We start from the raw sequence: 41,000 nt of genomic DNA on the forward strand, positions 1-41,000 counted from the left end.
TATGTGTGACTCAGTCATATGTCTAGGCAGTAGCGACCGCGGACGATTCGGTAACGGTCTGCCGACCGGTTCGCCCGGTATCACCCGTCCTGCACGTCATGTCGTCCGGTCCGGTGACGCTGTGCCGACAGCTCGACCGCCGAGAGCCACCACTCGGCGAAAGCCTTCCCGTCCACGGCCGTGACCGCGCGCCGGCCGACGCCGGTCGAGGCCACCGTCACGCCGGGCCAGTCCAGGGCGGTCGCGACCGTCAGCGGGTCGTGCAGGAAGTGCAGCAGGTCGTCGGGCAGGCCGGCATGCGCCGCGGCCAGGGCGCCGTGGTCGCGCAGCGCGGCGTACTGCTCCGCCTGCCGGGCCAGGAGCGCGCCCACCCGCCCGGCCGCGCGCAGCCGAGGCAGGTGCTCGGCCCGCACGGAGGTGCGCAGGGTGTCGGCGAGCGTGACCTGGGTGAGGTCGCCCGCCGCCGCGAGCACGGTGGCCGCGGCGTCCGGGTCGCCGGCCATGTTCCAGTCCCGATCCGGGCCGTACGCCGGCAGGTCGCTCCCCGGGGGCCGCAGCCACCCACCCATGACGACGACCCGTGCCCCGCTGAGCAGCCCGGGCTCGGTCCGCTCCAGCAGCGCCAGGTTGGTCAGCGGCCCGATCGCCACCACCGTCGCGCCGCTGCGGACCGACGCCGCGAGGAGCCTGACCGCGGCGCCCGGTGGCGACGGGGCAGCCGGCAGGTCGGCCGGCCACAGCTGCGGCAGCGGGTCGATGCGGCGCTCGGTGAGCGTCGTCCCGGCGCCGGCGGCCACCGGCACGTGGCCGAGCCCGAGCAGGTCGAGGACGTGCCGCGCGTAACCCGCCCGGACGCCACCCGGGTCCACCGTCGTGGTGATCGCGAGCAGCTCGGCGTCCGGGCGGCCGGCCACCAGGGCGAGCGCGGCCAGGTCGTCGGGGTCGCCGCCGATGTCGGTGTCGACGTGCAGCCGGTGCACCGGGCCACCGTAGGCTCCGGCGCGCCGGCCGGGAGCGGCCCGTCCCGGCACGGGAGGCGTGATGGCCGGCTTCGACGAGGCGACCGCTGTGCATGCCGCCGGACCCGGCGCGTTCGACGTCGACCTCGACGACGCGTGGAGTATCGGCGGAAAGCTCAACGGCGGCTATCTGCTGGCGCTGCTCGGCCGGGCCGCGAGCGCCGCGGTGGGCAGCGAGGGGCACCCGCACCCGGTCGCCGCGAGCGCGCACTTCCTGCACGCGCCGGACCCGGGGCCGGCCCGGGTCGAGGTCGCGGTCCTGCGGGCCGGCCGGACCCTCGCCCAGGTGCGGGCCTCCCTGCTCGCCGGCGGCCGGTCGTGCGTCGAGTCGCTGGTCACGGTGGGCGCCCTCGACGGCGCGACCTGGTGGGACGGCGTCCCGCCGGTGCAGCTCCCCGCGATCGAGCAGTGCCCCCGGCTGCCGGTTCAGGGGCCTGGCATAGAGGTCCCACTGATGGCCGTCGTCGCCGAGCACCTCGACCCGGCGGTGATGGGCTGGGCGGTGGGACGCCCCAGCGGGGTGGGCGAGCTGCGCGGCTGGGCCGCCCATGCCGACGGCCGCGACCCCGACCCGGTCTCCCTGCTGATGTTCGTCGACGCGCTGCCGCCCGCGACGTTCGACCTGGGCAGCGCGGGCTGGGTGCCGACGCTCGAGCTGACCTGCCACGTCCGCGCGGTGCCGGCACCGGGCCCGCTCGCCATCCGTCAGCGGGTCCGCCACGTCGCGGGCGGCCGGGTCGACGAGGAGTGCGACGTCTGGGACTCGACCGGCCGGCTGGTCGCGACCGGGCACCAGCTCGCCGGCCTGCGGGTCACCGAGGGACAGGCACCGGCCGTCCCGCGCTGACCGGCCACCCCGCTCGGCGCAGGATGGGCCCATGTGGCGGACGACCGACCTAACCCGGCTGCTCGGCTGCGACGTACCGATCGTGCAGGCACCCCTCGGCGGTGGCCCGGGCACCGCCGAGCTGACGGCGGCGGTGGGCACGGCCGGCGGCTTCGGTGTCGTCGGCGGCGGCTACCTCGACCCCGACGACCTGGCCGACGTCCTGGCGCGCACCCGGTCGCTCACCGACCGCCCGTTCGGGGTCAACCTGTTCCTCGTTCCCCCGCCGCAGCGGACCGGGTCGGACGCCGCTCGCGCCGCCCTGTCCGGGGTCGCCGCCGACCTGGGTCTGGACGTCGCCGTCCCCGAGGAGCCGCGCGGGCTGCCCGACCCGGTCGCCCAGCTCGAGGTGGTGCTGGACTCGGACGCCCGGCTGGTGACGTTCGCGTTCGGGGCGCCGTCGCGCGCGGTCACGACGAGGCTGCACGACGCCGGCCGGCTGGTGGGCGGCACCGCGCAGTCGGCGACCGACGCCCGCGAGCTGGCGGGGCTCGGCGTCGACGTCGTCATCGCCCAGGGGGCCGAGGCGGGCGGCCACCGGGGCGGGCTCCCTCGGGCGGCCGGGGCCGGCGACGTACCAGGCCTGCTGGCACTGCTCCCTGCCGTCGTCGACGCCGTCGACGTCCCCGTCGTAGCGGCAGGTGGCATCGCGGACGGCCGCGGCGTGGCGGCCGCCCTCGTGCTGGGAGCGCAGGCCGCGGCGCTGGGCACCGCCTTCCTCCGCACCCCGGAGGCCGGCACCGCGGCGGCCTACCGCCGGGCCCTCGCAGGCGCCGACGAGACGAGCACCGTGACCACCAGTGCCTTCTCCGGCCGGGCCGCCCGCGGGCTGCCGAACGCCTACGTCCGGGCGTTCGACGGGGAGGCGCCGGTCGAGGTGCCGGACTTCCCTGTCATGAACTACCTGAGTCGCCCGCTGCGCGCAGCGTCCGCCGCGGCCGGCACCGCGGAGGCGCAGTCCCTCTGGGCCGGCCAGGGCGTCGGGCTGGCCCGCGAGCTTCCGGCCGCGGAGCTCGTCGCGGCCCTGGTCGCCGAGACCGAGAACGCGCTCGCGCGCACGTGCCCCTGACCGCCAGGCTGTGCGGCCATGACGACCGAGATCGACGCCGTACGCCCTCAGGCACTGCACCACGACGTGCCCTACGCCTACGCCACGGTCGCGCCGGCCGGTCGGCTGGTCCTGACTGCGGGTGCCTGCCCGATCGACGCGGACGGCGTCGTCGTGGCCCCGGGTGACGTGGGCCGGCAGGCGGCCCAGGTCATGGCCAACCTGGAACTCGTCCTGCGTGAGGCCGGCTGCTCGGTCGGCGACGTGCTGCGCACCACGGTGTGGGTCGCCAGCAGCGACCGGGCGGACCTGGTCGACGCGTGGCAGGTGGTGCGCGAGACCTTCGGGACGTGGGACCCGCCGAGCACCCTGCTCGGTGTCACCGTGCTCGGCTTCCCCGGCCAGCTGGTCGAGGTCGAGGCGACCGCCGTCCGGCGGTCGTGACGGTCAGATCTCCTGCACGAGCTCGTAGAGTCCGCCGTCAGGGGCGACGAAGTGCGCGTAGCGCTGCCGATCGGTCTGGCCGGGGTCGTCCACGTCGAGGCCGGCGGCGCGCAGCTCGCGCACCGCGTCGTCGAGGTCGGCGACGAGGAAGCCGATGGTGCGCGACGTGCCGCCGCCCGGCTCCCGCTCATCGGCCACGCCGAAACGTGAACCGTCGGGCAGGTCGAAGAGGTCGGCGTCCATCCCGGGGTCGGCGACCCTCGCCAGACCCAGCACGTCAGCGACCAGCGTCGTCATCTCCGCCCGGTGCGGCGTCGCCGTGCCGGCGAACACCAGACCCAGGATCTCCACCTCAGCGTCCCGCCGAGGGGGTGGCTGCATCCCGCAGCGCGAGCGCCGCGCCCTCGCAGCAGGGAGTGATCCACCGGCAGCGCACGCACTGCGAGTGAGAGGCGACCCAGACCTGCTCGGCCCCGCAGCGCGGGCACGGCTCCAGGCCGCCGCCGTCGTCGTCCGTGCCGGCCACCCGGCACCCGGTCTCGTCCACCCGGCCACGGTAGGTCGCTTCCCCTCCCGACTGTGCGCTGCCGCACCGGACACGCCGGTGGGTGGTGTGTCGACGCACGGTCGAGCAGGTCAGACGCGGGCGTACTCGTCGTCGCGCTCGTCGCGCTCGTCGCGCTGGTCGCGCTCGTCCCGCGGGCCGGGCAGCGAGCCGGCATCCGCCGGGGCGCCGGCAGCGTGCGGGTCCGACATCGGCACCGTGCGCAGGAAGACGCCTCCGATGACACCCGCGGCGAGCGCCGCGACGGCGCCGGCCAGGAACGCCACCTGGTAGCCGCTGTTGAGCGCCGCGACCTGCTCTGTGCCGCCGGCGACGAGGTCGCCCGTGCGCCACGCAGCGAGGCTCGCGAGGACCGCCAGGCCCAGGGCGCCGCCCATCATGAACGAGGTGTTGACCACGCCGGACGCCAGCCCGGCGTCCTTCGGCTCGACCTCGCTCATCGCGGACAGCAGCACCGGGTTGAAGGCCATGCCGGCGCCGATGCCCAGGAGCAGCATCGCGGGCAGCACGTCGGTGACGAACGTGCCGTCGACCGGGGCGCGGGAGAACAGCACCAGGCCGACCGACGAGATCGCCAGCCCGAGCGCCAGCGGCACCCGGGTGCCGAACCGCATGACCATCTTGGCGGACAGGCCGAGCGAGAAGGCCATCATGATCAGGTTGGACGGCAGGAAGGCCAGCCCGACCTGCAGCGGGTCGTAGCCGAGCACCAGCTGCAGGTAGAGCGCCGAGAGGAAGAACCAGGCGAACATCGCGGCGGCCCACAGGACGCCGACCACGTTGGCGACCGCCACGCTGCGAAGGCGGAACAGCGACAGCGGCACGAGCGGCGCCGCCGACCGGTGCTCGATCACGAGGAAGGCGACGAGCAGCACGACGCTCACTGCGAGCAGCCCCAGGGTCTGCCTGCTGGCCCAGCCCGCCTCGTTGCCGTTGACGATCGCGTAGACGGCGGTCATCAGGGCGGTCGTCACCGTGACCGCGCCGGCGACGTCGACCTTCGCCGCTCCCAGGCCCGAGCCGCCGGGCAGCAGCACCAGGCTGGCCGCGATCACTGCGACGCCCACCGGGATGTTGACCAGGAAGATCCAGTGCCAGTCGAGCAGGTCGGTGAGCACACCGCCGGCCAGCACCCCGACGCTGCCGCCGCCGGCGCTGACGAAGCCGATGACCCCCATCGCCTTGGTGCGCTCGGCCGGCTCGGTGAACAGCGTCATCACGATCGAGAACGCGACGACCGACACGACGGCGCCACCGAGCCCCTGGACCGCTCGCGCGGCGACGAGGAACGTCTGCGACGAGGCCAGGCCGCAAGCCAGCGAGGCCGCGGTGAAGAGCGTGAGACCGCCGACGAAGAGCCGACGGTGACCGAAGAGGTCGCCGAGCCGGCCGCCCAGCAGCAGGAAGCCGCCGAAGGTCAGCAGGTAGGCGTTGACGACCCAGGCCAGCGAGGACTCGGAGAAGCCGAGGTCCTCGCGGATCGAGGGCAGGGCCACGTTCACGATCGTCGAGTCGAGGACGATCATCAGCGATCCGCTGCACAGGACGAAGAGGGCCAGCCAGCGGCCGCGGTGGTCGAGCTCGGTCATCGTGGTCTCCGGGTCAGGGTCGGTGCGAGAGCGTTGCTGCATATGCGAGAAGTGACCCTGCGGGCCTGCCGAACTCATCGGTCCGGCCGGACCGAGCAGTGCTGGCGGTGCCGTCGGTGCTGTCAGGCGTCGAGGTGCAGCGGCAGGCCGAACATCGGGTAGGAGGACGCGACGTCGAGGAAGAAGACGACGCCGCGCAGCCGCTGACCGTCAGGGTCGACGTCGAGCACCTGCAGCGACCAGGCGGAGAACCCGCCCTCGGGGTCGGGCTTGTACTGCGCGAAGGCCGGCGACCCGTTGGCCTGGACGGGCACCAGCTTGGATCCGTCGCAGCCGATGCCGGGGCCGAGGCACCACTCGACGATGTCGTCGTGGGTCTGCAGCCACAGGTCGAACGGCGGCATCGACCACGACGCGTCCTCCGCGAGCAGCGCGGTGAGCCGGTCCATGTCGTAGGCCTCGAACGCCTCGACGTAGCGCGCGACGAGCGCCTGCTCGTCGGCGTCGAGCGGCCGCTTCTCCGTGTGGGGGTCGCCGCTGCTGGCCAGGGTCGCGCGGGCTCGTTGCAGGGCGGAGTTGACCGACGGGACGCTGGTGCCCAGCAGCTCGGCGACCTCGGCGGCCGGCCAGGCCAGCACCTCGCGAAGGATCAGGACGGCACGCTGGTTGGGTGGCAGCAGCTGCAGGGTCGTGATGAAGGCCAGGCGCACGGTGTCGCGGAGCTCGGCGATCTCCGCCGGGTCGGCCGCGGACGGCACGACGCGGGCGTCAGGGACCGGCTGCAGCCAGACCGCTTCCGGCATCGGGGCGGGCAGCCCGTCCGCCGCGGGGCGGGCCGGACCCATGTCCATCGGCAGGGCCCGTCGCTGGCGGCCGTCGAGCATGTCGAAGCAGACGTTGGTCGCGATCTTGTACAGCCACGAGCGCAGCGAGGAGCGCCCCTCGAAACGCTCGGCCGCCTTCCAGGCGCGGACCAGCGTGTCCTGCACCGCGTCCTCGGCCTCGAAGGCCGAGCCGAGCATCCGGTAGCAGTAGCCGGTCAGCTCGACCCGGTGGTTCTCGAGCGTCGCGTCGAGGTTTTTCAGCAGGGCTGGGCCCACCGGCGTGCTCTCCGGCGCCCCCGTCTCTGGAGTCGTCACGCCCGCCACCATAGGCCCGCCGGGCGACAGTGCGGCCACCGAGTATGTGCCCGGTCCGTCCCGGCGGCCGCGTCACGCGGCGACGTGCCGCCCGACCCACTCCGCGAGCGGGCGGACCGCCCGCCAGGCGTCACGTACCTCGTCCGCCGCGCGTGGCGTCGCCAGCCAGTCCGGCGCGCCGAACCGGCGAAAGACCATCAGGGAGCGGGCCCGCATCAGCTCGAGGCGGGGATGGTCGGCCGGCACCCCGCGCGGCCTGGTGGCGACCCGGTCGCCCTCGACGTCGAAGCCCGCTGCCTGGAGCCCCGCGACCAGCCGCTGCAGCTCGCTGCCGACGGCCAGGGAGTCGACGGAGGCCCGGTAGCGCGCGATCTCGTCGGTGCCGTGCGAGCGCCAGCCGCCGCCGGCGAGCAGGCCCTCGGCGTCGACCTGGACGTAGAACCCGACACCGACGGTGTCCTCGCTGACCGGGACCAGCGCGCCCTGGTGGGTCTTGTACGGCGTCTTGTCCTTGCTGAAGCGCACGTCCCGGTTGGGCCGGAACATCTTGGCCGGGCCGAACTCGTCCTCGAGCCGGGCCAGCAGCGCGCGCATCGGGTCGCGGACCTCCGCCTCCCAGTCCGGCTTGTGCCGAGCCCAGTACTCCCGGCTGTTGTCCGCCTCCAGGCCGGCGTAGAGCTCGAGCGCGCGGTCGGAGAAGCCGGCGAAGCTGCCCATGCGCACGACCCTGTCACGGCTGCGAGAAAGCGGTGGACGCGGCCGGTGGCGACGGCGATGGTCGGGGCGAGCCGCTGCCGCTGGGAGCGGCCCGCGGGACTGAGGGGCGGGACCTGAGGGAACGGAGCCGCGATGACCTTCGACGTCCGGCCGATGGCCGACGCGGACCGCCCCGCTGTCGCCCGGCTGCTGGCCGAGACCACCCGCCAGTCCCCCGCCGGGGCCCGGCGGATCCTGGGGTACCTCGACCGGGTGACCCTGGTCCACCTGGTCGCGGTCGTCGACGGTCAGGTCGTCGGGCGCTCCGGCGTCGCCCGGCCGCCGATGCTGCCGGAGGGCACGGTCGCCCTCGGCGTCGGCGTCACCGCGCCGTCCCGCGGCCGGGGCGTGGGCGCGGCGCTGTTCGACCACGCGGCACGTGGCGTCCCGCCCGGCACCGGACGGGTCATGGGCTTCTCCGACGACCGGGACGACGCGGCCGTCCTCCCCTGGCTGGCCCGACGGCACTTCGAGGCGTTCCAGCACTCGATCGCCAGCGAGCTGGACCTGACCTGCTGGCAGCCGGACGCCCCGGCGCCGGCCGACGTCACCGTCCGGGTGGTCGACCCGCAGTCGACCCGCGACGACGAGGCGGTGGCCCGGCTGTACGTCGACAGCGACACCTCGCCGGAGGCCGACGAGATCGGCGAGACGACCTGGTCGACCCAGCTCGACGCGGCGGCTGCGGGCGGGACGGGAGGCCGGCTGGTCCTGCTGGACGTGGCCGGGGTGCCGGTGGCCATGTCCCTGGCCCAGCAGGAGTCGGACACCGACTGGGAGGTGCACTACACGGGCGTGCACCCGTCGGCGCGCGGCCGCGGCCTGGCCAGGGTCGCGAAGGCCGCGCTGCACAACGACCTGGTGCGGCTCGGCGCCACCCGCCTGGAGACGTACAACGAGGCGGGCAACGCCGGCATCCGGCACGTCAACGCCACGCTCGGCTACGTGCGGGTCAAGGGCGCACGGCGGCACCGGCGTGATCTGGCCGCGCACCCCCTCGCCTGAGCCGGCTGTCCGCGACGGGCGAACACCATGCGGTGGCGGACGCCGTCCGCCCGCGGTCTGCTGGAGCGGTGGAGCGACCGGGCGAGGGAGCGGGAGCCGACGCGGCGGCGGCCGCCGAAGCGGGTGCGCTGGACGCGTACTCCCGGGTGGTGACCGACGTGGCGGCCGCGGTCACGCCGCACGTCGCAGCGGTGCTCGTACGACGGGGTGCCGGATCCGGCGTGGTGGTGACCGACGACGGGTTCCTGCTCACCAACGCCCACGTCGTCGGGTCGTCGACGGGGGGCGAGGCGGCCTTCGCCGACGGCACCGAGGTCGGCTTCGACGTCGTCGGCTCCGACCCGCTCTCCGACCTGGCGGTGCTTCGGGCGCGCGGGGCCACCCCGCCGCCGGCCACCCTCGGCGACGCCGACGGGCTGCGGGTCGGCCAGCTCGTCGTGGCCGTCGGCAACCCGCTCGGCCTCGCCGGCTCGGTCACGGCGGGAGTCGTCAGCGGCCTCGGCAGGTCGCTGCCCACCCGCTCGGGCCGGGCCGGCCGGGTGATCGAGGACGTGATCCAGACCGACGCGGCGCTCAACCCCGGCAGCTCCGGTGGCGCCCTGGCCGACGCCACCGGCGCGGTCGTGGGCATCAACACGGCCGTCGCCGGCATCGGGCTAGGGCTCGCGGTGCCGGTCAACGCCACCGCCCGCCGGATCGTCTCGTCGCTGATCGCCGAGGGCCGGGTGCGCCGCGCCTACCTCGGGCTGGTGTCGACCCCCACCCCGCTGTCCCCCGACGTGGCCGAGCGGCTCGGGGCCGGGCGCGCGCTGCGCATCGTCGAGGTCGTCGCCGGGGCGCCGGCCGACCGGGCCGGACTGCGGCCGGGCGACGTCGTCGTGACCGCCGGGCGGGCGCCGGTCAGCGACGCGCAGAGCCTGCAGCGCCTGCTGTTCGCCGACGCCATCGGCCGGCCGCTGCCGGTCACCGTGCTGCGCAACGGCGCGATGGTCGACGTGATCGCGGTGCCGGCCGAGCTCACCGGCTGAGAGTCAGAGGTTGCCGCCCGTGCCGTAGCTGCGGTCCTCCCGCTGGATGGGCGGGTCGCCCTTGCCGTCGAGCGAGCGATGCCCGCGGCCGTCGACGAGGGTGCCTTTCGGGTTGCGGCGACGCAGCGTCCACAAACCCGACCCACAAACGCCGAGGACGACCAGGACCAGCAGGGCCACGATCTCCATGTCTGCCTCCAGCACCCCGAGGGCCGCCCGGGCGGGGCCGCCGGAGCGTACGCAGGTTACCGTTCCGGGTGCGCACGTTCGTGGTCTTCCTGCTCGTCCTGGCCGGCGCCGCGGTCGCCGGTGACCGGGTCGCCCAGCACCTTGCGGCTGGCGAGGCCGAGTCCCGCCTCGCCGACCACGGGCTCACCGACCCGCAGGTCGACGTCGGCGGCTTCCCCTTCCTCACCCAGCTGGCCGCGCGCGAGTTCAGCGACGTACGGGTGACGGCGTCGGTCCTGGACGTCGAGCAGGGCACGGCGCAGGACCTCGACGTCACGGCACGTGGTGTGGCCGCGCCGGCGGGCGGGGACGTGACCCTGGGCGAGGTCGAGGGAAGCGGGTTGGTGACGTACGACGAGGTGGTCGCCCGCGCCGGCGTCCCGGACCTGCAGATGCGCGCCGGTGACTCGCCGGACACCGTGCGGATGACCAGCACGGTGCAGGTGCTGGGCGAGCCTGTCGACGTGGTCGCCACCAGCCGGGTCCGGGCGACGGGGCGCACCGTCCGGGTCACCCCGCGGTCCTTCGAGCTCGCCGACGGGACGTCGGTCGGCGGCAGCCTCACCGCGACGCTGGCCGGCCGGCTCACCGTCGTCTACCCGCTGCGCGACCTGCCGGACGGCGTCACGGTGCGCGAGGTGCGGGCGACGGCCGACGGGTTCGAGGTCGCGGTCAAGGGTCGCGACGTGGTGCTGCGCGACCTGGGCTGACCGTACGGCGACTGGCGGAATCGGCGGGGATGACCGCCGGCCAGGCGGGTAGGTGCCTGGCATGACCCAGGAGACCTCGCACGACCGTACGACGGGGCCAGGCGCTGCCGAGCTCGCCGACGACGACCTGCTGCGCGAGCTCGAGCACCTGCACGAGACCCGGCACGAGACCTTCCTGCACGGGTCCGAGTCGGCCCTGACGGCGCACACCCACCGGATGGAGGCGCTCGAGCAGGAGTACCTGCGCCGCAACCCGCGACGCGAGGTCGACCCCGACCGGTTGCGGTCGGGACGGCGGGACGACACCCAGGAGGGGTGACGACATGGCGACGACCAAGCAACGGGCAGCAGCCCGCAAGAACGTGAAGAAGGCGGCCGGCGCCGCCCGGGCGAAGAAGTCCATCGCGAACATGCCCAAGTCCACCCGGACCGCTCTCGGCAAGCAGGGCGCTGCGGTGGCGGCGCGCAAGCGCAGGGGCGGCAGCACGCCGAAGACGCGCGCCGAGCTCTACGAGATGGCCAGGCGGAAGGACATCCCGGGACGGTCCCGGATGGGCCGCGCCGAGCTTGCCAAGGCCCTCGGCACGAGCTGACGACATCGCAGTCGCAGCGTTCTCGGACCTGGCTTCTCAGACCAGGAGCACGAGCACGACGGCAAGCGCGGCCGCGAGCAGGGTGCCGGCGGTGAGCACCGTCGTGACAGGTGCCCGCGGCAGGGGCCGCCCGTGCCGCATCGCCCGGTCGACGGCTCGCCAGCGCAGCCGCGCCGTCGCGGTGACCAGCAGCCCGGTCCCGACCAGCACCAGCCCCATGACCCGGCGCAGCCCCTCGTGCCCTACGTCCGGGAGGACGCCCACGACGGCGACCCCCGCGGCGAGCAGGGCCAGCGACGTGCGGACGTACGCGAGGTACGTCCGCTCCGCCGCCAGGCTCATCCGGTAGTCGGGCTCATTCTCTTCCTCGAGCTCTCCGGCCACTCGTGCAGTGTGCCGCTCAGCCAGCCGTGCCGATACGGTGCCACGGTCCGGTGATGGCATAGACGTGCCCGGGGTGGAACAGGTTGGCGAACAGAGTCGACTTGTCGGCGGAGTAGGTCGGACCGGTCATCTCCCCGCTGCCGTCGCCGACCTCGTTGCGGGCCAGGAAGTAGGTCACCCCCTCCGCCGTCGCGCCGACCAGGTGCTGGCGGGTGCCGGCCGGTCAGCCGTGGCGACCGAGGTGGCCCAGGAGCTGCTCGGCCGGACCGGCCTCGCGGCGTACCGCCACGGCGGGACCGAACCGGTGCGGACGGTCACCGTCGTCGACGAAGAGAAGTGCCGGCGCGAGCAGGGCGGCGGCGAGGGCGGACGGGATCGGCCGGTCGGCGCCGCACGCCCGCCCGACGTCCCAGCCGTGCACGGCAACCTCGACGGCCCCCGCGACCGCGAGGATGCCGGCGGGCAGGCCGGCGTCCCCGACGGTGACCGCCGTTCGGCCGCGCGGGTCGGCCCACGCCCCCATCATCCGGCAGGCGCGGCTGCGCAGGGCGCCGACCGGGTCGGTGACGGGGTCGCCGTAGTCGGCGTCGGCCGTTGCGCCGGCGGAGAGGTCGAGGTGGCCCGCAGCGATCGCCTCGTGCAGCGTCCGCAGCGACTCGTCCATGTGCTGGAGCAGCCGGCGCAGGTCCCACCGGGCACAGGGCGTGGGAGCGGTCATCAGCGCCGGACCGACAAGGACGAGGCTGCCGAGCGTGTAGCCCATTGCGCGCTCGAGAAGCGCGAACCCCTCGCCCACCGTGGCCGGCAGCGCGACCGGGTGTGACGCGGAGGCGGTCATGCGACCAGGGGAAGGCGAGCGGGCAGTCCGAAGGTGCCGAACAGGGTCGTGTCGAAGAACGCGGCGACGTGCGAGATGCGGCCGTCGGTGACAGTGAGCACCTGCAGCTGGAACGGCTCCCAGGCGTCCTCACCGCGCAGGTAGACCGCGCAGGCGGGCTGGCCGCCGTTGGCGCGGGTCGGCAGCGTGAGCAGGTCGCCCGGGCCGGCCGGGCAGTGCTCGCCGACGAGGGTGCCGATGGCCTCGGCGCCGTGGTACCACGAGGTGAAGGGCGGCATCTCCCAGACCGCGTCGGCGGTGAACGCCGCGACGATGCCGCGCACGTCCTTGGCCTCGAGCGCGCGGACGTAGTGGTCGAGCAGGGCGCGCTGCGCCGGGTCGTCCGGCTCGACGACGTCGTCCTCGTGGACGTCCATCGCGTCGAGCTGGGCGCGGGCGCGCTGCAGGCTGCTGTTGACGGCCGCGACCGTCGTGCCGAGCATCTCGGCCACCTCGGCGGCCGGCACCTGCATCACCTCGCGCAGGACGAGGGTGGCCCGCTGGCGCGGCGGCAGGTGCTGCAGCGCGGCGACGAGCGCGAGCCGCACGGTGGACCGTGCGGTGACCACGGTGGCCGGGTCGTTGGGGTCGCCACCGACCATCGCGTCCGGGACCGGCTCGAGCCACAGGATCTCGGCCTGCTCCAGCGGGTCGGACGGGTCCGAGGCCGGCCCGCCGAGCCCTGTCGGGAGGGGGCGGCGGTTGCGGCTGTCCAGCGCGGTCAGGCAGGCGTTGGTGGCGATCCGGTAGAGCCAGGTGCGCAGCGAGGACCGTCCCTCGAAGCCGTGGTAGGACCGCCAGGCGCGCAGGTAGGTCTCCTGCACCAGGTCCTCCGCCTCGTGGACGCTGCCCAGCATCCGGTAGCAGTGGGCCAGCAGTTCCCGCCGGAACGGCGAGACGACCTCGAGGAACTCGTCGTCCGTCGATGCCGCCTGTGGTGCCCTCGATGCCGCCTGTGGTGCCGTCGATGCCGATGCCGACGTGGTCGCGGCCATGGCTGAGCCTCCCGGTGGTGGTCCGTCACGAGGTCAGACGGCACCGAGCCCCGGAACTCATCGGTCAGAACGGCGGAACGTCGGGAACGTCGGCGAGGTCGACGAGGTCGGCGAGGTCGGCGAGGTCGATCCGCTCGAGGACGGGTTCGACCGGGATGCGGTAGCTGCGCCCGGAGGGGTAGGTGATGCGCAGGTCTCCGGGGTCGCCGTGCGGGTCGGGTCGGATGGTGGTGTCGGTGAAGGTCTTGATGTCATGGTCGGGTCGGCAGCCGGCGTCGAGGTTGCCGGCCGCGGTGGGTCCGCGCGGGTAGTTGACCCGGTGGTCGATGTCGCAGCGGTCGGCGGGCATCCGGCAGCCCAGCCCCCGCCGGCAGTAGCGGTCGCGGGCGAGCACGTGGTCGAGCAGGTCCCGCGGTGGGTCGTGGGTGTCGACGGAGAGCTCGTCGAAGCGCCCGGTCCGCGGGTCGGTCAGCAGCCGGCGCCAGGTGCCCTCGCCGGCGATGCGGCGGGCGGAGTCGGCGGTGATCGGGCCGTGTCCGACCAGCTCGCCGGGCAGCTCGTCGACACCGAGCAGCGTGTCGATGCCGACCACGACCTGGATCTGGGGCCGCCGGCCCTGCCGCCTCGGCAGCCCTCGGGGCGCCCCTCGCCCGGCACGCGGCGCCGGGGACACCGCAACCGGCGTCGCAGGGTGGGCTGGGGCGGGGTCGGCGGACTCTGCCGGCACGTCGGGGTGGGTGGTGTCCTGGTCGAGGCCGCGGCGGCCGAGGTCGGCGAGCACGTCGGCACGCGCCTGGTCCAGGGTGCGGGTGTCGCCGGGTCCCTTCGACGCGAGGGCGGTGGCAGTCAGCCACGTGTAGAACCCCTCGATCGCGACCGGGTCGTCGAGCCAGGTGATGCCGCCCGCACCGTTGCTGGTCTCGAAGCGCTCGACCGTCCGGTCCGCCTCGACCTGCCGGGCCCGCTTCTTTGCGGCGTCAGGGTCGACGGCGATGACCGCGCGGCGCAGCGAGTCGCGCAGCTGCCGGTAGGTGCGCCCGGCCGCGCCTGCCACCACCGCGGCGTCCACCCGGGCGGCTGCCGCGTCGTCGAGGGGGCGCAGCAGCTCCAGGACCATCCGGGCCTTGGGCAGGTCGAGGTCGCCGCGGGCCAGGGCCAGCCGGGTCTGCGGCACCCGCGCCAGCTCGGTGGCCTCGCTGACCCGGCGCATCGCCGAGCCCGGCGAGAGCCCCAATGCGGCACCCAGCTCGGCGGCGGCCATCCGCTCGGCCTGCACCGCGGACTCCTTGTGGTGCGGCGCCCCGGCCGGGGTCACCCCGCGCCACCGTCCGGCCCGCGCGACGAGGGCGGCGGCAGCGTCCGCCTCGACCGACGCGGCCCATGCCTGTAGCCGGGCCGCCGCGCCCGCCAGCCCGACCACCATGTCGTCCGAGCACGTCGCCAGGTCCACCTCGCCGGCCAACGCCGCCAGCAACACACCCGGCGCCGTCTGGTCGACCAGCCGCGCCGGCGGCCACTCCGGGCGAAACCCGTCGCCCAGGGCCGCCGCCGCGAGAGCGGCTGCCTCCCGGCCCGGGTCGGGAACCAGCGACAGCAGCACTTCCTCGGCGGAGGGCAACGGCTCCCGCGGCTCCCGAAAGGTGCCCCCGTCCGGGTCGAGCAGGCCGAGCGGGCCGCGCGGGCCGAGCGGGCCGAGCGGGTCCACGGACGGCGCGAGGCGCTCGGCCGTCGCCGCCCCCGTAGTCGTCGCCGCCGTGCGCGTCATCGGACCTCTCCTGATCGAACGTATGTTCTAATTCTAGCCGACCCGCAACCGTCGCACCAGATCTGTGCACAGCTGCGCGGACCGGAACGCCGTCGGCTCCGGCGGTGTAAACAGGTGCAGCCCCGAGGACGGAGCGGCCGATCAGCACGGACCGCGACACGGCCAGCAGCGACGACCGATCTACCCCGACGCGTTGGGCGGCCCGTGGATCGCCACAGCGGCCGCGGACAGTGCGGAGCCGGTCCCAGAGTGGGCGGACGACGACCTGCTCACCAGCGCGCGCTGACGGCGCGCTCCCCTCCAGGTCATACGTCCGCGGGCCGGTCGCGATGACTCCCGGCGGTCACCGTGGTCTATACCTGCAGACGAGGCACCGACCAGGCGCCCGCGCTCGGGAAGGACGACGACATGCCCTCCATCACGCCGTGCCTGTGGTTCGACACCCAGGCCGAGGACGCCGCCACGTTCTACGTCTCGGTCTTCAAGAACTCGCGCATCGTCGCCACCACGCACTACGGGGAGGCCGGCCCGCGCGAGGCCGGGCTGGTGCTGACCGTGCAGTTCGAGCTGGACGGCCAGCAGTTCACGGCGCTCAACGGAGGCCCGGAGTTCAGCTTCGACGAGGCGATCTCCTTCCAGGTCGACTGCGCGGACCAGGCCGACGTCGACTACTACTGGGACGCCCTCACCGCCGACGGCGGTCAGGAGGGGCCCTGCGGCTGGGTCAAGGACCGGTTCGGCGTCTCGTGGCAGGTCGTGCCCAGCGAGATGGAGCGGCTGCTGGCCGACCCGGACCAGGCACGGGCGCAGCGCGCGATGGCCGCGATGCTCCGGATGACGAAGATCGACATCGAGGAGATCCGGCGCGCCGCCGACGCGGGCTGACCGGGACAATGCCCGGGTGACCCCTGACCCGGACCGCCAGAGCTTCCACATGACGCCAGACGAGTTCCGGCGGCACGGCAAGGAGCTCGTCGACTGGGTGGCCGACTACCTCGAGCGGGTCGAGGAGTTCCCGGTGCTCTCCCGGTCGGTGCCCGGCTCGGTCCGGGCCGCCCTGCCGGCGCACCCGCCGGAGCGGCCAGAGCCCTTCGCGGCGATGCTGGCCGACGTCGACGACGTGGTGCTTCCCGGGGTCACGCACTGGCAGTCGCCGTCGTTCTTCGCCTACTTCCCGGCCAACTCCTCCGGCCCGTCGGTGCTCGGCGACCTGCTCTCGGCCGGGCTCGGCGTGCAGGGGATGCTCTGGGCGACCTCGCCGGCGGCGACCGAGCTCGAGACGCAGGTCCTGGACTGGCTGGCCGAGCTGCTCGACCTGCCCCCGGCGTTCCGGTCCGACGGCTCGGGCGGCGGCGTCATCCAGGACAGCGCGTCGAGCTCGTCGCTGGTGGCGCTGGTCGCGGCCAGGGAGCGCGCGACCGGTGGTGAGAGCAACCGGTCGGGCGTACGTCCCGGCCTGACGGCGTACGCCTCCTCCCAGGCGCACTCGTCGGTGGAGAAGGCCGCCCGCATCGCGGGCGTCGGGTCGGCCGACCTGCGCACGGTCGGCGTCGACCCCTCGACCCTGGCCATGGACCCGGCAGCACTCGAGCAGGCGATGGCCGCCGACGTCGCGGCCGGCCGGCGGCCGTTCCTCGTCGTGGCGACGGTCGGCACGACCGGCACGACCGCGATGGACCCGTTGCGCGCGGTCGGGGAGGTCGCCCGGCGGTACGGCGCCTGGCTGCACGTCGACGCCGCCATGAGCGGGTCGGCCGCGGTGTGCCCGGAGCTGCGCTGGATGCACGACGGGCTCGAGCTCGCCGACAGCTACGTCGTCGACGCGCACAAGTGGCTGTTCACCAACTTCGACTGCTCGGCCTTCTACGTCGCCGACCGCGAGGCGCTGGTGTCCGCGCTCACGATCGTGCCGGAGTACCTGCGCAACACGGCCACCGAGTCCGGCGACGTCATCGACTACCGCGACTGGATGGTCCCGCTCGGCCGTCGCTTCCGCGCGCTCAAGCTGTGGTTCGTCCTGCGGTGGTACGGCGCCGAGGGGCTGCGCCACCACGTCCGCCAGCACGTCGCCCTGGCCCAGGGCCTGGCCGCGTGGGTCGACGCAGAGCCGTTGCTGGAGCGGCTGGTGCCGACCCCGCTCAACCTGGTGACGCTCGCCCACGTCGACGGTGACGACGCGAGCCAGCGGCTGCTCGACGCCGTCAACGCCTCGGGCCGGGCCTACCTGACGCACACCCGGGTGCACGACCGGCTGGCGATCAGGGTGTCCGTCGGCGGCACCTGGACCGAGGCCAGGCACGTCGAGGCGCTGCAGGACCTGCTGCGCGAGGCAGCCGGCTGACCCGCGGGCTGACCAGGCAACTCTTCCCGCGTGGTCAGTCGCCGGTCAGCTGTCGGGATGCCGCCGCGGCAGCGACACCCGCAGCACCGTCTCGGCCGGCCGCACCAGGATGCTGATCTGGCCGCCGTGCCGGTCCACGACCACCCGTCGGGAGATGTCCAGCCCGAGCCCGGTGCCCTTGCCGACGTCCTTCGTCGTGAAGAACGGCTCGAAGGCGTGGTCGCGGGTCTCGGGCGACATGCCCGAGCCGGTGTCCCCGATCTCGATGACGACGCCGTCGCCCCCGGGCCGGGTAGACACCCGAAGGGTCCCCGTGTCGCCCATCGCGTCGAGCGCGTTTGCCATCAGGTTGGTCCACACCTGGTTGAGCTCGCCGGCGGCCGCGTCGATCCGGGGCACGTCGTCGCCGTATTCGCGGACGACGGTCACGCCGGGCGGGACCCGGTGGGCGAGCATCGCGAGCGTGCTCTCCAGCCCCTCCGCCACGTCGATCTGCTGCATCGACCCCCGGTCCAACTGGGAGTAGCTCTTCACGTCGGCGACCAGATCGGTGATGCGCCGGGTCGAGTCCTTGACCAGGTCGAGCATGGAGGCGGTGGACAGCGTGCCCGCCACCCACTCCAGGCCGGGCTCGAGCGCGTCGCCGAGCAGGTCGTCCATCTTCTCCAGCCATGCCACGTCGACCCCGTGGGCGGCCAGCGACGGCGCGATCGCCCAGTCGCGCCCGACACCGTGCCGGCCCATCCAGTCGATGAGCTCGTCCTCGCGGCGGGCGGTGGCCAGCGCGTCGGGCCGCGACGTCGGGCGCGGCACGGCCAGCCGCAGCTCGTCCAGCGCCTGGTACTGCTCGGCGGTCATGCCGTGCGCGGCGAGGTGGGACAGCGCGGTGAGCAGGCCGGCGCCGGTCTCGCGCAGCACGTCGGCCGCCCGGGTCGCCGCCGACGCCGGGTTGTTGATCTCGTGCGCGAGCCCGGCGGCCAGCGTGCCCAGGGCGACCAGCGACTCGCGCTGCCGGGCCACGGACTCGAAGGCACGGGCCGAGTGGAAGACGCCCTCGAGGATGTGCTCGCCGAAGGGGAACCGCTCGGTCGACCAGCGGCGCAGCGCCGTGGAAGGCACCCGGAGCAGCCGGCCGGCCGAGAGGGCGCGGGCGGTGGCGAAGTAGACGCCGTGCGCGTCCCACGCCCGGAAGCCGCCGGCCCACTGGCCGGGGTGGTCCATGGTGCCCAGCCGGGTGTCCTCCCGACCCACCTTGCGCACCAGGTCCAGCGCGCCCTCGACCAGCATCCACCAGAAGTCGGCCGGCTCGCCGTCGTGGAACACCTCGTCACCGGGGGCGAAGCCGACCTCGTCGCCCAGGTCGACCAGCTGCTGCAGCTCCTCGTCGGACGTGCCCACGAAGAGGGGCAGCGCCCGGAGGTCGGAGAGCTGCACGGCTACACCGTCGCCAGGTAGCGGTGGACGAGGTAGACCGACATCGCACCCTCGCCGACGGCGGACGCGACCCGCTTCATGGAGTCGAGCCGCACGTCACCGGCCGCGAACACGCCGGGCACGCTGGTCTCGAGCGCGAACGGGGCGCGGGCGAGCGACCACGAGCCCTTGGCGGTGGTCAGCAGGTCCTGCCCGGTGACAACGAACCCCTTGTCGTCGCGCGCGACGTCACCGCCCAGCCAGTCGGTGCGCGGCGACGCGCCGATGAAGACGAACAGCCAGGAGGCCGCCACCTCCTCCTCACGGCCGGACGCCCGGTCGGCGATCGTGACCGCCTCGAGGTGGCCGTCGCCCCGGCCCCCGACGACCTCGGTGCGCAGCCGCACCTCCACGTTGGGCGTCTCGCCGATGCGCGCCACGAGGTAGCTCGACATGGTGTCCTCGAGGCCGGTGCCGCGGACCATCATGACGACCCGCTTGGCGTAGCGGGCCAGGTTGAGCACCGCCTGGCCGGCCGAGTTGGCCGCCCCGACGACGTACACCTCGTCGCCCTCGCACTGGACCGCCTCGCTCGCGGTCGCGCCGTAGTACACGCCGCGCCCGGTGAGCTCGGCGAGCCCGGGCGCCGCGAGCCGGCGGTAGGAGACGCCGGTCGCGACCACGAGGGCCCGCGCCTCGATCTCGGCACCGTCGTCGAAGCGCACGGCGCGCACCGGCCCGCGGACCTCGAAGGACGCGACGTCGCGCGCCAGCACCATCTCGGCCCCGAACCGCGCCGCCTGCGCGACCGCGCGGTGCGCCAGGTCGGCACCGGAGAGCCCGCGGGGGAAGCCCAGGTAGTTCTCGATCGAGGCGCTCTGCCCCGCCTGTCCCCCCGGCGCCTCGCGCTCGACGACGACGGTCCGCAGGCCCTCGGACGCGGCGTAGACGGCGGCGGCGAGCCCGGCCGGGCCGGCGCCGACGATGCACAGGTCATAGAGCGGCTGCTCGGCGCGGGTGCGCAGGCCGAGCGCGTCGGCGACCGCCGACGTCGTCGGCGAGCGCAGCGGCTCGGCGTCGGGCACCAGGACCAGCGGCAGGTCCTCGGGCTGCGCCCCGGCCAGGTCGAGCAGCCGCCGGCCCTCCTCGTCGCGGTCGATGTCCAGCCACTGGTACGGCACGTGGTTGCGGGCCAGGAAGGTCTTGACGTCGTGGCTGCGCTCGGACCAGCGGTGCCCGACGACGCGCACGTCGGCGCCCTCGTCGAGGTGGGCCTGGCGCCAGTCGTCGAGCAGGTCGTCGACGACGGGGTAGAGACGCTCGGCCGGCGGGTCCCACGGCTTGAGCAGGTAGTAGTCGAGCCCGATGTCGTTGATCGCCCTGATCGCCACGTCGGTGTCGGCGTAGGCGGTCAGCAGGAGGAACTTGGCGTCGGGCACCTGGGTTCGCGCCTGCGCCAGCATCTGGATGCCGGTCATCTCGGGCATCCGCTGGTCGCTCGCGATCAGGGCGACCGGCCGGCCCTTGAGGGTCAGCTCGGCGATCAGCTCGAGCGCCTCGGCCCCCGACGTGACCCACACGACGCGGTAGTCGGCGCCGTAGCGCGACCGGAGGTCCCGGGTGATCGCCTGGGAGACGGTCGGGTCGTCGTCGACGGTGAGGATCGTCGGCTTCGTCATGCGCTCGCTGCCGCCTCCGCCCCCGTCGACGTCGTGGTCCGTCCCCGGAGCGTAACCAGGCAGTCCGGCACCCGGAGGGCGTTCGGCGGGAGTCGGTACGGTCCCCCTGTGCCCGGTCCCGAGGAGCGCACCGACCGCCTCACCATCGAGCCGTTGCGGCCGCAGCACGCCGATGAGCTGCACGCCGCCCTCGCCGACCCTGCCGTGCACCGCTTCATCGGGACGAGCGGGCCGTGGACGGCGGAGGCGGTGCGAGCCCGCCTCGAGCGGGTGGCGGCCGGGCCGCCGGCGGGGTCGTCGGAGGTCTGGCTCAACTACGCCGTACGTCGCGAGGCCAGACTGGTCGGCCGGCTGGAGTCGACCGTGCACGGGCGGCTCGCCGAGATCGCCTACCTCTTCGACCCGGCCGTGTCCGGACGGGGCTACGGGACCGAGGCCGTGGAGTGGCTGCTCGGCCACCTCGCCCGCGAGCACGGGGTCACCGAGGCATGGGCGACAACCGACCCGGGCAACGAGGCGTCGGTCCGGCTGCTGCGCCGGACCGGCTTCGCGCAGGTGGACGAGGTGCACCCCGACGTGGGTTCCTACGACGAGGGCGACCGGGTGTTCCGTCGCCTGCTCGGCTGAGCCCCGGCGGAGGACTGATGGCCGACGCCGACGACGTACGCCGGATCGCGCTCGCCCTGCCGCACGTCGTCGAGATCGACAGCGACGGCTTCGACTTCCGGATCGGCAACAAGGGCTTCGTCTGGTCGTGGCCGGAGCGCCGCCCCGGCCGGCCGCGGGTGATCCGGACCGACGTCGCGGTCCTCTTCGTGGGCGACGAGGCCGAGAAGCAGGCGCTGCTCCTCGGCGAGCCGGACGTGTTCTTCACCGCTCCGGGCTACGAGGAGGCGCCCCTCGTCCTGCTGCGGCTGGCCGCAGTGGACGAGGCGCGCCTCGCGGAGCTGGTCACCGATGCCTGGCGGATGCGCGCCCCGGCCGAGCTCGCCGGTCAGTGAGCCGCAGGAAGGACCCGGTCCAGCCAGCCGGGCAGCCACCAGTTACGCCGCCCGAGCACGGCCATCGTGGCCGGCAGCAGCACCGCCCGCACGATCGTGGCGTCGATCAGCACGGCGGCTGCCAGGCCGACGCCCATCTGCTCGAACTCGATGAGGGACAGCGTCGCGAAGATGCTGAAGACGCCGATCATCACCGCTGCCGCGCTGGTGACGACCCCGGCGGAGCGGGTCACGCCCTGGGCCACCGCCTCGCGGGTGGGTGCGCCGAGCTCGTGCGCCTCGCGGATCCGGCTGACCACGAACACGTGGTAGTCCATCGAGAGGCCGAACAGGATGACGAAGAGGAACAGCGGCACCCAGTCCACGACGAACCCGCTCGCCTGCACCCCGAGCAGGTCCGCGCCGACACCGTGCTGGAACACCAGGACCATCAGGCCGTAGGCCGCGCCGACCGAGAGCAGGTTCAGGGCGACCGCGGTCGCGGCGACCACCACCGACCGGAAGGCCAGCACCAGCACCAGGAAGCTCACGACGAGGACGAAGCCGAACACCAGCGGCAGGTGCGAGCTCAGCGTCGCGGTGAAGTCCGCCGACCCGGCGGTGTCACCGGTCACCGCGACCTCCGCCCCAGGCAGGTTCTCCTGCAGCGGCGGCACCAGCTCGTCGCGCAGGGTGTCCAGGCCCTGCTGCGCCTGCTCGCTGTTGAAGTCGCCCTCCATCGGCAGGTCGAGCGTGGCGGTGCGACCGTCCGGCGCGACGTCGACCGTCGCCTGCGCCGCGCCGGTGAACCGGCCGGTCCGGTCGGCGGCGCCGGCCAGGTCCCCCAGGGCGGCCCGGACCGCGGGCTCGTCCAGCGGCCGGTCGGCGCCGGACCACACCACGACCGTGTGCGCGAAGCCGGTCTCGGGGAAGGCGGCCGTCATGGCGTCGTAGGTGCGCAGCTCGGGGATGGAGCGCGGCAGCGAGTCCGCTCCCGACTCCCCCAGCCGCATGCCGAGCACGGGTGCCGCCAGGGCGAGCAGCGCCGCTCCGGCAACGAGCATCGAGACCATCGGCCGGGCGAGCACCACCCGCATCACGGTCGGCCAGAACCGCCCCCCACCCGGCCGCCGGAGGCGGTGCAGGAGCGGGATCCGCGGCCGGTCCACCTTGTCCCCGAGCAGCGAGAGCACGGCGGGCAGGACGGTCAGCGAGCCGAGGACGGCGACGGCGACGACCAGCATGGTGCCGACGGCCATCGAGCTGAACACCGCGTTGCCGGCCAGCAGCAGGCCGGCCATGGCGACCACGACCGCGATGCCGGAGACGACGACCGCACGGCCGCTGGTGGCGGCGGCGATGTCGATGGCCTGCCGGCGGTCGGCCCCCTTGGCGCGCTCCTCGCGGGACCGGCGCACGTAGAACAGCGAGTAGTCGACCCCGACCGCCATCCCGATCAGCAGGATGACGCTGCTCAGCGTGTCGCTGACCGGGAACAGGTGCGAGACCAGCGCGGCGAAGCCGATCGCCGTGGCCACCGCCGACAGGGCGAGCAGCACCGGGATGCCGGCGGCGAACAACGCGCCGAAGGTGAGCAGCAGGATGCCGAGGGTCACCGGGAGGCTGAGGGTCTCCGCGCGCTGGAAGTCGTCGGCCACCGTCGCGTTGATGGCGTGGTTGATCGACGCGTCGCCGACCCCGGCGACGGTCAGGTCGCGGTGGGCCCGGGCGACGTCGGCGGTCGCCGCCTGCACCGCCTCGATGCGGGTGTCCGCCACGTCCTCGGCGGCGGTGCCGGTCGCGCCGTCGACGTCGAGGACGACAGGCAGCACGGCCGACCGCCCGTCGTCGGACCGGACGAGGGGCCCCACCCGGTCGACCTCCGGCAGCTCGACGAGCCGCTGTCGCAGGTCGCCGGCGACCTCGCGCGCCGCTGCCGGCGTCAGCTGCTCGCCGGACCGGGCCTGGAGCAGCACCCGCTCCGTGATGTCCGCTGGGTAGCCCGCCTGCTCGAGCTGGCGGTCGGCCCGGCCGGACTCGCCGGCGCCGACCTCTCCGTCGGTGAGGAGCCGGGTGCCGGCCGCGCCGCCGCCGACCACGGCGACCGCGACGAGCAGCAGCCAGAGCAGGAGTGCCTGCCAGCGGTGCCGGATGCTCCAGTGCGCGAGGCGCTCGGCGGCGCTAACCCGCCGGGTGGCGGTCGGGCGGGGATCGGCGACCCGCTGGCCGATCTCCGGCTTCGTGACGGTGCTCATGACGGCTCCCCTGCTGGCTGGTGCTGCGGACGGGCTCCAGCGTCCGTGCCACGGACGGCCGCGTCTCTGCGGGCAGCGGCCGAGTCGTGGTGGGGAGAACCCCCGGTCGGACCCGGCGGCCAGCCCGCTCGTGCCGGACCGACCGGGTCAATAGCGTTGTCGTCGTGCTGACCAGGTGGGTGCTCCGGCCGTTGCTGGAGCTGGGCTATCTCGTCGCCGGGCTGTTCACCGGCGTCGTGACGTTCACGCTGGTCGTCACCTCCCTGGCGCTGTCGGTCGGGCTCATGCCGGTCTTCCTGCTCGGCATCCCCGTGCTCACGGCCACCATCTGGCTGGTCCACGGGCTGGCCGCGATGGAGCGCGGGAGGGCCGCCGCGCTGCTCGACGTCGAGCTGCCCGGCCGGCCGCTGCGGGCGGTGCCCGAGGGCGGGTGGGTCCGGCGGACCTTCGTCCGCGCCCGCTCGGTGGAGTTCTGGAAGGAGGCCGGCTACTGCCTCCTCCTCCTGCCGCTCGGCACCGTCTCGTTCGCGCTCGTGGTGTCGTTCTGGTCGGCGGCGGCCGCCGGCATCCTCCTGCCGCTGTACGTCGACCGGCTGCCCGGTGACGAGGCGGTCAGCTGGCTGGACTGGTCGTCCACGGCGGAGGTCTGGGCGGGCGTCGCGGCCGGCGTGGTGATGCTGCTCCTGGCCCGCCTGCTCTCGGCCGCCTTCACCCTGGCGCAGGTGCGCCTGGCGCACGCGCTGCTGTCCCCCAGCGAGGCCGACGCGCTGCGGCTGCAGGTCACCCGGCTGACCGAGACCAGGGCCCGCGTCGTCGACGCCGCCGACGCCGAGCGGCGGCGCATCGAGCGCGACCTGCACGACGGGGCGCAGCAGCAGCTGGTCGCGCTCGCGATGAACCTCGGCCGGGCCAGGGCCAAGTTCGAGGACGACCCCCAGGGGGCGCGCGAGCTCGTCGACCAGGCGCACCAGGACGCCAAGGACTCGATCACCGAGCTGCGAAACGTCATCCGCGGCGTGCACCCGGCCGTGCTCACCGACCGCGGGCTCGACGCGGCGCTGTCGTCGGTCGCGGCCCGCTCGCCGGTGCCGGTGCGGCTCGACGTCGACGTGCCGCAGCGCCCGTCGCCGACGGCGGAGGCCGTCGCCTACTTCGTGGTCAGCGAGGCCCTGACCAACGTCGCCCGGCACGCGCGGGCCAGGCACGTGGACGTGCACGTCGAGCGCGAGGGCGACCGACTGCTCCTGTCGGTCGCCGACGACGGTGTGGGCGGCGCGGCCGAGAGGCCCGGGAGCGGCCTGGCGGGGCTGCGCGACCGCGTGCAGGCCGTCGACGGCACCTTCCACCTGACCAGCCCGCCGGGAGGCGGCACGACGATGACCGTGGAGGTCCCGTGCGGGTCGTGATCGCGGAGGACTCGGTGTTGCTGCGCCAGGGTCTCGTGCACCTGCTCACCGACGCGGGCATGGAGGTCGTCGCGGCGGTCGACGACGCCGACCGGCTGCTGCGCGTGGTCGACGAGCACCTGCCCGACATCTGCGTCGTCGACATCAGGATGCCGCCGACGCACACCGACGAGGGTGTGCGCGCCGCGCTGGTCATCCGCGCGCAGCACCCGGACGTGTCGGTGCTGATGCTGAGCCAGTACGTCGAGGAGCGCTACGCCACCGACCTCATCGCGTCCCACACCAGCGGCTTCGGCTACCTGCTGAAGGACCGGGTCGCCGACGTCACGGAGTTCGTCGAGGCGGTGCGCCGGGTCGCCGACGGCGGCACCGCGCTGGACCCCGAGGTCGTGTCCCAGCTGCTCGTGCGGAGCCGGCGGGTCGATCCCCTGGCCGGGCTGACGCCCCGGGAGACCGACGTCATCCGGCTGATGGCCGAGGGCCGGTCGAACGCCGGGATCGCCGCCGAGCTCGTCGTCAGCGAGGGTGCCGTCGAGAAGCACGTGAGCTCGATCTTCACCAAGCTCGGCCTGCCGCCGGCCGAGCAGGACCACCGCCGGGTGCTGGCAGTGCTCCGCTGGCTGGACGGCACAGGAGAGTGACGACGATGTCCACCCAGGCTCCCGCCCCGCCCCGCCCGCCGGCCCGGACCAGCGGCCCCGGGGGCTCCGGCGGCCGCACCGCCCTGCGCATCCTCGTCGTCGCCCTCGGCCTGGCGGTCGTGGCCTGGAACGCGGTCGCGGTGGCCAGCCTGCTGTCCCGCGCGACCGAGAGCCGCGAGGCCACGTTCGGCGGCGTGAAGGTGCTCATGCTCGACCTCGGCTTCGAGGAGGTCGACGTGACGGGGTCGGCGTCGGCGGACGAGGTGACCGTGGACCGCGGTTGGCACTGGTCGCTGGGCGAGCCGGAGATCGTGACCCGTCAGGTCGGCGACCGGCTCGTCGTCGGGTCGTCGTGCCCCTGGACGCCCGGCCTCCCGTGCACCGGCTGGGTGCACCTGACCGTGCCCGCCGACGTGACGGTGACCGGTGGCGTCACCGACAACCACCTGACGCTGCGCGAGCTCACCGGCCCGGTCGACCTGTCCACGTCGGACGGCGGCATCACCGCGCGCGACGTCTCGGGACCTCTGCGGCTCACGTCCCGGGACGGGACTATCGAGGGCTCCGGGATCCGGTCGGCCCGGGTCGAGGCGTCGACGTCGGACGGGTCGGTGCGGCTGGCCTTCGCCGACCCGCCACGGTCGGTGCGGGCCACCTCGCGGGACGGTTCGGTGCAGCTGACGCTGCCCGACGACCGGACCGCCTACCACGTGACCGTGTCGACCAAGGACGGGTCGAGCGACGTCACGGTGCCGACCGACCCGACCGCCCCGCGGCGCATCACGGCGAGCACCAGCGACGGGGACGTCGACATCGCGTCAGCAGGCTGAGCCAGGAGTCACCGCTCGGGCAGGTCGGGAAGGTCTGGCACGCCGTACCCGTCGGGCCACGGGGCGACGCACACCCGGTTGCCGGCCCGGTCGGCGAGGATCCAGCTCGCCGGCTCGTCGGTGACCAGGACGACGCGGCCTCCCGCGTCGAGCGCTGCTGCCACCCGCGCCTCGGCCTGGTCGCGAGCCAGGGACACGTCGACGTGCATCGCGTGCCGGAGCGGCTTGCCCGGGTCCAGCTCCTGCATCCAGACCGTCGATCCGTGACCGAGCGGGTCGACGGCGTTGTCCTCGGCCAGGGGTGCGTAGCCGAGGACAGCACGCCAGAAGCCGACGTCCACGGCGTCGGGCACGGCAGCGATCGCCACCTGCACCTCCTGCACGGCCGCACGGTCGGCGGCCGCCCCGTGCGCCCGAGCGGCCGCCGAGACCGCCCGGGCCAGTGCGACGTGCTCCACCTCCAGCCGGAACACGCCGCGGGTGAGCCGCACGGTGAGACGCTCGTCCGCGATCGTCAGCAGGGCCCCCGAGCCCTCGAGGCCGGGGACCTGCGCGACCGCGTCGGCCAGCCGCGCCGCCTCGGCGAGCGACGCGACGCGGAACACCGCAGTCGCTCCGCCGTGCAGCACCACCCAGTCGTCAAGGCTCTCCGCGGCGAGGAACGCCCGCCACCCCTGCTCGCTCATCCGTGGACGGTCCGACCGGCGGGGACACGTGCAACGGGTCCCAGGTGGCGGCGAGAGTCGTCGGGTGCGGTCGCTGACGTCATCTGCGCACCCTCTCGCGAAACCCCGCGGAGGCGTACGTCGCTCAGACCGGGCCCAGCAGCGACTCGTCCACCCACTCCTCGACCAGCGCCCACCGGCCGGGCCGCACCTGCGCGACGCGGACCACCCGGCCCTCCCATCCGCCGCCCACGGCGCGGCGCCACTCGACGAGCAGCCCGGCCCGCCGGGCGGTCGTGTCGTCGGCCGGGTCCGCCACCCAGCAGTGCCGGCCGGGCCCGCCGTCCGCCCCGGTGTCCGGGCCGCCGGACACGTCGGCAGCGTTGGGGGACCGGCCACGGACCGCGACCGGCACCGGGACGGTGGGGCGCGGTCGCGACATGCCACCCGCCATGCCGGCCAGCATGGCACACCGTCGAACAGGTGTTCGAGCCCCCGCCGGAATCCGTCGAACGCCTCAGATCGCCGGGGTCGTCGGCGAGGTGAGCCACTCGGTGAGGAACGGCCGCAGGTCCTGGCCGGTGCGGGCGCTCAGCCAGGCGATGTAGTCGTCGCGGTCGACGCTCGCGTCGCGGTGGGTCTGCGGCCACTCGCGCAGGACCTGGGCGAACAGCTCCGGCCCGAGGCGGTTGCCGAGGCGGTCCAGCATCAGGGCACCGCACAGGTAGACGCAGTCCTCGGCGAACTTGCTGGGATCGTAGGCGCCGGGCGGCCCGTCCGAGGCGCGCAGCTCACCGTCCACGTCGACCAGGAAGCCGCGCAAATCCGCCCACGTGGTCCAGCCGCGGGAGACCTGCCAGGAGAGTTCGATGTGCATCGCGAACGCCTCGTTGAGCCAGAGGTCCGGCCAGCTGTCCGGGGTGACCGTGTCGCCGTACCACTGGTGGGCGTACTCGTGGACCAGGACGCTGCGGAAGCCGGGCCGGTCACGGACCAGCGGACGGCCCATCGTGAGCAGCGTCTGCGTCTCCATCGCCGACGCCCACGGCACCATCACCACGCCGACGCGATCGAACGGGTACGGCCCGAGGCGCGCCTCCAGCCACCGGATCAGGTCCGGTGTGCGCCGCAGCTCCGGCAGCGCGCGCTGGTCGCGGCGGGGCAGCCAGTAGGTGATCGGCAGCCCGTGCGGCCCGCGGTCGCGGTAACGGACGTAGTCGCCGATGGCGATCGTCGTGAGGTACGACGCGGCCGGGCTGGCCAGGTGCCACCTCGTCACGGTGCGACCGTGCACGGTCTTGCGGTGGGTGAGCCGGCCGTTGAAGATCCCGACCATCCCGCGCGGCGCCGAGATGCGCACGTCGTAGAACGCCTTGTCCGAGGGCTGGTCGTTGACCGGGTACCAGGTGAACGCCCCGAACGGCTCCTGCATCGTCCAGACCTCGCCGCGCCTGGTCGTCGTCCAGCCGCCCGTCTGCACGTCGGAGCGGGTGCTGGGCAGGGCGACCGGACGCGGGGTGCCGCGGTAGGCGACCACGAGGGTGTGCCGGCTGTCGGCGGCGAGCGGGCCGGTCCGCACGACCAGGTTCTTCCCGGGGTGGCTGAACGGCTTGCGCGCCCCGTCCAGCCGCACCGACCGCACCCGCAGCGGGTCGCCCAGGTCCAGCCGCACCCGGTCCTCGGCCACCGGGGCGCGGAACCGGATCCGGGCGGTGCCGGTGAGCACCTTGGCGGTCGGCGACCAGCTCAGCCGCAGGCGGTAGTGCAGGGCGTCGACGCCGGGGTCGCCCTTGGCCGGGTAGTAGGGGTCCTCGCGGGGGGTGGACACCGCGGCGTCGTCGCCGGCCGCGACGGCGCCGGCCGGCGCGCCCGCCCCCACGGCAAGGCCCAGGACGAGGGCCCCGGCCAGCGGCATCACCAGCACTGACCTGCGCATCTGTGCTCCGTTCCCCCGCCGTTGTCGGGCGACGCTGTGGTCGACGCTGTGGTCGACGCGGCGGTCGACGCGGTTGCCGACGGTACTGGATGGACGACGCGGGGACGGCCCGTGCGGTTACCGCGCGGCGCGTGTCGATTCGTCAGACTCGGGTCATGACGGTGGCCTTCATCCAGCAGTACCGGGCGCAGTGGCGCGACATGGACTTCAACCAGCACATGGCGAACTCCGCGTTCCTCGACTACGCGAGCAACACCCGCATCCTGTTCTTCGACTCGGTGGGCTTCACCGCCCGGACCTTCGCCGAGCTGCGCATCGGCCCGGTGGTCCTCGACGACCGACTGGTCTACCGGCGTGAGGTCCGCCTGCTCGAGCCGTTCACGGTCGACTTCCAGACCCTCGCGCTGTCGCCGGACAGTCGGCGCTTCAAGGTGCGCAACCGCTTCAGCACGGAGTCGCAGGGTCTGTGCGCCACCGTGGAGTCGGTCGGTCTGTGGTTCGACCTCGCCGGGCGCCGGCCGGTCAAGCCACCGGCCGAGCTCCAGCAGGCCTTCGGCAGCCTCGAGCGCGCCGAGGACTTCGAGGACTGGTCCTAGGGAAACACCGTGACGTACTGTGGGACCCCGATCGCGTCGGTCGTGACGGCCCCGCCGGTGTCGTTGACCACGTGGTCGATGGTGCCGGCACCGAGGTTCACGGTCATGACGTGGTGCAGCCGGACCCCGTCGGTGACCGGGACCTCGAAGCCGTGGGCCGCGTGGATCGACGGGTTCACGTTGAAGTAGACGTAGCTGCCACCGCCCCAGAGCTCGTGGTCGGCCACGTCGTCGGCGACCTTGTACGCGGCCCAGCCGAGGATGCCGTCGTGCTGGTAGGCCGCCTGGTCCGGAGGGTCGTAGGGCAGCTCGTTCTGGAACATGACCGTGCGGCCGCGCTCGCCGTTCCAGACCACGTTGTGCTGCTGGTAGTGCTCGACGAAGAAGCCGGTCGCGGTCACGTCGTCGCCGTTGACGACGACCCCGTTGCGCCCGGTGCTGGTCGTCCAGCCGTACGCCCCTGGGTTGCCGTGGTCGGCGCGCCACGCCCAGATGTGGTCGAGCAGGACGTTGTCGCTGTTGACCTCGAGGCTCGTCGTCGCCTTGCCCACGTGCGGGCCGCCCACCCGGAAGAACACGTCGCTCAGCGTTGTCGGGTTCGCGGCGCTCCCCCCGACCGCGTCCGGCGGACCGACCTGCATCAGGACCGGAGAGTTCTGGGGTCCGGCGTCGACCATGAAGCCGGCCAGGCTGACGCCCTCGGTGTCGCGCACCCGCACGGCGACCGACCCGTTCTCGGCAGTCAGGGTGGCGAGTCCGATGCCGAGCACGACGCTGTCCGGCCGCTTGACCTCGACCGGCTTGTCGACGGAGTAGACCCCCGGTGTGAGCAGCAGGTTCTGGCCCATCGACACCTGCTTGTTCAGCGTCTTGACCGTGTCCGTGGGCCGGGCGACGTAGAAGTCGGACAGCGGGACGCTGCGTCCGGGCGTCGACCCGCCGGACCACGTGGTGCCCCGCGAGTCGGTCTGCGGGTCGGGCACGAGGACGTTCCAGGAGCCGTCGTCGTCGACGTACAGGTAGGGCTTCTCCCGGCTCACCGGCGTCGTCTCGAGCGTGGTGTACGGCGGGTCGGGGAAGGTGGCGTCGCTCGGCGCGCCCTCGACCCCGGCGAAGACCTGGTTCCACACCGCGTTGGACCAGCCGCCGACCGAGCTGTCCCGCGTCAGCCACTGCTGCTGCGAGCCGTTGATGACGAAGGGGAGCGCGGAGTCGGCGACGAAGCCGCCGCTGGCGAACTGCGGCCCCGCCGTGCAGTAGTCCATCAGCGAGAGGTTGGCGCCGGTCACCTGGACCCGTCGCATGGGCGACGCCTGCGAGACCGCCCAGAAGTTCGCCGACGACCGGCAGCCGTCCTGGCCGGCCGCGTTCACGTTCAGGTGCAGGTTGGACAGCGAACGCCAGAAGTTGTTGAGGGCGATGCAGTAGTCCGGGGTGAGGCAGCGGTTGTAGACCTCGATCTTGCCGTTGATGACGACGTCGCCCGGGTCTCGTCCGAGCCCCGCCACCTAGGTGTAGTAGCCGACCCGGAACTGCAGCGGATGCTCCGCCGTGCCGTACGTCCCCGGCTTGAACAGCAGCGCCTTGCGCGCCGTGCCCATCTCGTCGTCGACCTGCGCCGCCGCCACCGCGTCGACCGCGGCCTGGATCTCGCTCTGGGGCATGCCGGGGTCGAAGACGAGGACGTTCGGTCCGAGGTCCGGGTCCTCGGCTGCGCTCGCCGGTGCCTGTGCGACCGTGACGCCGCCCAGCGCCAGAGCGACCACGAGGAGAGCGCGAGCGGTGAGCGAGCGGTGCGACGGCATCGGCGACCGACCTCCTGCTGCGGGGCGACGCTGCCCCGGGTCCGGTTCCGTCCGGTACGGACGTCGATCGGACGCTACGCCCACTTCGTCGCGGGTCCATGGCGCGGCCCGACCCCCCCGACGTCTCGCGGGTGACCGCGCCTGCCCCGTCATCCGCTTCAGGGGATGCCAGATGCGCTGCGCGGCGGGAGCGTTCTCGCATGGTGCCCAGGCGCAAGGCCCGCCCGTCGTCGACACGCTCGCGACGTGCTGCCGTCGGGGCGTTGGCCGTCCTGCTCCCCACCCTGGCCCTGGGCGCGTGCGGAGGCGGCGACGGTCTGCCCGACGGCTCGTCGAGCACACGCCCCGGCGCCACGGCCTCCCGGTCGATCACCCCGCCGACCCTCAGCGTCAGCCCGACCCGGTCGCTGACGGCCTCCGCCGAGCGGACCCGCACCGATGACTCGACGCCGGCACCGACCGCTTCGGCGAGCCCGGAGGACGAGACGTCGTCGGGCGAAGCGCTGCCGACCACCGCGACCGCGACCCGGACCCAGACCGCGACCCAGACCCAGACCGCGACCCAGACCCGGACCGCAACCCAGACCCAGACGGCTACGGCGACGGCCACCAGGACCACCACGATCACACCCTCGAGCACGCCCTCCTCGGAGCCGGCCGCCACGACGACGTCGGAGACGACCGCTCCGGCCTCCGAGGACCCCTCGGCCGAGGACGACGGGCTCAGCACCGCCGCGCTGGCGGCCCTTCTCGCACTCGGCGTCGGCGCCGTCGTGGCCTTGGTCGCCCTCCTCCGCCGGGGGAAGGGGTCGTCGGAGGACGGCAGCGGCGGGACGCCTGGTCCCGTGGGCTAGGCGTGGTGGCCGGACCCGTGTCCGGCGGGGCGATCACCGCGACGGGTCGTCCAGGAAGGAGGAGAGCCGGGCGAGGGAGCCGTCCCAGTCGGCGGCGAGCGCGGCCAGGTAGGACTGCGCCACCTTGATCGGCGCGGACCGGTGCCGGTAGAGGATCCGCCGGCCGCCGCCCGCGTCGCTGGTCACCAGGCCGGCCTCGGCCAGCAGGCCGAGATGCTTGGCGACCCCCTGCCGGGTGATGGCCAGCCGGCCCGAGAGATCGGTGGCCGTGCTCGGCCCGTGCTCGGCCAGCGACGCGAGGATCGCCCGGCGGGTCGGGTCGGCCAGCGCCGTGAAGACGCCGGCCGACACCTCCTCCGGGTCGGCGCGCAGCCGATCAGGCGGCATCGAGGTAGGCCACCAGCTCGCCGAGCTCGTGCTGCCAGCCCTCGGTGTTGCCCTGGTAGCTCGCCTCCAGCCACTCGTCCGGGAGCTGGGCGAAGCCGCTCTCGGTGACGGTGAGCCGGGTGCCGGAGCCGGTCGGCTCGAGGGCGAACTCGACGTAGGTCCGGCGTGGGTCGCCCTCGGGGGCGCCGGAGATCGTCCAGCAGTAGGCGAAGACCGACATCGGGTCGACCACCTTGACCTCGAGGGTCCCTTCGGCGTCGTGGTCGCCCCAGTACATCCGCACGTCGTGGCCGGGGGCGACCTCTCCCTCGGCCTTGCTGCCGAACCAGCCGGTGAGCCCCTCGATGGTGGACAGGGCGCCCCAGACCTTCTGCTGGGGGTGGGCCAGGTCGAGGACGCGGGTGATGGTGTTCGGGATGGGCATCTGCAGCTCCTATCGCAACTGATTGGTTGCTTCGACCTTAAGGCAACCAGTCAGTTGCGTCAACCCTCTGCTGTGGCGAGTTCGGCCGGTCGCCCACGCCGACCGGGTGCCGGCCCCTACGGTGACGTCATGTACTACCTGGGCGGCTTCGCCATCGGCATCGTGCTGGTCGTCGTGCTCGTCATGGCGGCGGTGAAGACGATGCGCAAGCGCTAGACCGCGCCATGGTCAGCGGGCGGCCCGCGACCCCGGCCGACTGCTCGCGGTGGCCCCGTTGCTGTGCACCTCCGGACTACGCGCACTCGAGACGGCGACCACGCCGCGCCCCGAGGACGTCGAACTGCTCGGCCGGGTGGGCGTGCTCGCCCCCCTGCCGCGGCTCACCCTCGAGCGGCTGGCCTGTGCCGCCGACCGGCGGGAGGTCGCGACCGGGGTCCCCGTGGTGCGCGAGCACACCACCGGAGAGGAGTTCTTCGTCGTCGAGTCCGGCGCGATGGTCGTGCGCAGGGAGGCTGTGGACGTACGACGCCTGGTCCCGGGCGACGCCTTCGGCGAGGTGGCCCTGCTGCGCTCGGTGCCACGGACGGCAACCGTCCTCACGACCGCCCCGGGCGTGCTGCTGTCCCTGAGCCGGGAGGTCTTCGTCGCGACGGTCACCGGGCACCGGCCCACCGACGCCGGCGCCGACGGGACCGTCTCCGAGCTGCTGGCGGCGGACGCCCGCCGCGGCTCGCCCGACCGTCCGCCTGCCCGGCGCCCGCCCCGGCCAGGAGGATGATCGGGCGCCGGAGCCCGGATGTCACATCTCCGGCGCCGGCGGTGCTGTAGAGACATGGACCTGGTCGAGCATGCTCGAGCGGCGCCCGCGGCCGTCCTCACGGCCGACGGGGCGGGCGCGACCGAGGAGCGGGACGGGAGGACGAGCCGGGTGAGGATGCCGCGGTCCGCCGGCGACCCGGTGCGCGACGACCTGGCCGACGTCTTCCGGCGCGACTACCCGCTCGTCGTGGGCGTGGCCGCCCGGGTGCTCGGCTCACGGGACCTGGCCGAGGACGTCGCACAGGAGGTGTTCCTCGCCTTCGGACGCACCTCGGTGCCGGCCTCGGAGGCCCGCGGCTGGCTCTCGGTGGCCGCCGCACACACCGCGCTGAACGTCGTCCGGTCCGGGCGACGCCGCGTCGCCCGGGAGGAGGCGGCCGCCGTGCACCAGGACACAGTCGTGTCCGACGTGGCGGACACCGTGGTCACCCGGGAGGAGCGCCGGGCCGTCCGCTCCGCGCTCGGCCGGCTGCCCCGTACCCAGGCGGTCGCCCTCGTCCTCCGGCACAGCGGTCTGAGCTACGCCGACGTCGCCGCGGCGTTGGACCTGTCCCCCACGAGCGTCGGCACCACCGTGCGGCGCGCCGAATCCGCCTTGCGCAAGGAGCTGAACCGTCATGCGTCACCCGACTGAGGGCGCGCTGCGCCGCCTGCTCGACGACCCGGCCGGCGTCTCCGACGCCGACCGCCGGCACGTCGTCGACTGCCCGGAGTGCCTGGACGAGCTCGCCTCGGCGCGTGAGGACGCCGACCTGGTCGACGCCGCGCTGGCGACCGAGTCCGACCCGGACCTCGACGTCGCCGCTGCCTGGCGCCGACTCTCGACCGCGTCGAGCGCGTCGGCGGCGTCGGCTGCGTCGGCTGCCACCCCACCCGGCCAGACGTCCCGGCCGAGGGCGGCCCGGACCCGCGCGGCGCTGCGTCGTCCCCTCGTCGCGGCCCTCGCCGTCGGCGTCGTCCTGGCCGGTGCGGGCACCGCGGCGGCCAACGACTGGCTGCAGGTCTTCCGCACCGAGCGGGTGGCCCCGGTCAGCATCGCCCCCGGCGACCTCGTCGCGCTGCCCGACCTCAGCGCGTACGGCGAGCTCCGGATGACCGGCGAGCCGGACGTCCGCGAGGTCGCCGACGCCCAGGAGGCGGCCGAGCTCACCGGGCTCGAGGTGCCCGAGGTCACCGAGCTGCCCCGCGGGGTCAGCGGCCGACCCGTGCTCCAGGTGGGCGACGAGGTCAGCGCGACCTTCACCTTCTCCCGTGAGCGCGCGGCCCGGGCGGCCGCCGAGGCCGGCGAGGCGCTGCCGCAGCCCCCGCCGGGACTGGACGGGAGCTCGGTCCGGATGGACGCGGGTCCAGGAGTGGTCCAGACCTGGTCGTCCGACGCCGGGGCACCCGCCCTGGTCGTGGCCCGCGCCGTGGCGCCGACGGCGTTCTCGTCCGGGGCCCCGTTCGAGAGCGTGCGCGACTACCTGCTGTCGCTTCCCGGCCTGCCGGACGACGTCGCCGCGCAGCTGCGCACGTTCACCGCGGACGGCTCCACGCTGCCGCTGCCCGTGCCGGCCGACGAGGTCACGACCTCGTCGGCGGAGGTGGCAGGCACACCGGCCACGGTGCTTCAGACCCGGGACGGGACGCTGGCAGCCGTCGTCTGGGTGGACGACGGCATGGTGACCGCGGTGGCCGGCTCGCTGGACGTCGACGAGCTGCTCGGCGTCGCGGGAGACCTGTCGTGAGCGTTGCGGAACGGCCCACCGCGGTCGACGCGGCGCGGCAGGCCGCGGCGGACGCGGTGGCCGGCCTGCCACCGGCGCCGGCCGTCTGGTGCTCGGGCCTGCGCAAGCGGTACGGCCGCCAGCAGGCCGTGGAGGACGTGTCCTTCGAGGTCGGCCGCGGCGAGATCGTCGGGCTTCTGGGCCCCAACGGTGCCGGCAAGACCTCGGTGATCAAGATGCTGCTCGGTCTGGTCCACGCCGACGGGGGCGAGGTCATGCTCCTCGGGCGACCAGGCGTCGACCCGTCCGCGCGGGCCCGGGTCGGCTACCTGCCGGAGCTCTTCCGCTACCAGCCGTGGCTGAGCCCGACCGAGGTGCTGAGCCTGCACGTCCGGCTGTCCGGGATCGGTGTGACCGCGGCGGAGCAGCGCGACAGCCTCGCGCTGGTCGGCCTGGCCGACCGGGCGCACGACCGGCTGGGCGGCTTCTCCAAGGGGATGCAGCAGCGCCTCGGGCTGGCGGTCGCGTTGGTGGCCGGCCCGGAGCTGGTCGTGCTCGACGAGCCGACCAGCGCACTGGACCCGCTGGGGCGGGCCGACGTACGCGACATCGTGCTGAGCCTGAAGGAGCGCGGCGTGGCGGTGCTGCTCAACTCGCACCTGATCGGCGAGGTGGAGCGGGTCTGCGACCGGGTGGTCATCCTGGACCGGGGGGAGGTCGCCGCCTCCGGGACGCTCGCCGAGCTGCTGGGTCAGCGCGAGCTGCACCTGCAGCTGAGCGACGTGTCCCCGGAGGCGGAGGCCCGGCTCGCAGCGACCGGCACGGTGGACCGGACCGGCGAGACCGCGGGCCTGTTCACCCTCTCGCTGCCGGCCGACGACGACGGGACGGCCGTCCCCGACCTGGTCCGCGACCTGGCCGCCCTGGGCGTGCGGGTGCACGCCGTCGAGCCGGCGCGGATAACTCTGGAGGAGCGCCTGCTCGGCATCCTGCGCGACGGCGCCGCGGCCCGGTCCGGTGACGCCCGATGACGACCGCCCGCACCGTGCTTACCATCGCCGCGCTGACCCTACGCGAGGCGACCCGACGTCGGGTGCTGGTGGCGCTCTCCGTGCTCACCGTCGCCCTGATCGCGCTGAGCGGTTGGGGCTTCTCCCGCCTCGCGGCGGAGTCCGGCGGCAGCGCGCTCACCAGCGGCGAGGCCCGGCTGACGGCGTCCATCGTGCTCAACCTGGTGATGTTCGGCTTCAGCCTTATCGCGGCCCTGGGGACGGCCTTCCTGGCCGGGCCCACGGTGTCCGGCGAGACGGAGTCCGGCATCGCGCTGGCGGTGCTGGCCAGGCCGATCCGTCGCTCGGCCTACCTGCTGGGCAAGTGGCTCGGCCTGGCCGTCTTCGGCAGCGGCTTCGTCGTGCTCGCCGGTCTGGCCCAGTGCCTCGTCGTGCGCGCCACGACGGACTACTGGCCACCGGAGCCGGTGACCGCGCTCGCGCTGCTCGCCGCGCAGACCACCGTGCTGCTCACGCTGGCCGTGCTGCTCTCGACCGCCATCTCGCCGATGGCCTCGGGCGTGGTCGCCGTCGGCCTGTTCTGCACGACCTGGGTGGCCGGCGTCGTGGGGGGCGTCGGCGAGGGACTCGGCAACGAGGCAGTCGCCCGCGTCGGTGCCGTGTCGAGGGTGCTGCTCCCGACCGACGGCCTGTGGCAGGGGGCGATGCACGCCTTCCAGGACCCGTCGGTGTTCGCGACGTTCGGCGGGTCGGACGTCGAGGCGTTCCCGTTCCTGAGCTCCTCGCCCCTCACCGTCGCCTACCTGGCCTGGGCTGCGCTGTGGGTGGCCATGGTCTGGGGGCTGGCGGCGACGTCCTTCGTGCGCAAGGACCTCTGACCGCTGGCCAGGTGGGCCGCCCCGCAGCGGCGCGCTCAGCCACCGGGGTGACTCGGGGCGGCCCGGATCTCACCCTTGCCGGACGACGACGGGGCGGTGCCCGTGCCCGAAGGTGAGTCCGTGCTGGATGCCCGCGGCAGTGTCACCACCCCGGCGTGAGCGTCTCCCGGTGCCGGGCCGAGCCGCGGGCGCCGCGGTGCCGCGATGACGACGGCCGCCGCGGTCGCCCTCACCCTGCTGGTGATGGTCGTCGTGAACGTCTGGGTCCACGTCGGACCACGCCGTGCGCACCCGGTGACCGGACCGCTGGCGGCTGCGCTGCTCCTCCTGGTGGGTCGGAGTGCGGGCCTGTCCTGGGCCGAGCTCGGGCTCGGCCGGGAGTCCCTGGTCAGGGGACTCGCGTGGGGAGGGGCGGCAGCCGGTGTGGTCGCGGTCGGCTACGCGGTCGGCGTGACCGTGCCGGCGACCCGCACGCTGTTCCGCGATACGCGCTACCGGGTCGGCCCGGGTTCGGCGCTCGCCATGGCCTTCGTGACGATCCCGTTGAGCACGGTCGTCTTCGAGGAGGTCGCCTTCCGGGGGGTGCTGTGGGGGCTGGTCGCCGCCGATCACGGGCCGTGGTGGGCGACCGGGGTCTCCGCGGCGCTGTTCGGGCTCTGGCACGTGCTGCCGGCACTCGACCTGCTGCAGACCAACCAGACCCTGCAGACCGACGGTGGCGGCCGTCGTCGGGTATGGACCGTCGTGGGCACCGTCGCGTTCACGACGCTCGCCGGCCTGGTGTTCGGCGAGCTGCGCCACCGGACCGGGAGCCTGTTGGGTCCGATGCTGCTGCACTGGGCGACGAACGGCCTGGGCGTCCTGGCGGCGGCCAGGGTCTGGGCCCTGAGCCCGCAGCGGCCACCGGCCCGACGCCATCGCCCGTCATCCTCAGGGTGACCGGGCACCGAGGCAAGCACCGGGGCAAGCACCGAGGGAGAGGTCGTCATGACTGCACGTGACTGGGTGGGGACCCCGCAGCAGGTGGGGCTGATGGCGGGTGCCGCCGTGGCTCCGGGGACGTTCGCCCGGTCCCTGTCCGAGCGCAGCTGGGCCGACCAGGGGCTGATCACCGGTCTGTCCGTCGGTTCGACGTACCTGGCGACGGTGCTGGCCCAGGACGCGCTGGACATCGTGGGCGCCTCGGTCGGCGACCTCCTCCCGCTGCCGCCGGGGACCAGCAGGGAGCGCCGGCACCAGCTCGGGACGCTGGCCGTGAACCTCGCCGCGGTCCCGGTCGGTCTGGCCGCGACCCGGCTGCCCACGCGGGACGCCGAGCCGATCACGCGCAGCGCGACCCGGCAGCTCGGCTGGCGCCTGGGCGTGACCGGGCTGATGGGCGCGGTCCATGCCGCTGCCAGCGCCGGCACCGGCGCCGTGGCCGGTCGTGGGCGGACCGGCCGACTGGTCGGTCGGATCCCGATGGCGGTCCCGGCCGGTCTCGGGCTCGCGCTCGTCATCGAGCGACGACGGCAGCGGGAGACGCCCAAGGAGCCGGGCGGCGACTTCGCGCAGCACAAGCCGCTGCTGGGCCTGGCCGCCGCGGGCGGCGTCGTCGGTGCGTTGACCGCCGTGTCGTACGGGGAGTCCGCGCTCGCCGGACGGGTCGCAGCGGTGGCCTCGATGCGCGCCCACGGGTCGGAGCGGGCGTGGCGGCTGCTCACCCACGCGGGGACGCTCGCCGCCCTCGGGCTCGGCGTGACCCGGGTGTGGGGAGTCGGGATGCGCCGGATCGAGGCCGGCGCGTCCACGTTCGAGCCGGTGCTGGACGAGTCGGCGCGGGACCGGTTCACCGGGCCCACGATCAGCGGCGGCCCCGGCAGCCTGGTCTCCTGGGAGTCGCTGGGCCGGGAGGGCCGCCGGCACGCGGTGCTGTTCGCCCGGCCGACCCCCCTGCCGTCGGGAGAGCGCCCCGAGGGGATGCCCGAGGGTGACTGGTCCATCCCGAGCGTCATGGGGGTGCCGGCGGTGGCCACGCCCATCCAGGTGTACGTCGGGGTCGACGCCGCGGACACGATCACCGAGCGGGTCGACCTGGCTCTGGCCGAGATGGACCGGACCGACGCCTGGAGCCGCTCCCTGATCGTGCTGATCTCGCCCACCGGCAGCGGGTACGTGAACTACATCGCGACCAACACGGTGCAGTACTTCACGCTGGGCGACTGCGCGACGGTGACCCTGCAGTACTCCAAGCGGCCCTCGCCGCTCTCCCTGACCAAGGTGGCCGGTGCCCGCGAGCAGAACCGGCTGCTCTGGACCCGCATCCTCGCGCGGCTGAGGGACGTCCCTGCGGCCGATCGACCCCGGGTCGTCCTCTTCGGCGAGAGCCTCGGCGCGCACACCAGCCAGGACGCCTTCCTGCACTGGGGCACCCTGGGGCCGCAGGCGCTGGGCCTGGACCGCGCCCTGTGGATCGGGACCCCGTCCGGCAGCAAGTGGAGCCACGAGGTCATGGGCGAGAACCGCTACGACGCGGATCCCGACCTGCTCGCGGTGGTCAACGACTTCGGCCAGCTCGAGGCGCTCGGGGCCGAGCGCCGGAAGCGCCTTCGCTACGTGCTGCTCAGCCACGACAACGACGGGGTGACCAAGTTCGGAGCCGACCTGCTGGCCCGACGCCCGAGCTGGCTCGGCCCGGACCGCCCGTCGCACGGGGAGCTGCCACCGTTCAGCCCCCGGGGGATCCCTGCGTCGATGCGCTGGCGCCCGGTGACCACCTTCTTCCAGAGCCTGGTCGACATGAAGAACGCCCAGATACCGGGTGCCTACCGCGCCTTCGCCCACGACTACCGCCCGGACCTGCCCGCCGTGGTCCGCGAGGTCTACGACCTCCCGGTGACCGACGAGCAGCTCACCCGGGTGGCCACCGCCGTCCAGGAACGCGAGGAGATCCGCGAGAAGCTGTTCGGCTAGCTCACGGCGGAGCCGGCGACCCACGTCGTCCACGGCACGTTCCACACGCCGCCGAGGCCGTTCCAGGTCTCCATCTGCCGTCCGGTCCCGCGGGTGATGATCGGGTCGCCCTCGCGGACCCGGTCGAAGACCCAGTGCGCCGCGGACAGCGTCAGGTTCGTGCAGCCGTGCGAGCGGTTGGCGATGCCGACGTAGGGGTTCCACGGCGCCCCGTGCAGGAACTCCCCCGAGCTGGTGATGCGCATCGAGTACGGCACGTCGAGGTCGTAGGCCTCCGAACCGGTGATGCCGACGGTCGTCGAGCGCATGCGGTAGGACTCGTGGATGTCCATGATCACCTTGGTGCCGGACCGCGTGGTGAATCCGGCCTTGCCCATCGAGACACCGAACGT

Annotated in this window: 46 protein-coding genes and 1 pseudogene; 25 read left to right on the forward strand and 22 right to left on the reverse strand. The window is 74.2% G+C overall.

Annotation, left to right across the window (positions count from 1 at the left end; genetic code table 11):
* Positions 1–80: 80 nt before the first annotated feature.
* Entirely contained in the window at positions 81–980 is a 900-nt protein-coding gene (locus VK640_09105) for a nucleoside hydrolase (protein HTE73343.1), read from the reverse strand.
* 61 nt (positions 981–1,041) lie between these two features.
* On the opposite strand from VK640_09105, the gene VK640_09110 reads away from it, so the two are divergent.
* Genes VK640_09110 through VK640_09120 form a run of 3 tightly spaced genes read left to right on the forward strand, consistent with a single transcriptional unit; the run spans position 1,042 to position 3,397 of the window.
* Entirely contained in the window at positions 1,042–1,866 is an 825-nt protein-coding gene (locus VK640_09110; GenBank protein HTE73344.1) for a thioesterase family protein, read from the forward strand.
* A gap of 31 nt (positions 1,867–1,897) precedes the next feature.
* Positions 1,898–2,974 carry a nitronate monooxygenase gene (locus VK640_09115; GenBank protein HTE73345.1) on the forward strand — a complete coding sequence of 359 codons (1,077 nt, stop codon included), beginning with the start codon at positions 1,898–1,900 and terminating at the stop codon, positions 2,972–2,974.
* 18 nt (positions 2,975–2,992) lie between these two features.
* Positions 2,993–3,397, forward strand: coding sequence for a RidA family protein (locus VK640_09120; protein ID HTE73346.1), 405 nt, complete (start codon positions 2,993–2,995; stop codon positions 3,395–3,397).
* A gap of 3 nt (positions 3,398–3,400) precedes the next feature.
* Here the strand turns inward: VK640_09120 and VK640_09125 are convergent, their stop codons facing one another.
* From VK640_09125 to VK640_09145, 5 genes are all read right to left on the reverse strand, one after another.
* On the reverse strand, positions 3,401–3,748 hold the full coding sequence (locus VK640_09125) for a VOC family protein (protein HTE73347.1): 348 nt from the start codon (positions 3,746–3,748) through the stop codon (positions 3,401–3,403).
* A gap of 1 nt (position 3,749) precedes the next feature.
* Entirely contained in the window at positions 3,750–3,944 is a 195-nt protein-coding gene (locus VK640_09130; protein ID HTE73348.1) for a hypothetical protein, read from the reverse strand.
* An 89-nt stretch (positions 3,945–4,033) separates the two neighbouring features.
* On the reverse strand, positions 4,034–5,551 hold the full coding sequence (locus VK640_09135; GenBank protein HTE73349.1) for a DHA2 family efflux MFS transporter permease subunit: 1,518 nt from the start codon (positions 5,549–5,551) through the stop codon (positions 4,034–4,036).
* A gap of 122 nt (positions 5,552–5,673) precedes the next feature.
* Complete coding sequence (locus VK640_09140) at positions 5,674–6,651, reverse strand: sigma-70 family RNA polymerase sigma factor (protein ID HTE73350.1); 978 nt, start codon at positions 6,649–6,651, stop codon at positions 5,674–5,676.
* 111 nt (positions 6,652–6,762) lie between these two features.
* On the reverse strand, positions 6,763–7,407 hold the full coding sequence (locus VK640_09145) for a DUF2461 domain-containing protein (protein ID HTE73351.1): 645 nt from the start codon (positions 7,405–7,407) through the stop codon (positions 6,763–6,765).
* A gap of 132 nt (positions 7,408–7,539) precedes the next feature.
* On the opposite strand from VK640_09145, the gene VK640_09150 reads away from it, so the two are divergent.
* Complete coding sequence (locus VK640_09150) at positions 7,540–8,451, forward strand: GNAT family N-acetyltransferase (protein HTE73352.1); 912 nt, start codon at positions 7,540–7,542, stop codon at positions 8,449–8,451.
* A 68-nt stretch (positions 8,452–8,519) separates the two neighbouring features.
* Positions 8,520–9,479 carry a trypsin-like peptidase domain-containing protein gene (locus VK640_09155; GenBank protein ID HTE73353.1) on the forward strand — a complete coding sequence of 320 codons (960 nt, stop codon included), beginning with the start codon at positions 8,520–8,522 and terminating at the stop codon, positions 9,477–9,479.
* A gap of 3 nt (positions 9,480–9,482) precedes the next feature.
* On the opposite strand, the gene VK640_09160 is transcribed toward VK640_09155, so the two are convergent.
* Entirely contained in the window at positions 9,483–9,668 is a 186-nt protein-coding gene (locus tag VK640_09160; protein ID HTE73354.1) for a hypothetical protein, read from the reverse strand.
* A gap of 68 nt (positions 9,669–9,736) precedes the next feature.
* Between VK640_09160 and VK640_09165 the strand changes: the two genes are divergently transcribed.
* From VK640_09165 to VK640_09175, 3 genes are all read left to right on the forward strand, one after another.
* Positions 9,737–10,417 carry a DUF2993 domain-containing protein gene (locus VK640_09165; GenBank protein ID HTE73355.1) on the forward strand — a complete coding sequence of 227 codons (681 nt, stop codon included), beginning with the start codon at positions 9,737–9,739 and terminating at the stop codon, positions 10,415–10,417.
* A gap of 61 nt (positions 10,418–10,478) precedes the next feature.
* On the forward strand, positions 10,479–10,736 hold the full coding sequence (locus VK640_09170; GenBank protein ID HTE73356.1) for a DUF6158 family protein: 258 nt from the start codon (positions 10,479–10,481) through the stop codon (positions 10,734–10,736).
* 4 nt (positions 10,737–10,740) lie between these two features.
* On the forward strand, positions 10,741–11,010 hold the full coding sequence (locus tag VK640_09175; GenBank protein ID HTE73357.1) for a plasmid stabilization protein: 270 nt from the start codon (positions 10,741–10,743) through the stop codon (positions 11,008–11,010).
* Between the two features lie 36 nt (positions 11,011–11,046).
* Here VK640_09175 and VK640_09180 read toward each other — a convergent pair whose 3' ends face one another.
* The 5 genes from VK640_09180 to VK640_09200 form a co-directional block, all read right to left on the reverse strand.
* Complete coding sequence (locus tag VK640_09180) at positions 11,047–11,394, reverse strand: DUF202 domain-containing protein (GenBank protein HTE73358.1); 348 nt, start codon at positions 11,392–11,394, stop codon at positions 11,047–11,049.
* A gap of 16 nt (positions 11,395–11,410) precedes the next feature.
* Positions 11,411–11,572: a hypothetical protein gene (locus VK640_09185; protein ID HTE73359.1), complete on the reverse strand. Its 162-nt coding sequence runs from the start codon at positions 11,570–11,572 to the stop codon at positions 11,411–11,413.
* A 45-nt stretch (positions 11,573–11,617) separates the two neighbouring features.
* On the reverse strand, positions 11,618–12,232 hold the full coding sequence (locus tag VK640_09190; GenBank protein ID HTE73360.1) for a TIGR03086 family metal-binding protein: 615 nt from the start codon (positions 12,230–12,232) through the stop codon (positions 11,618–11,620).
* Positions 12,229–13,266, reverse strand: coding sequence for a sigma-70 family RNA polymerase sigma factor (locus VK640_09195; protein HTE73361.1), 1,038 nt, complete (start codon positions 13,264–13,266; stop codon positions 12,229–12,231). Before VK640_09195 ends, VK640_09190 begins: the two co-directional genes overlap by 4 nt.
* Positions 13,267–13,330: 64 nt before the next feature.
* Positions 13,331–15,031 (reverse strand): hypothetical protein, encoded by a 1,701-nt coding sequence (locus tag VK640_09200; GenBank protein ID HTE73362.1) that lies wholly within the window; start codon positions 15,029–15,031, stop codon positions 13,331–13,333.
* Between the two features lie 408 nt (positions 15,032–15,439).
* Here VK640_09200 and VK640_09205 point away from each other — a divergent pair, with 408 nt between their 5' ends.
* Both VK640_09205 and VK640_09210 read left to right on the forward strand, forming a co-directional pair.
* On the forward strand, positions 15,440–15,916 hold the full coding sequence (locus VK640_09205; GenBank protein ID HTE73363.1) for a VOC family protein: 477 nt from the start codon (positions 15,440–15,442) through the stop codon (positions 15,914–15,916).
* 16 nt (positions 15,917–15,932) lie between these two features.
* The gene (locus VK640_09210; GenBank protein HTE73364.1) at positions 15,933–17,372 is read left to right on the forward strand and encodes a pyridoxal-dependent decarboxylase; all 1,440 of its coding nucleotides are present in this window, start codon (positions 15,933–15,935) and stop codon (positions 17,370–17,372) included.
* Positions 17,373–17,417: 45 nt separating this feature from the next.
* Here the strand turns inward: VK640_09210 and VK640_09215 are convergent, their stop codons facing one another.
* Together VK640_09215 and VK640_09220 are read right to left on the reverse strand one after the other, a co-directional pair.
* The gene (locus VK640_09215; protein HTE73365.1) at positions 17,418–18,806 is read right to left on the reverse strand and encodes an ATP-binding protein; all 1,389 of its coding nucleotides are present in this window, start codon (positions 18,804–18,806) and stop codon (positions 17,418–17,420) included.
* A 2-nt stretch (positions 18,807–18,808) separates the two neighbouring features.
* The gene (locus VK640_09220) at positions 18,809–20,464 is read right to left on the reverse strand and encodes an FAD-dependent oxidoreductase (protein HTE73366.1); all 1,656 of its coding nucleotides are present in this window, start codon (positions 20,462–20,464) and stop codon (positions 18,809–18,811) included.
* A 108-nt stretch (positions 20,465–20,572) separates the two neighbouring features.
* On the opposite strand from VK640_09220, the gene VK640_09225 reads away from it, so the two are divergent.
* Both VK640_09225 and VK640_09230 read left to right on the forward strand, forming a co-directional pair.
* The gene (locus VK640_09225) at positions 20,573–21,091 is read left to right on the forward strand and encodes a GNAT family N-acetyltransferase (GenBank protein HTE73367.1); all 519 of its coding nucleotides are present in this window, start codon (positions 20,573–20,575) and stop codon (positions 21,089–21,091) included.
* A gap of 17 nt (positions 21,092–21,108) precedes the next feature.
* Positions 21,109–21,465, forward strand: a complete 357-nt coding sequence (locus VK640_09230; protein ID HTE73368.1) for an MmcQ/YjbR family DNA-binding protein — start codon at positions 21,109–21,111, stop codon at positions 21,463–21,465.
* On the opposite strand, the gene VK640_09235 is transcribed toward VK640_09230, so the two are convergent.
* Positions 21,459–23,699, reverse strand: a complete 2,241-nt coding sequence (locus VK640_09235; GenBank protein HTE73369.1) for an MMPL family transporter — start codon at positions 23,697–23,699, stop codon at positions 21,459–21,461. The genes VK640_09230 and VK640_09235 overlap by 7 nt on opposite strands.
* Positions 23,700–23,863: 164 nt before the next feature.
* Here VK640_09235 and VK640_09240 point away from each other — a divergent pair, with 164 nt between their 5' ends.
* The 3 genes from VK640_09240 to VK640_09250 are packed head-to-tail and all read left to right on the forward strand — an operon-like array spanning position 23,864 to position 26,576.
* Positions 23,864–25,105, forward strand: a complete 1,242-nt coding sequence (locus VK640_09240) for a sensor histidine kinase (protein HTE73370.1) — start codon at positions 23,864–23,866, stop codon at positions 25,103–25,105.
* Positions 25,093–25,746: a response regulator transcription factor gene (locus tag VK640_09245; protein ID HTE73371.1), complete on the forward strand. Its 654-nt coding sequence runs from the start codon at positions 25,093–25,095 to the stop codon at positions 25,744–25,746. The genes VK640_09240 and VK640_09245 overlap by 13 nt, the downstream gene beginning before the upstream one ends.
* A 5-nt stretch (positions 25,747–25,751) precedes the next feature.
* Complete coding sequence (locus tag VK640_09250) at positions 25,752–26,576, forward strand: DUF4097 family beta strand repeat-containing protein (GenBank protein ID HTE73372.1); 825 nt, start codon at positions 25,752–25,754, stop codon at positions 26,574–26,576.
* An 8-nt stretch (positions 26,577–26,584) separates the two neighbouring features.
* Here VK640_09250 and VK640_09255 read toward each other — a convergent pair whose 3' ends face one another.
* The 3 genes from VK640_09255 to VK640_09265 form a co-directional block, all read right to left on the reverse strand.
* Positions 26,585–27,262, reverse strand: a complete 678-nt coding sequence (locus VK640_09255; protein HTE73373.1) for a VOC family protein — start codon at positions 27,260–27,262, stop codon at positions 26,585–26,587.
* Between the two features lie 124 nt (positions 27,263–27,386).
* Positions 27,387–27,695 (reverse strand): hypothetical protein, encoded by a 309-nt coding sequence (locus VK640_09260; protein ID HTE73374.1) that lies wholly within the window; start codon positions 27,693–27,695, stop codon positions 27,387–27,389.
* 63 nt (positions 27,696–27,758) lie between these two features.
* Positions 27,759–29,177, reverse strand: a complete 1,419-nt coding sequence (locus tag VK640_09265; protein HTE73375.1) for a M1 family metallopeptidase — start codon at positions 29,175–29,177, stop codon at positions 27,759–27,761.
* Positions 29,178–29,332: 155 nt separating this feature from the next.
* Here VK640_09265 and VK640_09270 point away from each other — a divergent pair, with 155 nt between their 5' ends.
* Positions 29,333–29,773, forward strand: a complete 441-nt coding sequence (locus VK640_09270; protein ID HTE73376.1) for a thioesterase family protein — start codon at positions 29,333–29,335, stop codon at positions 29,771–29,773.
* On the opposite strand, the pseudogene VK640_09275 reads toward VK640_09270, so the two are convergent.
* Positions 29,770–31,578 (reverse strand): annotated as a pseudogene (locus VK640_09275) (adenylyl cyclase). The gene VK640_09270 and the pseudogene VK640_09275 overlap by 4 nt on opposite strands.
* A gap of 263 nt (positions 31,579–31,841) precedes the next feature.
* Between VK640_09275 and VK640_09280 the strand changes: the two are divergent.
* Positions 31,842–32,432 (forward strand): hypothetical protein, encoded by a 591-nt coding sequence (locus tag VK640_09280; GenBank protein HTE73377.1) that lies wholly within the window; start codon positions 31,842–31,844, stop codon positions 32,430–32,432.
* A gap of 33 nt (positions 32,433–32,465) precedes the next feature.
* Here VK640_09280 and VK640_09285 read toward each other — a convergent pair whose 3' ends face one another.
* A complete protein-coding gene (locus tag VK640_09285; GenBank protein HTE73378.1) occupies positions 32,466–32,819 on the reverse strand; it encodes a metalloregulator ArsR/SmtB family transcription factor in 354 nt (117 codons plus the stop codon).
* A complete protein-coding gene (locus VK640_09290) occupies positions 32,809–33,243 on the reverse strand; it encodes an SRPBCC domain-containing protein (protein HTE73379.1) in 435 nt (144 codons plus the stop codon). The genes VK640_09285 and VK640_09290 overlap by 11 nt, the downstream gene beginning before the upstream one ends.
* 72 nt (positions 33,244–33,315) lie before the next feature.
* On the opposite strand from VK640_09290, the gene VK640_09295 reads away from it, so the two are divergent.
* The 8 genes from VK640_09295 to VK640_09330 all read left to right on the forward strand — a co-directional run bounded on the left by VK640_09295 (position 33,316) and on the right by VK640_09330 (position 40,608).
* Positions 33,316–33,459: a hypothetical protein gene (locus VK640_09295; protein ID HTE73380.1), complete on the forward strand. Its 144-nt coding sequence runs from the start codon at positions 33,316–33,318 to the stop codon at positions 33,457–33,459.
* A gap of 49 nt (positions 33,460–33,508) precedes the next feature.
* Entirely contained in the window at positions 33,509–34,021 is a 513-nt protein-coding gene (locus tag VK640_09300; GenBank protein HTE73381.1) for a cyclic nucleotide-binding domain-containing protein, read from the forward strand.
* Between the two features lie 156 nt (positions 34,022–34,177).
* Positions 34,178–34,696 (forward strand): sigma-70 family RNA polymerase sigma factor, encoded by a 519-nt coding sequence (locus VK640_09305; protein HTE73382.1) that lies wholly within the window; start codon positions 34,178–34,180, stop codon positions 34,694–34,696.
* Positions 34,680–35,789 carry a hypothetical protein gene (locus VK640_09310; GenBank protein HTE73383.1) on the forward strand — a complete coding sequence of 370 codons (1,110 nt, stop codon included), beginning with the start codon at positions 34,680–34,682 and terminating at the stop codon, positions 35,787–35,789. The genes VK640_09305 and VK640_09310 overlap by 17 nt, the downstream gene beginning before the upstream one ends.
* The gene (locus VK640_09315) at positions 35,786–36,799 is read left to right on the forward strand and encodes an ABC transporter ATP-binding protein (protein HTE73384.1); all 1,014 of its coding nucleotides are present in this window, start codon (positions 35,786–35,788) and stop codon (positions 36,797–36,799) included. The genes VK640_09310 and VK640_09315 overlap by 4 nt, the downstream gene beginning before the upstream one ends.
* Positions 36,796–37,656 (forward strand): ABC transporter permease subunit, encoded by an 861-nt coding sequence (locus tag VK640_09320; protein ID HTE73385.1) that lies wholly within the window; start codon positions 36,796–36,798, stop codon positions 37,654–37,656. The genes VK640_09315 and VK640_09320 overlap by 4 nt, the downstream gene beginning before the upstream one ends.
* A gap of 204 nt (positions 37,657–37,860) precedes the next feature.
* On the forward strand, positions 37,861–38,595 hold the full coding sequence (locus VK640_09325) for a CPBP family intramembrane glutamic endopeptidase (protein ID HTE73386.1): 735 nt from the start codon (positions 37,861–37,863) through the stop codon (positions 38,593–38,595).
* 48 nt (positions 38,596–38,643) lie between these two features.
* Complete coding sequence (locus VK640_09330) at positions 38,644–40,608, forward strand: alpha/beta-hydrolase family protein (GenBank protein HTE73387.1); 1,965 nt, start codon at positions 38,644–38,646, stop codon at positions 40,606–40,608.
* On the opposite strand, the gene VK640_09335 is transcribed toward VK640_09330, so the two are convergent.
* Positions 40,605–41,000: L,D-transpeptidase (locus VK640_09335; protein ID HTE73388.1), on the reverse strand; the 396-nt coding region annotated here is incomplete at its 5' end. The genes VK640_09330 and VK640_09335 overlap by 4 nt on opposite strands.

This window comes from Actinomycetes bacterium, from assembly GCA_035489715.1.
GTDB lineage: Bacteria > Actinomycetota > Actinomycetes > JACCUZ01 > JACCUZ01 > DATHAP01.

Bases quoted from the DNA above. Each gene is read 5' to 3' on its own strand.
- VK640_09195 (HTE73361.1), bottom strand. From the start codon at position 13,266: ATGGCCGCGACCACGTCGGCATCGGCATCGACGGCACCACAGGCGGCA.
- VK640_09265 (HTE73375.1), bottom strand. From the start codon at position 29,177: ATGCGCAGGTCAGTGCTGGTGATGCCGCTGGCCGGGGCCCTCGTCCTG.
- VK640_09325 (HTE73386.1), top strand. From the start codon at position 37,861: ATGACGACGGCCGCCGCGGTCGCCCTCACCCTGCTGGTGATGGTCGTC.
- VK640_09200 (HTE73362.1), bottom strand. From the start codon at position 15,031: ATGACGCGCACGGCGGCGACGACTACGGGGGCGGCGACGGCCGAGCGC.
- VK640_09150 (HTE73352.1), top strand. From the start codon at position 7,540: ATGACCTTCGACGTCCGGCCGATGGCCGACGCGGACCGCCCCGCTGTC.
- VK640_09175 (HTE73357.1), top strand. From the start codon at position 10,741: ATGGCGACGACCAAGCAACGGGCAGCAGCCCGCAAGAACGTGAAGAAG.
- VK640_09305 (HTE73382.1), top strand. From the start codon at position 34,178: ATGCCGCGGTCCGCCGGCGACCCGGTGCGCGACGACCTGGCCGACGTC.
- VK640_09235 (HTE73369.1), bottom strand. From the start codon at position 23,699: ATGAGCACCGTCACGAAGCCGGAGATCGGCCAGCGGGTCGCCGATCCC.
- VK640_09320 (HTE73385.1), top strand. From the start codon at position 36,796: ATGACGACCGCCCGCACCGTGCTTACCATCGCCGCGCTGACCCTACGC.
- VK640_09110 (HTE73344.1), top strand. From the start codon at position 1,042: ATGGCCGGCTTCGACGAGGCGACCGCTGTGCATGCCGCCGGACCCGGC.
- VK640_09170 (HTE73356.1), top strand. From the start codon at position 10,479: ATGACCCAGGAGACCTCGCACGACCGTACGACGGGGCCAGGCGCTGCC.
- VK640_09270 (HTE73376.1), top strand. From the start codon at position 29,333: ATGACGGTGGCCTTCATCCAGCAGTACCGGGCGCAGTGGCGCGACATG.
- VK640_09255 (HTE73373.1), bottom strand. From the start codon at position 27,262: ATGAGCGAGCAGGGGTGGCGGGCGTTCCTCGCCGCGGAGAGCCTTGAC.
- VK640_09220 (HTE73366.1), bottom strand. From the start codon at position 20,464: ATGACGAAGCCGACGATCCTCACCGTCGACGACGACCCGACCGTCTCC.
- VK640_09205 (HTE73363.1), top strand. From the start codon at position 15,440: ATGCCCTCCATCACGCCGTGCCTGTGGTTCGACACCCAGGCCGAGGAC.
- VK640_09135 (HTE73349.1), bottom strand. From the start codon at position 5,551: ATGACCGAGCTCGACCACCGCGGCCGCTGGCTGGCCCTCTTCGTCCTG.
- VK640_09330 (HTE73387.1), top strand. From the start codon at position 38,644: ATGACTGCACGTGACTGGGTGGGGACCCCGCAGCAGGTGGGGCTGATG.
- VK640_09230 (HTE73368.1), top strand. From the start codon at position 21,109: ATGGCCGACGCCGACGACGTACGCCGGATCGCGCTCGCCCTGCCGCAC.
- VK640_09290 (HTE73379.1), bottom strand. From the start codon at position 33,243: ATGCCCATCCCGAACACCATCACCCGCGTCCTCGACCTGGCCCACCCC.
- VK640_09145 (HTE73351.1), bottom strand. From the start codon at position 7,407: ATGGGCAGCTTCGCCGGCTTCTCCGACCGCGCGCTCGAGCTCTACGCC.
- VK640_09260 (HTE73374.1), bottom strand. From the start codon at position 27,695: ATGGCGGGTGGCATGTCGCGACCGCGCCCCACCGTCCCGGTGCCGGTC.
- VK640_09310 (HTE73383.1), top strand. From the start codon at position 34,680: ATGCGTCACCCGACTGAGGGCGCGCTGCGCCGCCTGCTCGACGACCCG.
- VK640_09250 (HTE73372.1), top strand. From the start codon at position 25,752: ATGTCCACCCAGGCTCCCGCCCCGCCCCGCCCGCCGGCCCGGACCAGC.
- VK640_09120 (HTE73346.1), top strand. From the start codon at position 2,993: ATGACGACCGAGATCGACGCCGTACGCCCTCAGGCACTGCACCACGAC.
- VK640_09190 (HTE73360.1), bottom strand. From the start codon at position 12,232: ATGACCGCCTCCGCGTCACACCCGGTCGCGCTGCCGGCCACGGTGGGC.
- VK640_09115 (HTE73345.1), top strand. From the start codon at position 1,898: ATGTGGCGGACGACCGACCTAACCCGGCTGCTCGGCTGCGACGTACCG.
- VK640_09160 (HTE73354.1), bottom strand. From the start codon at position 9,668: ATGGAGATCGTGGCCCTGCTGGTCCTGGTCGTCCTCGGCGTTTGTGGG.
- VK640_09285 (HTE73378.1), bottom strand. From the start codon at position 32,819: ATGCCGCCTGATCGGCTGCGCGCCGACCCGGAGGAGGTGTCGGCCGGC.